Source organism: Ligilactobacillus sp. RTP31139st1_D10_RTP31139_211217, from assembly GCF_040226755.1.
Taxonomy (GTDB): domain Bacteria; phylum Bacillota; class Bacilli; order Lactobacillales; family Lactobacillaceae; genus Ligilactobacillus; species Ligilactobacillus animalis.
In genome coordinates this window covers 1-41,153 of sequence record NZ_JBCOAR010000017.1, presented here as the reverse complement: position 1 = coordinate 41,153, position 41,153 = coordinate 1, and the positions used below count along the sequence as shown (strand labels likewise).

The 41,153-nt window shown below is 38.9% G+C and carries 63 protein-coding genes and 1 pseudogene; 12 read left to right on the top strand and 52 right to left on the bottom strand.

Features of this window, described 5'->3' with window-relative positions; genetic code table 11:
- The 25 genes and pseudogenes from ABT996_RS09355 to ABT996_RS09235 all read right to left on the bottom strand — a co-directional run.
- A pseudogene (locus tag ABT996_RS09355) lies at positions 1–374 on the bottom strand (phage tail protein); the annotation flags it as partial.
- The gene (locus tag ABT996_RS09350; protein ID WP_052006358.1) at positions 374–4,645 is read right to left on the bottom strand and encodes a phage tail tape measure protein; all 4,272 of its coding nucleotides are present in this window, start codon (positions 4,643–4,645) and stop codon (positions 374–376) included. The pseudogene ABT996_RS09355 and the gene ABT996_RS09350, both read right to left, overlap by 1 nt.
- Complete coding sequence (locus ABT996_RS09345) at positions 4,642–4,947, bottom strand: hypothetical protein (protein WP_025087460.1); 306 nt, start codon at positions 4,945–4,947, stop codon at positions 4,642–4,644. Before ABT996_RS09345 ends, ABT996_RS09350 begins: the two co-directional genes overlap by 4 nt.
- A gap of 26 nt (positions 4,948–4,973) precedes the next feature.
- Entirely contained in the window at positions 4,974–5,378 is a 405-nt protein-coding gene (locus ABT996_RS09340; protein WP_052006357.1) for a tail assembly chaperone, read from the bottom strand.
- Positions 5,379–5,397: 19 nt separating this feature from the next.
- Complete coding sequence (locus ABT996_RS09335; protein ID WP_035448042.1) at positions 5,398–5,916, bottom strand: phage major tail protein, TP901-1 family; 519 nt, start codon at positions 5,914–5,916, stop codon at positions 5,398–5,400.
- A 2-nt stretch (positions 5,917–5,918) separates the two neighbouring features.
- Positions 5,919–6,308, bottom strand: coding sequence for a hypothetical protein (locus ABT996_RS09330; protein ID WP_035448039.1), 390 nt, complete (start codon positions 6,306–6,308; stop codon positions 5,919–5,921).
- Complete coding sequence (locus ABT996_RS09325; RefSeq protein WP_052006356.1) at positions 6,305–6,667, bottom strand: HK97-gp10 family putative phage morphogenesis protein; 363 nt, start codon at positions 6,665–6,667, stop codon at positions 6,305–6,307. Before ABT996_RS09325 ends, ABT996_RS09330 begins: the two co-directional genes overlap by 4 nt.
- Complete coding sequence (locus tag ABT996_RS09320; protein WP_052006355.1) at positions 6,664–6,969, bottom strand: hypothetical protein; 306 nt, start codon at positions 6,967–6,969, stop codon at positions 6,664–6,666. The genes ABT996_RS09325 and ABT996_RS09320 overlap by 4 nt, the downstream gene beginning before the upstream one ends.
- Positions 6,969–7,298, bottom strand: coding sequence for a phage head-tail connector protein (locus ABT996_RS09315; protein ID WP_052006354.1), 330 nt, complete (start codon positions 7,296–7,298; stop codon positions 6,969–6,971). Before ABT996_RS09315 ends, ABT996_RS09320 begins: the two co-directional genes overlap by 1 nt.
- A gap of 5 nt (positions 7,299–7,303) precedes the next feature.
- On the bottom strand, positions 7,304–8,134 hold the full coding sequence (locus tag ABT996_RS09310; RefSeq protein WP_035448037.1) for a N4-gp56 family major capsid protein: 831 nt from the start codon (positions 8,132–8,134) through the stop codon (positions 7,304–7,306).
- A 1-nt stretch (position 8,135) separates the two neighbouring features.
- Positions 8,136–8,753, bottom strand: a complete 618-nt coding sequence (locus tag ABT996_RS09305; RefSeq protein WP_052006353.1) for a DUF4355 domain-containing protein — start codon at positions 8,751–8,753, stop codon at positions 8,136–8,138.
- Between the two features lie 130 nt (positions 8,754–8,883).
- Positions 8,884–9,075 carry a hypothetical protein gene (locus ABT996_RS09300; RefSeq protein ID WP_035448025.1) on the bottom strand — a complete coding sequence of 64 codons (192 nt, stop codon included), beginning with the start codon at positions 9,073–9,075 and terminating at the stop codon, positions 8,884–8,886.
- Position 9,076: 1 nt separating this feature from the next.
- Positions 9,077–10,783: a structural protein gene (locus ABT996_RS09295; RefSeq protein ID WP_052006352.1), complete on the bottom strand. Its 1,707-nt coding sequence runs from the start codon at positions 10,781–10,783 to the stop codon at positions 9,077–9,079.
- Complete coding sequence (locus ABT996_RS09290) at positions 10,767–12,173, bottom strand: phage portal protein (RefSeq protein ID WP_052006351.1); 1,407 nt, start codon at positions 12,171–12,173, stop codon at positions 10,767–10,769. The genes ABT996_RS09295 and ABT996_RS09290 overlap by 17 nt, the downstream gene beginning before the upstream one ends.
- A gap of 11 nt (positions 12,174–12,184) precedes the next feature.
- Positions 12,185–13,444 carry a PBSX family phage terminase large subunit gene (locus tag ABT996_RS09285; protein WP_035448021.1) on the bottom strand — a complete coding sequence of 420 codons (1,260 nt, stop codon included), beginning with the start codon at positions 13,442–13,444 and terminating at the stop codon, positions 12,185–12,187.
- Positions 13,434–13,853, bottom strand: a complete 420-nt coding sequence (locus tag ABT996_RS09280) for a terminase small subunit (protein ID WP_035448018.1) — start codon at positions 13,851–13,853, stop codon at positions 13,434–13,436. Before ABT996_RS09280 ends, ABT996_RS09285 begins: the two co-directional genes overlap by 11 nt.
- Positions 13,854–13,896: 43 nt before the next feature.
- On the bottom strand, positions 13,897–14,052 hold the full coding sequence (locus tag ABT996_RS09275) for a hypothetical protein (protein WP_161633761.1): 156 nt from the start codon (positions 14,050–14,052) through the stop codon (positions 13,897–13,899).
- A 1-nt stretch (position 14,053) separates the two neighbouring features.
- Positions 14,054–14,314: a DUF6275 family protein gene (locus tag ABT996_RS09270; RefSeq protein ID WP_035448017.1), complete on the bottom strand. Its 261-nt coding sequence runs from the start codon at positions 14,312–14,314 to the stop codon at positions 14,054–14,056.
- A gap of 335 nt (positions 14,315–14,649) precedes the next feature.
- Positions 14,650–15,108 (bottom strand): ArpU family phage packaging/lysis transcriptional regulator, encoded by a 459-nt coding sequence (locus ABT996_RS09265; protein ID WP_035448016.1) that lies wholly within the window; start codon positions 15,106–15,108, stop codon positions 14,650–14,652.
- A gap of 84 nt (positions 15,109–15,192) precedes the next feature.
- Complete coding sequence (locus tag ABT996_RS09260; RefSeq protein ID WP_035448014.1) at positions 15,193–15,405, bottom strand: hypothetical protein; 213 nt, start codon at positions 15,403–15,405, stop codon at positions 15,193–15,195.
- Positions 15,393–15,635 carry a hypothetical protein gene (locus tag ABT996_RS09255; protein WP_035448011.1) on the bottom strand — a complete coding sequence of 81 codons (243 nt, stop codon included), beginning with the start codon at positions 15,633–15,635 and terminating at the stop codon, positions 15,393–15,395. Before ABT996_RS09255 ends, ABT996_RS09260 begins: the two co-directional genes overlap by 13 nt.
- Positions 15,636–15,639: 4 nt before the next feature.
- The gene (locus ABT996_RS09250) at positions 15,640–15,897 is read right to left on the bottom strand and encodes a hypothetical protein (RefSeq protein ID WP_035448009.1); all 258 of its coding nucleotides are present in this window, start codon (positions 15,895–15,897) and stop codon (positions 15,640–15,642) included.
- Position 15,898: 1 nt separating this feature from the next.
- Positions 15,899–16,438, bottom strand: a complete 540-nt coding sequence (locus tag ABT996_RS09245) for a hypothetical protein (RefSeq protein WP_035448007.1) — start codon at positions 16,436–16,438, stop codon at positions 15,899–15,901.
- A gap of 178 nt (positions 16,439–16,616) precedes the next feature.
- Positions 16,617–16,940 carry a hypothetical protein gene (locus ABT996_RS09240; RefSeq protein WP_146024639.1) on the bottom strand — a complete coding sequence of 108 codons (324 nt, stop codon included), beginning with the start codon at positions 16,938–16,940 and terminating at the stop codon, positions 16,617–16,619.
- Complete coding sequence (locus ABT996_RS09235) at positions 16,882–17,112, bottom strand: helix-turn-helix domain-containing protein (RefSeq protein ID WP_318530705.1); 231 nt, start codon at positions 17,110–17,112, stop codon at positions 16,882–16,884. The genes ABT996_RS09240 and ABT996_RS09235 overlap by 59 nt, the downstream gene beginning before the upstream one ends.
- A gap of 139 nt (positions 17,113–17,251) precedes the next feature.
- Here ABT996_RS09235 and ABT996_RS09230 point away from each other — a divergent pair, with 139 nt between their 5' ends.
- A complete protein-coding gene (locus ABT996_RS09230) occupies positions 17,252–17,476 on the top strand; it encodes a DUF2188 domain-containing protein (RefSeq protein ID WP_035448003.1) in 225 nt (74 codons plus the stop codon).
- On the opposite strand, the gene ABT996_RS09225 is transcribed toward ABT996_RS09230, so the two are convergent.
- From ABT996_RS09225 to ABT996_RS09180, 10 genes are all read right to left on the bottom strand, one after another.
- Entirely contained in the window at positions 17,473–17,652 is a 180-nt protein-coding gene (locus ABT996_RS09225; RefSeq protein WP_035448002.1) for a hypothetical protein, read from the bottom strand. The two genes, ABT996_RS09230 and ABT996_RS09225, sit on opposite strands and share 4 nt — an antisense overlap.
- A 4-nt stretch (positions 17,653–17,656) precedes the next feature.
- The gene (locus ABT996_RS09220) at positions 17,657–17,923 is read right to left on the bottom strand and encodes a hypothetical protein (protein ID WP_035447999.1); all 267 of its coding nucleotides are present in this window, start codon (positions 17,921–17,923) and stop codon (positions 17,657–17,659) included.
- Positions 17,907–18,140 (bottom strand): hypothetical protein, encoded by a 234-nt coding sequence (locus tag ABT996_RS09215; protein WP_035447997.1) that lies wholly within the window; start codon positions 18,138–18,140, stop codon positions 17,907–17,909. Before ABT996_RS09215 ends, ABT996_RS09220 begins: the two co-directional genes overlap by 17 nt.
- A 2-nt stretch (positions 18,141–18,142) precedes the next feature.
- The gene (locus ABT996_RS09210; RefSeq protein WP_035447994.1) at positions 18,143–18,949 is read right to left on the bottom strand and encodes an ATP-binding protein; all 807 of its coding nucleotides are present in this window, start codon (positions 18,947–18,949) and stop codon (positions 18,143–18,145) included.
- Entirely contained in the window at positions 18,946–19,794 is an 849-nt protein-coding gene (locus tag ABT996_RS09205) for a DnaD domain-containing protein (protein WP_052006350.1), read from the bottom strand. Before ABT996_RS09205 ends, ABT996_RS09210 begins: the two co-directional genes overlap by 4 nt.
- A 72-nt stretch (positions 19,795–19,866) precedes the next feature.
- Complete coding sequence (locus ABT996_RS09200; RefSeq protein WP_035447991.1) at positions 19,867–20,079, bottom strand: hypothetical protein; 213 nt, start codon at positions 20,077–20,079, stop codon at positions 19,867–19,869.
- Positions 20,080–20,088: 9 nt separating this feature from the next.
- Positions 20,089–20,820, bottom strand: coding sequence for a PD-(D/E)XK nuclease-like domain-containing protein (locus ABT996_RS09195; protein WP_225361393.1), 732 nt, complete (start codon positions 20,818–20,820; stop codon positions 20,089–20,091).
- Between the two features lie 22 nt (positions 20,821–20,842).
- Positions 20,843–21,673 carry a recombinase RecT gene (locus ABT996_RS09190; RefSeq protein WP_035447985.1) on the bottom strand — a complete coding sequence of 277 codons (831 nt, stop codon included), beginning with the start codon at positions 21,671–21,673 and terminating at the stop codon, positions 20,843–20,845.
- Positions 21,670–21,936 (bottom strand): hypothetical protein, encoded by a 267-nt coding sequence (locus ABT996_RS09185; RefSeq protein WP_035447982.1) that lies wholly within the window; start codon positions 21,934–21,936, stop codon positions 21,670–21,672. The genes ABT996_RS09190 and ABT996_RS09185 overlap by 4 nt, the downstream gene beginning before the upstream one ends.
- A gap of 82 nt (positions 21,937–22,018) precedes the next feature.
- Positions 22,019–22,198 carry a hypothetical protein gene (locus ABT996_RS09180; protein ID WP_035447978.1) on the bottom strand — a complete coding sequence of 60 codons (180 nt, stop codon included), beginning with the start codon at positions 22,196–22,198 and terminating at the stop codon, positions 22,019–22,021.
- A 58-nt stretch (positions 22,199–22,256) separates the two neighbouring features.
- Here ABT996_RS09180 and ABT996_RS09175 point away from each other — a divergent pair, with 58 nt between their 5' ends.
- Positions 22,257–22,427 carry a hypothetical protein gene (locus ABT996_RS09175; protein WP_168350697.1) on the top strand — a complete coding sequence of 57 codons (171 nt, stop codon included), beginning with the start codon at positions 22,257–22,259 and terminating at the stop codon, positions 22,425–22,427.
- On the opposite strand, the gene ABT996_RS09170 is transcribed toward ABT996_RS09175, so the two are convergent.
- The 4 genes from ABT996_RS09170 to ABT996_RS09155 all read right to left on the bottom strand — a co-directional run bounded on the left by ABT996_RS09170 (position 22,424) and on the right by ABT996_RS09155 (position 24,138).
- Complete coding sequence (locus tag ABT996_RS09170) at positions 22,424–22,606, bottom strand: hypothetical protein (RefSeq protein ID WP_225361392.1); 183 nt, start codon at positions 22,604–22,606, stop codon at positions 22,424–22,426. The two genes, ABT996_RS09175 and ABT996_RS09170, sit on opposite strands and share 4 nt — an antisense overlap.
- Positions 22,607–22,826: 220 nt before the next feature.
- Complete coding sequence (locus ABT996_RS09165; RefSeq protein WP_180978422.1) at positions 22,827–23,141, bottom strand: hypothetical protein; 315 nt, start codon at positions 23,139–23,141, stop codon at positions 22,827–22,829.
- 13 nt (positions 23,142–23,154) lie between these two features.
- On the bottom strand, positions 23,155–23,904 hold the full coding sequence (locus tag ABT996_RS09160) for an ORF6N domain-containing protein (protein WP_035447973.1): 750 nt from the start codon (positions 23,902–23,904) through the stop codon (positions 23,155–23,157).
- A gap of 33 nt (positions 23,905–23,937) precedes the next feature.
- On the bottom strand, positions 23,938–24,138 hold the full coding sequence (locus ABT996_RS09155; protein WP_035447969.1) for a helix-turn-helix transcriptional regulator: 201 nt from the start codon (positions 24,136–24,138) through the stop codon (positions 23,938–23,940).
- 197 nt (positions 24,139–24,335) lie between these two features.
- Here ABT996_RS09155 and ABT996_RS09150 point away from each other — a divergent pair, with 197 nt between their 5' ends.
- The 8 genes from ABT996_RS09150 to ABT996_RS09115 all read left to right on the top strand — a co-directional run bounded on the left by ABT996_RS09150 (position 24,336) and on the right by ABT996_RS09115 (position 29,741).
- Positions 24,336–24,761: a helix-turn-helix domain-containing protein gene (locus ABT996_RS09150; RefSeq protein WP_035447966.1), complete on the top strand. Its 426-nt coding sequence runs from the start codon at positions 24,336–24,338 to the stop codon at positions 24,759–24,761.
- Between the two features lie 15 nt (positions 24,762–24,776).
- Positions 24,777–25,202: an ImmA/IrrE family metallo-endopeptidase gene (locus ABT996_RS09145; RefSeq protein WP_052006349.1), complete on the top strand. Its 426-nt coding sequence runs from the start codon at positions 24,777–24,779 to the stop codon at positions 25,200–25,202.
- 57 nt (positions 25,203–25,259) lie between these two features.
- Positions 25,260–26,204: a ParA family protein gene (locus ABT996_RS09140; RefSeq protein WP_052006348.1), complete on the top strand. Its 945-nt coding sequence runs from the start codon at positions 25,260–25,262 to the stop codon at positions 26,202–26,204.
- Entirely contained in the window at positions 26,197–26,586 is a 390-nt protein-coding gene (locus ABT996_RS09135; RefSeq protein ID WP_035447961.1) for a hypothetical protein, read from the top strand. The genes ABT996_RS09140 and ABT996_RS09135 overlap by 8 nt, the downstream gene beginning before the upstream one ends.
- A gap of 22 nt (positions 26,587–26,608) precedes the next feature.
- On the top strand, positions 26,609–27,289 hold the full coding sequence (locus ABT996_RS09130; protein WP_146024638.1) for a hypothetical protein: 681 nt from the start codon (positions 26,609–26,611) through the stop codon (positions 27,287–27,289).
- Positions 27,290–27,394: 105 nt separating this feature from the next.
- Positions 27,395–27,910 carry a hypothetical protein gene (locus ABT996_RS09125; RefSeq protein ID WP_035447958.1) on the top strand — a complete coding sequence of 172 codons (516 nt, stop codon included), beginning with the start codon at positions 27,395–27,397 and terminating at the stop codon, positions 27,908–27,910.
- A 23-nt stretch (positions 27,911–27,933) separates the two neighbouring features.
- Positions 27,934–28,497 carry a hypothetical protein gene (locus ABT996_RS09120; RefSeq protein WP_225361391.1) on the top strand — a complete coding sequence of 188 codons (564 nt, stop codon included), beginning with the start codon at positions 27,934–27,936 and terminating at the stop codon, positions 28,495–28,497.
- Between the two features lie 80 nt (positions 28,498–28,577).
- Positions 28,578–29,741 (top strand): tyrosine-type recombinase/integrase, encoded by a 1,164-nt coding sequence (locus ABT996_RS09115; protein ID WP_035447956.1) that lies wholly within the window; start codon positions 28,578–28,580, stop codon positions 29,739–29,741.
- Positions 29,742–29,845: 104 nt separating this feature from the next.
- Here ABT996_RS09115 and tsf read toward each other — a convergent pair whose 3' ends face one another.
- From tsf to ABT996_RS09090, 5 genes are all read right to left on the bottom strand, one after another.
- Positions 29,846–30,721 (bottom strand): translation elongation factor Ts, encoded by an 876-nt coding sequence (tsf, locus tag ABT996_RS09110; RefSeq protein ID WP_035447954.1) that lies wholly within the window; start codon positions 30,719–30,721, stop codon positions 29,846–29,848.
- A gap of 146 nt (positions 30,722–30,867) precedes the next feature.
- On the bottom strand, positions 30,868–31,665 hold the full coding sequence (rpsB, locus tag ABT996_RS09105) for a 30S ribosomal protein S2 (RefSeq protein WP_035447953.1): 798 nt from the start codon (positions 31,663–31,665) through the stop codon (positions 30,868–30,870).
- A gap of 175 nt (positions 31,666–31,840) precedes the next feature.
- Complete coding sequence (locus ABT996_RS09100; RefSeq protein WP_035447950.1) at positions 31,841–32,836, bottom strand: D-2-hydroxyacid dehydrogenase; 996 nt, start codon at positions 32,834–32,836, stop codon at positions 31,841–31,843.
- Positions 32,837–32,976: 140 nt separating this feature from the next.
- The gene (locus ABT996_RS09095) at positions 32,977–33,264 is read right to left on the bottom strand and encodes a GIY-YIG nuclease family protein (protein ID WP_010688961.1); all 288 of its coding nucleotides are present in this window, start codon (positions 33,262–33,264) and stop codon (positions 32,977–32,979) included.
- Entirely contained in the window at positions 33,248–34,006 is a 759-nt protein-coding gene (locus tag ABT996_RS09090; protein ID WP_010688959.1) for a tRNA1(Val) (adenine(37)-N6)-methyltransferase, read from the bottom strand. The genes ABT996_RS09095 and ABT996_RS09090 overlap by 17 nt, the downstream gene beginning before the upstream one ends.
- 206 nt (positions 34,007–34,212) lie before the next feature.
- Here ABT996_RS09090 and ABT996_RS09085 point away from each other — a divergent pair, with 206 nt between their 5' ends.
- Positions 34,213–34,839 (top strand): lysophospholipid acyltransferase family protein, encoded by a 627-nt coding sequence (locus ABT996_RS09085; RefSeq protein WP_035447947.1) that lies wholly within the window; start codon positions 34,213–34,215, stop codon positions 34,837–34,839.
- A 48-nt stretch (positions 34,840–34,887) separates the two neighbouring features.
- Here the strand turns inward: ABT996_RS09085 and ABT996_RS09080 are convergent, their stop codons facing one another.
- Both ABT996_RS09080 and ABT996_RS09075 read right to left on the bottom strand, forming a co-directional pair.
- Positions 34,888–35,112, bottom strand: a complete 225-nt coding sequence (locus ABT996_RS09080) for a YneF family protein (RefSeq protein ID WP_004047611.1) — start codon at positions 35,110–35,112, stop codon at positions 34,888–34,890.
- 80 nt (positions 35,113–35,192) lie between these two features.
- Complete coding sequence (locus ABT996_RS09075) at positions 35,193–35,489, bottom strand: DUF896 domain-containing protein (protein ID WP_010688955.1); 297 nt, start codon at positions 35,487–35,489, stop codon at positions 35,193–35,195.
- 164 nt (positions 35,490–35,653) lie between these two features.
- On the opposite strand from ABT996_RS09075, the gene lexA reads away from it, so the two are divergent.
- Positions 35,654–36,277 carry a transcriptional repressor LexA gene (gene lexA, locus ABT996_RS09070; protein WP_010688954.1) on the top strand — a complete coding sequence of 208 codons (624 nt, stop codon included), beginning with the start codon at positions 35,654–35,656 and terminating at the stop codon, positions 36,275–36,277.
- An 84-nt stretch (positions 36,278–36,361) separates the two neighbouring features.
- On the opposite strand, the gene recN is transcribed toward lexA, so the two are convergent.
- The 6 genes from recN to ABT996_RS09040 all read right to left on the bottom strand — a co-directional run.
- Positions 36,362–38,041, bottom strand: coding sequence for a DNA repair protein RecN (recN, locus tag ABT996_RS09065; protein WP_035447944.1), 1,680 nt, complete (start codon positions 38,039–38,041; stop codon positions 36,362–36,364).
- 58 nt (positions 38,042–38,099) lie between these two features.
- Entirely contained in the window at positions 38,100–38,558 is a 459-nt protein-coding gene (locus ABT996_RS09060; RefSeq protein WP_035447941.1) for an arginine repressor, read from the bottom strand.
- Between the two features lie 20 nt (positions 38,559–38,578).
- Positions 38,579–39,406, bottom strand: coding sequence for a TlyA family RNA methyltransferase (locus tag ABT996_RS09055; RefSeq protein ID WP_035447937.1), 828 nt, complete (start codon positions 39,404–39,406; stop codon positions 38,579–38,581).
- Between the two features lie 14 nt (positions 39,407–39,420).
- Positions 39,421–40,299, bottom strand: a complete 879-nt coding sequence (locus ABT996_RS09050; RefSeq protein ID WP_035447936.1) for a polyprenyl synthetase family protein — start codon at positions 40,297–40,299, stop codon at positions 39,421–39,423.
- Between the two features lie 104 nt (positions 40,300–40,403).
- Positions 40,404–40,631, bottom strand: coding sequence for an exodeoxyribonuclease VII small subunit (locus ABT996_RS09045; RefSeq protein WP_010688947.1), 228 nt, complete (start codon positions 40,629–40,631; stop codon positions 40,404–40,406).
- Positions 40,628–41,153: exodeoxyribonuclease VII large subunit (locus ABT996_RS09040; protein WP_349924668.1), on the bottom strand; the 526-nt coding region annotated here is incomplete at its 5' end. The genes ABT996_RS09045 and ABT996_RS09040, both read right to left, overlap by 4 nt.

Sequence of the window (41,153 nt, the reverse complement as noted above, 5' to 3'; positions counted from 1 at the left end):
ACTTTACCCTTCCAAAAATAATTTGAATCATGCGTGTCTATCAGACGTTGAATCTTCATTGGAATTAACTTGCGTTTGATCTCATGCTCTAGCATTTTGCGATCAGAATATGGACTGGCAACAATTTTAAACTTGTAGGTCAATGTCCTATTTTCGAAATATCTTTCATCGTCAAATACTGAAAAATCATAGTTTCCCTGCATATACGGTAAACTTTCAACGATCACTTTCTCATTTGGCGAAGGAGCGTCACGCTCGAGTAACCACCATCCTTCTTTGCGTGAATCAAAGTCACCAAAAATGATACCTTCTGTACGCAATTGCTCATCTATTTTTGAATATGCAGGCTGAGTATCCATAAACTCATATCCCATTAGTTCCACCTCGTTTGCAACTGTATCTCTTCACCAAAAGCGGTATTATAAAGATCTTTAGTCTCACCAACAACAGCTCCTGAATCCAAAACAATCACCTGTTTTTTATCGATCAAGCGACGCAAAAGGTTATTGGTCGTATCAAATGAACTGACTTTTAGCTCATTAGTGCTATTCAAGTTGATATTGCTATCATTTATCGGATTTGGAAGCAATAGATCTAATCGAGTAACATTAGACTGGATATTTTCGATCATATTTCCCATTGCTTTTGATGCAGCATCTTCATTTTCAGTGATACCAACAGCAACACCTAACGCTAAGAACTTACCTACTTCATCTCTCATCAAGCGAGATGGTGAGTGGATCTTTGCAACTTTTTTAGCCTCAGCATTTACACTAGCTACTAAACTAGCCATAGCACTAACAGCAGCGCCAGTATTAGAACTAATACCAGAAGCAACACCTGCAGCTAATTGCGATCCTGCCGAACGCATGTCGCTAACTCGACCACGAACACCTGCTGCCGCATGATACCCTAATGTATCACCAGCATCGCGTACATCACCCTTGCGACTAGCTACGCCTCTTGCAGCATGATAGCCAAGTGTATCGCCAGCATCTTTAGTATCACCTTTTCGCCCACTGACACCTTTAGAAGCGTGATAGCCCAACGTATCACCAGCGTCTTTCATATCAGCTTTTTTACTCTTTGTTCCTTTTACAGAACTTTCAGCAAGTTGCGTACCGGCGTCTTTGGCTTCAGACTTTTTATTATTAAGCCCTTTTACATAACTATCTGCATTATCTTTCCCAGACTTACTATGCTTATTATTATCCTTAGCTCCTTCACTCGACTGCGTTGCTAGATACTGTCCAGCACCTTTGAAATCTCCCGCTTTTAAAGCTTCAATGAATTTATTTTTACCTTCGTCACCTTTAGCAAACATTCCGGGTGGCAAGGAGTTCAAACCATCAGTACCATCTTTAGCGATTGCTTGAGCGATCTGTGTCGTAGTAGCTTTCCCAGTTGATAAAGCCTGAACTAAATTATCAACACCTTGAGTTCCTGTTTGTTGTAACATCAGTGCAAAAGCTTGCATTTGTTGTCCAGTATCTCCATTCATTTTGACAAAAGCGAGATACATGGACTGTAGTTGTTCATTAGTTACGTTGGACATATTCTTCAGACCATTAGACCAAGTATCAAAATTCAACTTAGATCCATTGGCAATCGTCATGTTCATCTGAGTCCCAAACTGTAGCTGTTGATTAAGCATTTGCTGGTTCGTAGCTTCTTGCTGGGTGATCTGCTGCTGTAACTGAGCCTTGGTCGTTTGATCTTGTGCATTGGCTAATTGCTCTTTAAGTTGCTTTATCTTCTCTTCGCCCTGTTGGATCTGTTGAGACCGCAATTCATAATTAGCCTGTAAAGTGGTTATAGTTGCTTCACGCTCTTGCTGATTTAGTTTTTCACCATTTTGCAAGCGTGTCATTTGAGCATCAGCAAAAATTTGGTTTTGCTCTATTAATTTCTGCTTGATCGCATTATTTTGATCAGTCAACAGCTTAACTTGATCTTCAGTCATTGCTGTTCCATCAGAAAAACGTTTATCTTGCAACTGTCTATCAAGATCAGAAGTGATATTCAGTAAGTTTTGCCCATTTTGCTGGGTTGCGTTGGCAAGATTTTTACTTGCTTTATTGACTGCTTCTACACGCTTTTTACCAGTTAGTTCTTCAGCTTCCGTCATTGCCTTACTGTAATTGTCAGAAGCCTTTTGTGCATTGGCTTGATACTGGTCTAATGTATTATTAACGTCAGTCAAAAATTGTTTAGTCTTGTCTGACACGCCTTCAGTATTGATAAGATCGCTGAATTTTGCCTTGGAATTCTCAAAAGTCGTCTTCATCTCTTTAGCAGAATTAGAAACGGCTTCGACTGATTTTTTCAGTTGCTTAGTCGAATTAGTGGCAGAGTCAGAACTCTCTTTAGCTTCTTTACCACCTTTACCCAATTGTGAAAATGATTCATAGCCGATTTTACCTGCATCAACAAACGCTTGTCCCATGTCTTTAGCTGCATCCATTGCTTGACCGAGATCTTTTTTAGCCGCACTGATCGACTTGCTTGCTCCTTTAAAATCACCAGTCATCGCTTGTCCTAAAGCTTTAAAGACATTCCCAGCGGAAGTCACAAGCTTTATCAATCCTACTAAAACATCAGCTATTAAGCGTAAAGCTGTAGCTAATGTGATAGCACTTCCTACCAAAGTACCGATAGCTAAAGCACCGATAACTTTTAAGATCCCGCCTAATAGGCTTCCTATCGGTTTTAAAGCTTCCAATACCCCTGTTACAGCTGGCTTCATCGAACTAAACATTGATTTGATGCCACTAATAGCTGTTTTCACAACTCCTTGAATATTCATGAAGTTGCTGGACCACGCCATATAGATAGCTGTGGCTACTACTGCGACACCAGCCGCAATGAGCGTCAACGAGCCTAACGACGCGCCTAAACCAGCAACTGCACCACTCGAACTGATTGCAGTCGGAGCTAAAGAAGCTATTTGGGCTTCTGATGCCCCCATAGTGCCTAACAACTTAGCATACGCACCATTCAAACTGATTGCGGCTTGTTTTGGATTTGTCGCAAAAGTCATCAAGCTTTTCGTTGCATTAGTCGCTTTACTTGGAATACCCACTAATGCTGAACCAACACTCTTGATCTTACTTGCCATATATTCTGCGCCATTGGCTGACGTAGACATATACAAGAACTGATTTAAGCCAGATACTGCCTTCTTAGAACTTCTATAAATACCACCAAAAGCCATTGAAATGATGCTATTTTGAGTACTGATAGCCGAACCAGTCATGCCAATACCGGTACGTACCAAGCTTAGATCAGCCTGTAGCGTCTCTAAAAATTGGATCGTCTTAGCACCGCCAACACCGATCCCTTTAAAGGTTTCCAGTGCTAAAAATGCAGGTAATGCAATCTTAAGTGCACTTGTGACAGATTCGATAGAAGGTAACATGTCCATAAAGCTCTTAGCGAATTCAATTCCTTTACCGATACTTTTTTGGATCTCGGCTTGATTTTTTTGCAAATAGTCATTGAATTGGCCAATTTTATCAGTTGCAACATCAACACCACTTTTTAGTACTCCACCAAAAGTCTGCTCAATGATAATAGCCAAGCTTTCTAACGATCCGAAAAACTGTTCTACCGAACTCTTTAGATCGTTTTGCATCGTTTTAGCCATTTCAGAAGCAGCACCATCTGAGTTTTGGAGTTTACCGGTCAAATCTTGCAAAGCATCTGAACGTTGTGATAGTAAGACGTTAACTGCTCGTCCGCCTTGAACACCATAAATCTCAGACAAGTAGTATTGCTTTTGTTGATCAGTCATTCCAGACAACTTTTCACGCAATTCGCTCATCTGTTGTGCTAACGGCTTCATTTTCCCGGCCGAGTCAAAAGCGCTGTAACCTAATTGATCCATAGCTTTTTTAGCTTCTCCACTAGGATTTTGCACTCTTGTCAGTGCCATCGCTAAGTTAGAGCCGGCTTCTGAACCTTTGATACCTGCGTTAGATAACAGACCGATCGCAGCAGCAGTCTCTTCTAAACTTAAGCCCGCAGTATGAGCTTGAGGTGCGACCATCTTCAGCGCTTCGCCCATGTCTTTGGCTTCAGCATTAGTATCAGCAGCCGCACGCGCGAAAACATCAGCAACATGTGTAGACTTGTCAGCCTCAAGGCCAAAACCATTTAAAGCAGTTGCGGCATATTCAGCAGCTGCACCAACATCACCGCCGGAAACAGCTGCAAGGTCCATTACCCCGGGAGTTGCCGCCATAATCTGGTTAGCATCAAAACCAGCAGAAGCCAAAGCTTCCATACCTTGTGCTGCTTCTTTAGCGCTAAAGGCTGTATCTGCACCAAGCTTGATAGCTTGATCGTTCATTGCCTTTAACTCCTTAGCATTAGCGCCTGAAATAGCACCCACACGAGACATTTGATGTTCAAAGTCCATACCCGTTTTGATTGTTGCTACTCCTAATGCGGTAACACCAACAGCAGTAGCTTTAACAGCCGTTGAAACTATATTTGATGATTTAGCCAAAGCATCTGTCGAAGATATTGAACTTTTAGCAATTTCTTGATTGAACCGCTTATAGATCGCAGTCGCTTCACGAAAGGCGGCAACGTATTGGGTTATGTTAGCTCCTAAAGTCACTCTAGAATCATAAGTACTCAAATCTTGCCACCTCCTTTGCGATACTCTGCCAGCCTACGTGCTATTCTTACAAGATCTTGGTCCATATCTTCTTCTCTGACTTGGACATTTTCGACTGCTTTTATAGCCTCATCATAGTCAAAGAAATCTTTGAACTCTCTATAAATATAATTTCCTTCTTTATCTACCGATTTAGCTGTCACGATTGCCCACGCAAGATCTCGACGCTCAAACATTCTATCAACTTGTTGCAAACGATATGCTTGCATTCTCAAGTTATACTCTTTGAGTGTCATCTTCTCTATCGTTGCTAGATCAGTCATTTTAAAGAGTCTAAAAGCATTGGTAACTATGGTTTCATAGTATTTTGCGCTTTCAAATTCTTCTCTTTTTCGAATTGCTTTTTGACTTCGTTCATTACTTTCTCGTAGTTCTTTACTAGTGGTCTCGTTTGACGATGATTCTTCAATTCTTTTGTAAACAGACCGAAAAAACGGGTATATTCTTGTTCGCTCTTGAACGAGTCTACCCAAGTATCAAACTCTTCTTCTGTTAGATCTAAGTCTGGTTGTAAAGCTGCGTGTAAGGCTTCATAAAGCGCATAAGGATTAGGGGACTGCAAACGAGCATAGATATTATTTACACCCGTCCCGAAGTCTACGGGCCCTTCAATGCTATATTTCTTATCTAGTTCACGCACAAAACGCACACCAAAGTGTAATTCATAATTTTTGCCATCAATTTTTACGTACATGATCAGTATCCTCCTGTTGTTATCCTTCTGTTGCTGGATTCGTATCAGCAAATGCATATTGAATAGCTGATTGTTGCTCTTCTGTTAAAGTTGCTTCACCTTCAACTGGCAACTGCTCAACATTCATCGTTGTTTTGATCTCAGTCAATTTGCCGATCTCAGACGGAACTTCCCATGATTGCAAATATCCCCGAGCATATTGCGCCCCGTACTTATTATCGCTACGCTTATCAGCTAAGTTGATGTCCCATACCTCAAGCATTTTAGAACTCATCACTGCACCACGTAACATCTCGTTTACTTCATCCAAGCTTGCGATCGCTTCAATTTCTAAAGTAGCCGAAGCCGTTGCGGGTGAGTTGATGTTTCCGTCTTTTGTTTCAGTCGAGTCTGATTTAGCTTCAAACTTCCAACTATGCTTAGTTTGCAAAGCTAATTTAGTAGCTCCCTTTGATGCTCGTTCATCAAACAGGCGGAAAGCTAAAATGTGATCTTTACCGTAAACTGGTACGGCGCCATTAGTTTTTGTCTGTGCCATAATTAACAGCCTCCTAAATATTCAAATTCGATTTCAATTACAATATGCCAAAGCGTCTGAGCACTAGAATTATCAAGTAATGTCCTTGTACTACTTGATACATATCCAACACTGTAAATATCTGCTTGGCGTAGTTTTTTTGCTTCATTGACTAGCTTTTGACTCATATCTGTCAAGGCGCGTCTGTCGTCATGCTCATCATACAAGTGGATCGATAGCCGACTTTTACCTGCTAAAACATTTGATTTTACTTCTAACGGATTTCCAAACTGTTCTCCGAAATATACAAATGGATAGCTAACATCTGGTGGTAAATAAGGATATGTGTCAAATTTTAGTGCCAATGACGTTTTAAATAACTCATCATAAATAGCTTGATTGGGTTCTTTCATGTGTTATCACGCACCAATCTATTCATGTCGGCAATAAATTTATCTTCAGTGTTGTACAGAGCAGGGCGCAAGTGCGGAGTCCCAGCTTGGTAACGTGTGCCATATTCTTGATAGGGATCATATTCGGCGTCACCAGTCACAACAGCTGTATACACAAAGCCATGCATAGTAAAACCTAAATTGATATGTCTCTTCAAAAAGCCAGTATCTACGGGTGCGTAACTTTGGGCTAATTGTTGCATTCCCGCCCCGTGTTTTCTGACTACATCCGCAACTTCTCTACCTAAACTGACATTTTTAGACAAAAATTGAACAAAGTTCTCATCCGTATCTACCGAAACACTGACCCCAGCACTCATGAGCTGTCACCCCTTACTACAATGACTTGACGACGATTCACGATACTTTCACGTACAAAAAAATACTTACGACCATTGATCAAACAATAATCATAAGTATCTGTATATCTTCGTTTAAGATGTATCAAAATATCGCTTGTCTTTAGATCGCCAAATACCAATACCGATTTACTTAAGCTAGGCGAACTAATATGACATCGACGCTTAGTTTGTTTGGGCTCTCCACCCACAAATTTACCGGCATCAGGATCATAATGCTTATTTGCTTTTACAACAAAAATCACTGTATCTGTATATCTCATCAGTACATCATGAACCTCCTCTTACCGCCATCATTGCGTGTTAGCCACTCTTGAATGTCATCCAAAAAAGGCGCTAGATCATCAGTTTCGTAAGTAGCACTTACATCTGACTCACTTGCGCTCTTTTTACCTTCATCGTTTACACGGTTAAATCTTGAGATAGACGCTTCAACAACGATATAATTTAGCTCTTTTGGAATCTCGAACAGCTCGCCGCCGAGCTTCGCTAATAAGCGATCTGTGATAACTGCAATGATGCTTTGTAGCAATTCATCTTCGCTATCGTCATGAAAGCCCAAGATCTGTTTTACATTCTTTAAAACGTCCATTTCAATTAACCTTCACCAACGCTTTCACTGATAGTTGCGACAACGACCTTCGTATCATCATACAAGTATGCTGTGTAGTGTTGATCAGCTGTCATGATCGTGATCTTCTTGGTGATATCACGATCTGTTTCTACTAAGATATCACGTTTTCGAATCAACTTGACCGCTGGTGATGTTACATCTGATTTAACAAATAAAGCTTCTGTGTCGCCTAATTTCTTAGAACGTACAACTTGAGCACCTAGTACGTCAAAATACGTGCCTCGGATCATCGCATTTGCGATCGTGTCAGATCCAGCATGATTTTTTAGTGCATCCATGCGGATCTTTGCGGCATTCGCTGGTGAAACAACAGCTACAACAGTACCTTCCGTTTCATCGTTAAAGACATCTAACGCTTTTTGAATACCTTCCACAGTAGGTTCAATAGTTACTCTTTGAGTACCTTTCTTGATTGCTTCTAAGATATCATCATCTACCTTGTTGGCAATAGCTAAGCCTAATTGACGTGTAGATTCTTTTAGCGGTTCGCCATTTGCCGATAGCAACGCTTCATCAGTGATCTGTGTACCCTTAGCGGCCTTTTTGATTTTAGCTGATGCACTCTTTGTGCCGAGTTTATCTAATGGAATCGCTTGACCTTCGCCAACATCTTTAGCATCACCGATATACGTAAATTTAGGGTAGGTGATAGTATCACCAGGTTTCCCTTTTAAATTGTCATCAACTTGTGCTAAAGGTGTAAATCGCAAAGCCTTTTCCAATGAATAAGACACCATTGGTGCAAGCACCTCCGGGTTGATCATATCTTGCATTTGAGTCAATGTATCTGCCATTTTATCTTCCTCCTAATAATTGTTTAAATCGTTCTGGATCTTCGTTGTGAAGCTGTGTGAGTTCTTTCATGCTCAACTGTTCAATATTTGAATAAGTCTTTGTTTCCTTCGAGCTTTCAACACTTTTCGGCGTCTTACCAGCAAGCAATTCATTTGCTACTTGTTCTCGAATTCGATTAGCAAAAGCTGTTAGCTTCTCAACATTAGTTTTTGTGGTCTCAGCATCGTTTGAAACCACTAAGGCTAATTCATCTTCAGTTGCAGTAACGCCACTCTCAGCGAACATTTTGCGGGCCACAGCCTGCATCTTCATTTGCGCTAACTCATTTTCTGCTTCTTGCGCTCGTTTATTAGCTTGTTCTAACTCATAAGTGCGCTTTTGTTCTGCATTCATCTTCGCTAACTTTGTAGCTTCCTTTACAGCTTCAGACTTAGCTTCACTGATCTTTTTTTCTTGTTCACGATCAGCGCGTTCCATTCGTTTTCGCACGATCTCGTTCACTTCTTCTTGTGTGAACAACTTTTCTTCCTTGCTTTCTTCTTGCTCCGTTTCTTCAACTTGTGCACTAGCTTCAGTCTCGGTAGCTTCTTCAGCAAAATATTGCAAATCAAGTTTCATATCTTACACCTCATTTTGAGTCTGGTGGACTATTTACTCACGATCGTTCTTTAACGCCTGCGATCCCGGAAAAAAGGCAAAATAAAAAGCACCCAACTTACGCTGAATGCTACTTATAATTATTATGGGTCTATACAATACATCCCTTAGGAACTTTTAGTTCAATTTTTTTATTAGTCAGCAAAGCTTCAATAAGCTTCTCCCGCAATTCTTCTTCAGTCGCAGACATATACATTAATGGAAGGGGTTCATGAAGCTTTTCAAAATATAAATCTAAAAGCTCAGATAGACTTTTTCGATTTAAAAGATATCTTTTTAGCATTCTATTTCCTCCTAGAACTCATTTCTTTTACTATATTGTCAACAAATTCAGTACTTTTAGGAACTATCTCCCTTTGAAACTCATATGCAATAGGATTGTTTATAGCCGAGGCAATCGTGTTCGCAAAAAATTCACTTGCAAACACATGATTACTATCATAATAGCCTTGATAATGTCCAAACTGTAGTGGCATATCTATTGCCCCACCATAAACATCAGCTATATAACCTGTTTTCTTTACATTTTCTTTTGAAAAAAGACCATGATTAAGGGAAATTGCGAATGTATTACTAGTTCTTTTAGTATCTTTCAACTCTGGATAATTAATGGCTAAATATTTCTCTACTCCCTCGACTACCTCTATTTTAACATTTTTTCCCAGGCCATTACCACTTAACACATTTGAAACATCAGCTATACCATGTGCTACCTCATGATACACCAAATCGTATCCCTTTTGATGAGGAAACTCAAGAAATGAACTCTCTCTCAAATGGATTTTTTTATTTACAGGGTCATAGTAATTACTATCTTTTGTTTTGGCAATATCACCAGCAATCTCAACCTTATCCTTGTACATCGCAAAAAGCTTCTGATACTGTTCTGGCGCTTTAGACAATCTGTAAGCATATTCCTTAGCTCGTTTCTCGCCTAATGCTTGGACGTTTTTATCTGAAACAAATCTCTTTACGATCGCATCAATATCACTTGGGTAATCATGAAAGACCTCTTTAGGCTCATTTTTTTCTTTCTTGCCAAACCATTTTTCAAATATCCCTGGAGCAAGATTTTCTTTATCTACCCAATATGCTGCTTTACTACAACGACATCTCGGGTGCTTGGGTATCATCGGTGCGTCCATAACTGGATATACACCGATACCATATTCAGTTCTACGTTCTGCTATCTCTAAGCAATATTTGCATGCAGTCGGCTCAGCGATCCATTTACAAAACTTAAAACCAGCAGCTTTCAATGATCTCATCGTTGCAGCATCTTGCACGCGAGCCGTCTCAGTGATCACTAAGTTTTCGATAACTGCAGTAGCATTTCTGACTTCTTTTGCTACATTCGCTCTGAAGTTAGCTATTAGTTGCGTTGGATTAGTTCCTTGAATCATAGCACGGCTGATAACAGTGTCTAGTTTTGCTTTTAAGACACTTTGATTGACCCACAGTCTATCAGACCAAACAGCACCATGAAAGCTAGCAGACGCAACTACACGAGCATTTTTAGCTATCTGCACGTTATTATGTTTTGATAGAATACCTGATTGACGTTTCACTTCATCAATATATGACGATTCCAAATAATCGCTCATCGCCATTTGCTCTTGATTAGTAACTTTTGTCAGCTCTAAACCAACTTGGGCTTTAAGATACTCTAAGCGATTGATCTTCATCGTTGCGTTATACAACTTCAAGCGCTCATTTGCTTCTTTACTGAAATCTTTGTTCTCGACTAGCTTTTTAGCAGTCTTTTCAAACGCCTGCACATCGTTAGCTTTTATCTTTTTGATGACATCGCTCATCGTCAAACCTGTGTCAGTCGCATACTTGCTGTAAAAAGAATTAATCTGTGTCTGAATATCATTAGTTAATTGATCATAACGAGCTACCATCTGTTTAAGATATTCCTGGTCTTTTTTAGTACGCTTAGCGATCCATTCCTGTTCGCGTCGTTCCCAGTAATCATTCTTGTTTTTCATTGTGATCTACACCTTCAAACTGATAACTCGCAGGATTATTTTTGACTGCATTATCCAGCGCTTCACTCTCTTCTTGACGCATAAGTTCCATTTCTTCTTGTGGATCATCAACTAGGCTTGGCAATGCTTTTAGCTGTGTTTGCTTAGATACGATACCTTCTAAGTTTTTAGCCACGTTCGCTTCGAGCTCGATGTTCTTCGGTAAGTTTCGTGTGAAGGTGATCTTCAACTCATTTACAGGGTCATCAATAGAACCTGTTACTATGTCTTTGAGTTGGCCTTTCAAGCTCTTTTTCAATTTCAAGAACTCAAACACAACACGATACATTTTTCTCAATGAAATAACGAATTTTCGTTCTTTGACTGCAGCTAGCGATCGCATTGCTTGCATTTTAAGCTCAATAGAATAGCCAGACTGATTGTTTCCAGTCGCATTAATGTCATCTAAATTAGTGACCATCGTAGTTTGAAACAGGTTTCTGACAAGTCTATTCAACAAGTTTTCTTGTGTGCCATCCCCGTTGGGACGTTCTAAAAACTTTGCATCACTATCACCCGCAGCAATTGCGATCACTCGATTATCAGACATATTTTTAATGACTTCTTCATCAAGATCTCCACCCTTAAAAAATAAATAAGCGTCTGCAATAGCATCAGTGTCATTTGCTTTTTGACTGATCGCTTTGTTGATCGCATTCATCACAGAGATAGTTGAATTGTCATACAGTGGTAAACGTTCATCGTTTTCCATGAATTCAATTGCTGGAACTTTACCAAGTGGATTGGCTTCACTTTCGCCTAATTCAAAATCATTGTTAAACGGGATGGATTCATTATCTGAGTGAACTTCACCAACAAACTCATCATCTTTATTTTTTGTATAACGCACAAAATACATCGGTTTATGACTTACAGAGTCATCGTAGATAATAAACGAATTCGTAGGCGCTGAAATAGTAGCTCTTAGCTGAGCACCTTCATCACGATATAGAAACATATAAGCTCTGCCATAGATAGAACAGAGCTTAGCTAAATCGCTTATTTTATCTGGAACTGAACTTAGATTGTTGAAGCTTTGAAGCTCGTCATTTTGCTTCTCGTCTTTCAACCCGATCTGTGGCGCTACACCAGCAAAGAAACCGTTAAATACATTTACCAGGTACTTAGCAAAATTAATTGCAATTCGGTTATCTGGTTTGTTCAACGGTTTCTTAGGTTCTTTTTCGATGTCATATCTACCCTTGTACATCTCCATGTTACGACGATAAGTTGAGCTTATTCTTTCATTTTCTTTAACAAAAGCTTCCAGGTCGACTGAAGTCAACTGTTCATCTTGTGGAAATAAAAATATGTCATTTTCTCCTACCATCCCTTTTCCATCCAAAGCCATCTTATCGCCTCCTAAATTTGAATGTTGAATGTTTTGATCTTCGGTGTTGCTTGACCGTTAATCTCTTCAACTGCATATCTGATCGCATCGATGCAGTGATTGTAGCTATCAACTGGTTTGTTGATATATTCATTGGTTTTCCTATCTTTTTGATAGGTGTAGTTTTCTAATTCTTCGATCAACTTTACGCAGCGATCGTCAATAACTAACTGATACTGTTGCAAGAAACTGATACCTTGAATAACAGAGTCTGGACCTTTTTTAGCTGGTCTAACTCTTGCAATCCCATCACGTTTTAATTCTGCAATTGATTTTTGTTCAGCAGCATCAGCAGTGATCACTTCTTTTGAATAGCCCATGTCAGTGATCACCTTAGATATTTCATTATTGAGCATTCCTTTTTTCGTATACTCTTCAAGGGCGTATAGAATCTTATTCTTCTGATCAACTTTTACGTGAACGAATGCACTTGGATCATTCACAAACCCAAAGTCAAGCCCGAAATAACTAGGTATATCAACAAGGTCTGCTGCGTGTATTCTCTGCTTTTCAAAAACAGGAAAGACTAATTTATCTAAAGTTGCAAACTCCCCGAGCGTATAGATCTTGTAATAAGCTGGGTTGGTTTTCTTTAGATTTTCGATCGTGGGGATATTTTCTTCATCAAGGAACCGATTATCTTTGTAGGTAGAATGATGGACTGCAACACGATTTGTATCGATTTCGGCTTGTGGATCGAACCACTGTTTATACGTCCAATTGACTTTACTGACCGGGTTAAACATCACAAACAACTGACGATTCTTATGCTTAGGTTCACGCAAACGCAAAGTTAGCTGAGTAAAATCATCTAAGGTGAACTCGCTAGCTTCTTCCATGACCACATCGGATAAACCTTTGATCGATTTGATTTTTTCTGGATCGTCCATTCCTTTAAATAAAAAAACTGCCTTGTTTGGCAGCGTGATAGTCCGATCTGAATTATTTACCTTGCATAGTGCTAACAACTGCCACCTACTCAAGCAATCGAGCACATCGGCAAAGATAGAGTCCTTCAACGTGCGGTCGACTTTTCGCAACCATAATACCTTACGTGGATAGCGCCAATTCAATAACGACTTGAGAACGACCTTTTGAACGACACCATGCGATTTGCCGCTTGACGCACCACCATACCAAACTTCGATAAATTTTGAATAATCTTTCAAGCTATCATAGATCTGCTTATTGAAGACTTTGCTGGGTTGCGGGAAATTTAAACTAATCGCCATCCCACTCACCTACTCCAACATTGATCGTCATATCGCCTGAAACTTCCTTTTTATCGGTCCACGCTCCATAGCGTTTGCCGATCAGTTCCATTGCACGAATACGATCGCCAGTTTTTACACCTATCTCAACAACATCACCCGAATTTGTGACTTGCTCTTCAACAGTTTCACCACGAGCGATCGCTGATAATCTCTGCATGACTTCTTTCATGTCCATTGTTTTTTCGTCTTCTATTTGCTTTAGACGCTCATCAATGTAAGCCTTGATTGTAGTATTTTGTAGTAATTTACTTGCGTTAGTATTTGCATATTTTTCCGAATAACCCGCTTTAATTGCAGACTGAGTAGCATTTCCAGTGATAATATACTCGTCAGCAAAATTCTTCTGTTTTGGTGTTAGTTTTCTCACTTCATATCACCCACCTCCAAAAAAAGTAGTTTTGTTATTGTTATTACTTAATCATAAGTTTGTCCATGATCTTCTTTTCTTTCAAAACTTCACTCTCAAACTTCTTATGTTTTTTCTTGCTTAGATCGTTATTGATTTTGTTGATCAAATATTCTTCTAAGCCACAACTGACTAAACCTGCATTTTTCGTATTTCTCATCTTACAATTGACTCTCTTCAAAAACGTGTTGATCAGCTTTTGAGTAAACATCAACGTATAACTCTTTCTTGTCACCGTTGTAAGTAAACTCGTAATACTCATCCGAACCATCAACACCTAGCAGTGCTTTGTTGTGTTGAAGCGTCTTACAACTCCACACGATAAACACATCATCAGCGTCTGTATTATCAAATCTGTTGTAATCGTTGACGATATCTAAAAGTTTTTCGACGCATAGATCTAAGAATTTTCGTCCGTCCATAAAAACATCCTCCTAAGCAAAAAAGAGCCAGCTTTCACTGACTCTAGAATATTATCAAAATAAAGACCCGGGCTGGGCTCGAACCAGCTAGCCTTCCGCTACTCTTCAATACCGGGCCGTTTTGCCACGCTCTCGGATGTGGCAAGGACTTAACGCGCCCACACGCAGTAGATCGTGCTACTGTCACTAGCAAACTTATTTAACGACGCTTTGCAAACGTCAATAAGCATTTTGGATATCGTAGGATTCCCCATCACGGGAACAATATCATCTTAGCATGATATGATGACTACATTTCTTCGCTATTTTGACTATAACTTGACGCAACTTTGACGCTAACTTGACGCTTTTTGAATTTCTCTCAAATCGATACGATTTTCTTGTACGCACAGACGTTCAGCAAATTCTACTAGCGCTGCGATCTTCAATTCGTTATATCGTGTCGTGCTGTATTTGACTTTTTGAGCTACTCGCCAATCTGGCCAAAATTCAATATAACGATAAAATAAGATGATCTGATTTGTTTTACTGCAGTGATTGATAGCGACATCAATATCTTTTAAGATACTTTTTGCTTTCGCTGTGTCGCTTGTGATGTATTTGATAGCAGACTCTTCTTGACCGTTGATCGTGCTAGGTGATTTAGGCATTCCATCGTAGTTAGGTGAGCGAAAAAAGCTTGTTTGCTCATCTGCAAGACGTAACAATCTTTCAAAATCTTTCTCGAAAAATTTTTTGACTTTTTTAGCTGTCGCACGTTCATCGACCACTGGGAATAAACTTGATAATTCCATGCTTTCGCTCTCCCTTATGTTATAATTAGTTGTTGAATTTTATTGGGAAAGCGTGGTGTCTGCTCACTGCGCTTTTTATTTGTCCTACTCCTTGTTTAAAAGAAGTTCTGCGATAAAGCATAACCATTTAGTGATGACCCACATAAACAAAATAATCGTCATAAGTAACGTAAAAAAGGCAAAGTTCCAATCGCCTATAATTGTGAAATAAAATGCTATTAGCACAAACACCGTCGCAGCTAACTTTTCAGCCAAAGAAAGTGGTTCTAACTTTGCTTTATTTTTTAATTCTTCCATCTCATCATCACCCTTTTTTTGGAAATACAATCATTGTCCTCACCCATAATTGGTTCTATTGCTGACACTTTCGCATCAATAAACCCTCTCAAATACGTTGAATCACATAATAATGAATTATTGCATTTCTCAATTTCTTTTAACGTTTGATATAGCAACTTGTTTTGTTTTTTAAGTTTCATGTTCTGATTTACTAAGCTCGTTATCATACCTTCACGCTCTTCTTCCATCTCTTTAGCCCTCCACTAATACATAAGTCTTTTCAAAGATTTCTTTTTTAATTACCCAATACTCACCGTCAACTCCAGTAGCAATATAATCGCCTACGCCAAACTTCATATCTCCTTCTAACGTTCTTATCGAATAGCTAGACGGCGCAATTTCTGAAAGGAATGGTGCATACTGAATTAGATATTTTTCCATCATTTCAAACGATCCATCGAACTGTTCAGCTTTGATTGTAGCTGTCTTTTTGTATTCTCTGACTGCCATTTCAACCCTCCAATTCATCTTCAGGAACTTCGACCTTTAGTATATTAAGATCCAGCCCTTTGGCACGCGGATCTTTTTGCATCTCGTCGATCTCATCTTGCGTAAATTGTGAGCGTCCAAAAGATGTAGCTTCTTTTATCCCCCAATACCATGCGCCGTTATCACGTTTTACCCTTAAATAAGAGTCGCCAAATCCTGAGTCAATGTAATACTTCTTCTCTTTGACTACATAGCCATTAAAGTAAGCTTCAGCTAATAAAGCTTGAACCTCTTCTGGTTCGTCACCATCATATTGCGAATAATCAAAAGCTTTATGCCAAAAACTGTCTACTGACGTTGGATTGTAAAATGGTAAGCATCCGTTTTTAAACATAAATTCCGTTCTCTTCTGGTCAAGTTTTACCATCTTGACCATTCGTTCATCATCAGCCAGCTTCACATAGCCAGCTTTTTTCAATTGTTCTTCTGACACGCTCACTTGTCTTGTGCGATCGTCATATTTGTATGTGCCATCTTGTAGCACTAATTTTTGTTCTTCCATTTCATTAGTCCTCCTAATTTATATTATTCAAAAAAGCGCTTTTTTGATTATTCGGTGCTAAAACCTACCGCCTATTGTTAAAAATAGCTACTTTTTCATTTTTCATTATGAGCAAATGCGATAACGCTCATAAACAGCATGAACGCGATCACCATCGCCCACTTTAAAATTTCAGCGATCATTTGTCGTCCTCTGCTTTCGGTAGTGAATAAAGATATTCTTCGAGAGCTGTAACAGCCTGTATCATGCGTACAATAGCTCTTTCAAGGCCGTTATCTGTTCTGCATACAATCTCATCGTTAAACAGCCCACAACCATAAAATTCAATTATCAACCGTGCTTCTTTATCATTCCAGCGATCTTCAGCACCGCTCATAAACGCTTCACCGTACGTATAGCTATTGTCGGATAGCATTCCGTCATCAGTCACCGCAAATGAAATGCTATCGCCCATAATGTCGATTGCTTCTGTGATGATCTCGTTTCCTTTTCGTTCGTACATCTTCCTTGTCCTCACCTTCGTCTCTGAAATAATCTAAACTGACATCCAATGCGTCTGCAATCTTGCACATATTCTTGAATGATGGCTCAATACCATTTTTGTAATTTTGTAAAGTCGTTGCACTGATACCCGTATTTTTCGCAAGTCGATACACTGAAGTTTTTTGTCTCATCAATTCTTTTTCAATTTTCAACCACAACATATAGCGTTCACCTCTTGATTAATACTAAATATAGTATTATATTAGTCATATCAGATATGCAGCCTCCTAAAACTCATATTTGAAATTTACAGAAAGGACGGGATTCGTAATGGGACGTAATCAACACGTCGTACCTAACCCAAATGGTGGTTGGAATGTTAAAGGTGCTGGTGCTAAAAGAGCTACAGTTCACACCGATACCAAACGAAGCGCTGTAAACATTGCTCGTAATATCTCACGTAACCAACATTCCGAATTGATCATCCATGGAAAAAACGGTCAAATCCAAAGTCGAGATAGCCACGGGCATGACCCATTCCCGCCTAAGGGCTAATATACCGGCTTGACCCGAACCCTGACCCCCGCAACTGATTCACAATCCTCATTTGTGATCAGTGCTAGGGTTTTAGGGTTCTTTTCGTCTGTCTCAACGATCACCCGTGCCCATTTTGTCATTGGCTTGTTGATATTCTTTGTTTCTTTTTCTAGCTCAAATAATTCTTCAGTCATCTTTTTACTCTCCTGTCCAGTACTTTGGTGGATCATCAAGGTTCCACCGTTCAATCATTGCTTTTGCAAATACGTTCTCGTATTCAACTATCCAGCTCGCAGCGCTCTCAGACGAAACATAGTCAGACTTGCCACTTTTCACTAGCTTCTTGCATTCACTAAACGCACGATCTGGACTCAAGCCACAACATCGCAAGTAGCTCATCTGAATTTTGACGTCATCTGGCATCGGTGCTGTCGGACGCTTGATCGGTTTAAATTCCTTGATCAACACGGTCCACCTTCTTCATCTCTGGGCTGAATGCCAGCTCTGGATATAGCCCTTTACGCTTGATTACCTTGTATGGATCGCCTAGCTGGCTGGCGCTAACTTCTTGATCAGTCGTCAGACTAGGTGTCTCATTGTGTCGTTTGTTGTAGAAGTAGCACTTATCGTCAATCTCATAGATCACCGCATAATCGCTAGCCCAAATATTTTTTACTTTCATTTCTATACCTCTCTTACGTCTTCCATATCGTTGAATAAAATTCTGTGATCCTTATTTTTCGTCACTAATCGACTGATGATCTTCGGATCGTACATCTGCACAAAATGCTTATCTACGTTATTTGTCGTGATGACTGTTGTTTTCTTTCCCTGAAAGCGTCCATTCGCTACTTGATAAAGATAGTTCTGCAAATCTCGTCTTACTGGTTTGAGGTCACTGATGATCCCACCTTCAGTACCAAAATCATCAAGCAATAAAACATCAACTTCAGTAAGTGCACGTTTCAGATCGTCAAGTTTTTCTTTTGTCTTTTGATACGTGTATTGATCAGCTAACAAAGATGATAGTTCAGCAGTCGAAACGATCATAATAGACTTACCAGACTCTTCATGTATCTTTGTCAACATTGCGATCGCTAGGCTGGTTTTTCCAGTCCCAGATTTACCGTACATCGTCACATTAAAGCTATCCGTAAGCAATTCTGTAGCTAACGTGTATGCTTGTTTAGCGATCGCATGCGCTGCTTGAGGGTTACTTTGTCTGTTTACATCCCAATCCGAAAACTTGAACTTGATCTCTTCACCACCAGACCAAATAGAGTTACGGTAACAAAACTTTGACTTTAACTGTTGCTGATCTTTTCTCCATTTTTCATTCAATGCTAGTTCGTTATTTTTATGAAATTCTGCAAATTCTTCTCGTGATAAATTCAGTAGCCGTTTCCCATCTTCAGTTTTCATACGTTCAATCAGTTCAGAAATATTAGACCCGGGAATGTTACGCTTAGCAAATTCTTCTGCACTGCTCATTCATACCACTCCACTTCATTTGATGCGTTATTTCGTCTGTTACTCCAACCACTTTGCCGTTGTTGCTTCTTAGCTTCAAACTGCTTATCTTCACCTTCAATAGCCTCAACAGTCCAGATCTTATTTCTCAGATACCCTTTTAAGATGCCTACTGAGTATTCAGCTGGCGCTTTAGCTCGATAGATTGCAGCCTTTTCAATGACTTTATTAAATACTGCGATGATATCTTCTTTTGGCACACCTTCTTCATACCAGTCCCTATACTCATCTAAGAGCTTCATTCTTTCAGTTTGTGTTATCTGTCCAAAGTTACGCTCAAAGTATTGTGCGATTGGTTGTATCTGTCTGTGACATTCTAGTTGAATATCAAGATCAGAAAGATTAGCGCGTGAGCTATCATCATCTATCTTCTCTGTAGTAGTCTCTGTGTAGTCTATGGTATAGGTCTGGTAATTCTTGCCGGTTGCATTCGGTAATTCCTGCCGATTCGTGCGGTAACTTTTACCGAATGCTGTTACCATTTGGGAAAATGCGTCATAATCAATCCTGTACCACTTTGTACGATCGAATTTTGCTTTGTTGTAGTTGCCGGTAACTAGCAATCCTTTGTTTTCTAATGACTTAAGTTTGGTCCTCATCGTCTTATCTGACTCGATCCACGAAAATTGTTTTTGCCACTCTGAGATCGTGTTATAGACCCAGCTATATCCATCTCTGATATTTGTGTTTTTCTGCGTCCAATAATGGATTTGTTGCAATATTGCAGCTTCATCAAGACTGCCTAACATTTTGGCTAAAGTTGGCGATACAACAATCGGTGGCTCGTCAAAAAGCAGATTATTCATGTTACCATCCTCCCTTGAAATTATCGGGCCTCTCACCCGTCTAGCATTAACGTTTACTGACGCTCTTTGTTGCTAGATCTTGCTTTTGAGCTTGTAATTGGTGTATTGAGCAACAGCTTCAACAGCTACTCGGATAAGCGACTCAGGTTCCATATTCTTATTTGTAGCCGTCATCAAGATTGTTGATACTAATTCGACTTCTTCGTTTGTCATGTTTCCTTCTAGTTGTTCGTCTGTCAGATCGTATAGACGTCCTGCTAGATTCAGTGCTTTTAATGCGTTCATTTGTGCCTCCTATAAATCTCTTGGATCAATAAATCCAGTTAGTTGTTTATTTGCTCGACAATATTCACACTCGCCACATTTAGTTGGGGCAATCTCGCCCTTCATAACGCTTGCTACTCTGTCGATATTGTCTTTTATCACGTCTAGTTGCTCTGCCATCAGATCAAACGGCATCTCCATTGCTGCTTTATCTGGTATCTTCTGCTTGTCAACAGCGAAGATATATGCTTTGAACGGCTTATGATACTTTTGTTGCAGTAGCTTCTTGTACACTGCCATTTGTAATGCGTAGTTGTACTCATCTGTGAAGTTCTTTTTTCGTCCTTCTTCTGTGAGATAACCGTAACGCAGATGTAGCTCCCTAGTGGTTTTTAGATCGACAAAATAACCTTTTTCAACGTTCAAGCAATCGATCCTTGCCTTCCATGGATAGCCATACAACTTGCCATCCAGTATCACTTCACGCTCACCTTGATAGATATAGTTAAAGAAATTATCTGTAGCCAAAGTTTGGATCATCAGATCTGTTTTTTTAGTAACTGCGTACTTTTCTCCATCAGCTTTGTATAGCTCGTCGTGATATTCATTGATAAACTCTTCATGAGCTTCTGGGCTTTCAAAATACGTGTGTAGATAGTTGCCTTGTACTAGCGCTTCAGCTTTGTCTTCTACTGGATCATTCAATTTCTTCATTGTCGAAACTTCACAGTTCAAGAATTCTTTGAAGTACGTTGCTGACATGTAGCGCCAGTCCATCTCGTTGCTATAGTAATTCGCCCTGTTGAGTTTCTTTGTCGCTTTGAGTATTGTTTTCCTTGCCATCTTCTACACTCTTTCTCTTTTGAGCTTCTTCAAAACCTTTCACGATGTCTTCTGTAGTCTCGCTCGTATCATCAAAGATCTCGACTTCATCAGCATCAATATTTACAGGCTCTGGATCAGCTTCGTCTTTTGCCACCGCTTCAGCTAACTGCGTTGACATAGGGCCCCACTTCGTAAGCAGGCTTTTAAGCACTGTTTTTAGCGCCATAGCGTCAAAATCAGTTGCCCATGGTGATTTACCCCCAGCCTTCGAAAAACGATCTCTGTGAGCTTCTATTTGCTCTCTCGTCCAATAAACAGTTTTCTCAAAACCGTTTAACAGTTTGAAATATCCGATATATCCGATAGCTGTGTCTGATTTACGTTTAGTCGGATCGTACCCAACTTCTTCAGTAAGTGGATTCCAGCTTGTAAGTTCACCTTCATAAACAGTTACAGCGTTCATCGCCTTGTACTGACCACTCCGTTGCGCTAGCTGAATGTAGCCTTTGTATCCGATCTGCGCTTGGGCTTTGCCCTTGTATGGAACTAGCCACACATATCCCAAGTTTTGATCGATTGGTAGATCTAATGTAGCGGCTACCATCGCAGACTGAATAACTGATAATTGGTCCACGTTCGCTAATGAACGATTGCTATTTACGATGCTTACGATCGATGTAGCAAACTGTGGCTCACGATCGTGTAAAACGTTAGCAATCATGTTTTTTACTTGTGTGTTTTTAACCAATTGTTTAACTGGGACTCTTGATAGTGCATTTTGTTGGTTCATAATTGTTCCTCCATAATTGCCGAAAATTGTTCTAAATATTCTTTTGCGACTTCGAAATGATCGTCATCATCACCCTGTACGTTGATTCTAAACAGTGTAGTTGTAAGCTCATCACGTACATAGTCAACGACATCAGCTTTTGTTTGATGCGACAGTTCTGTGCCATCCCATTCAGTGATCATGTACAATGGTTCACTATTTGAACCATTGCAACAGTTTGAATCTTTTTGCGTCTTGATTGCGTCGATTTGATCTGGTGTCACGATAGATGCCCTCCTTCAATTCGTGTTATAATTTAATCGAAAATATTTTTAGTTAGGGTCGCACTGCAATGCGATCCATTTTTTATGGTTTGAATAACCAATCTAGGCCTCGGGTCCATTCGGCATCGCGGGCACTAGCAATCGCCAATGTGATCAGTGCTAGAACACCAGCCCAGCCAACCACCCATTCTTCGTGTGGCAAGAAACCCGCCAGCATGACGCCAGCTAAGACCGCTAAGATGTAGCTACTGTTGATCTTCATTTTCATTTCCTTCTTTCTGCTATAATTTAGTCATCTCCTGTGAAAGGAGGTGAAATATATGGCTACTAATCCACCTAAAAACAACGCTCGCAAAGGTGCTGTTCGTGGGCGCTCTCAAACTTTCAACCCTAAAACTAAACGCTATGTTAAACGTGATACATCAACCGGCAAGTTTATGGACGTTAAACAAGATGGCACTAAGTTTAAAGGTGTAAGAACAGAGCGTTAGCCTTGTTCTGCGACTTGTTCTAGCAACCTAGGCAAGTCGTTTTCTTTTATCACTTGATGTAGTACAACGCTCAAGCGCTCTACTAGTTCTTCGTATTCGTCTCCACGGTAACCCGCTTCAAAGATCGTTGCGTGCATTAATTCATGGACAAAGGTCTGCTCTGTGCGTTCTCTTGACAACCCTTTACGGATTTCAATATGTGCATCGTGATATACACACGATCCATACGTATTTGGATCGTTATCCACTAGCTCTTTAATTTGTACGTTATATTCGATACCTGCGACTTTTACGTTTTGCATATGCTTATCTCCATTTCCCTTTCAACAATTCGCAGCACCCATCTATCAAGATCAGCACTGCGATCAACACCAACAACTTGATCTGTGTCACCGCCTTTCAAAGTAACCATTTTTCATCATTCAATCCTTTTAAATAATTGCCGGGATCACTTTTGTTACGTTTGAATTTGTTATCATCTTTCCAGCGTAAGTAGGCTAAGAATAGACGCTTATGAATGTATGTCACATTTGTTGTTGGTCTCAAGATCCCTTGGGAAAATTCTGGATATTCGTCCATCTCATTGATATAAACTGTCAATGTTGATGGCTTTAAGCCTACGAATTTCTTTTGTAACTCATCCCGGCGATACCACTCTTCAACAGGATCTTTTTCAACTGCATATGCTAATTGTTCGATTGTTGGTTGTAACATTTTGATCACTCTCCTAAAATAGCCTTTCTTGTCCTTTAGCTTCATCGCCGATCTGTTCGATAATCATCAGCGTTGCACGAGATGGAACCCAATCCATTAAATAACGATCAACTGTATCAAAATCTTTCTTACGAAGCTGAGATCTAGTTTTTACACCAGTCACTTCCTTAACACCTCGATTAACATCTTTATACAATTGCGCGCGTTGCTTGCTACTTAAAATTAAATGATGTGCTGTGATATAGTTCTGAACTTCTGAACTGATACGTTTGCTCAAGTAGTTGTATTCGCCAGGATCAATCGAAGCGTTTTGCTCTAAGTCATCCATTCGAGTCGTTAACTTTTCGACCTTACCAGCTGTTTCCAGTGTTGAATTAATTGCTAGCTTAAGCATCTCAGTTGGTGATTGCGGTAAACGTTGCTGTGTTTTTGGATTAAAATAGTTTTCTTCGAGTTCGTCATATACATCCCAAGCTCTATCTGTTCCGAGCATTTTTGCATGTCGACTTGCTCCGCGTTTTGTCCAAAGATAAAGCTGACTTGCAAACTTGTTAATAGGTAATTCGAAATTTTCGAATTGGCTCTTGAATTCTTTGAGCTGTGCGCCTTTCAACAAATAGTAGTGCTTTTTCTCTTCAAATTTTTCTTCGTTATTTTTAAAATTTTGAGCAATTGACTGTGTAGTTGTTCCATAGAATTCAGCAAGTTGCTCTGTTGTTAAAATAACTTGATCATCGTATTTAACTTGTTCTAAACTGTACATTTCCGTTCTCCTTTGTATTCGATTTTCGCAAAACTAAAAGTAAATTTTTTCCATAGGTATCTTTAAAATTTTTGCTAAAATCGGTAATTCTTCAATCTGGAATTTATATACTCCGTTTTCACGCCGAGCATATTTTTCTGCGAAAGCTAGATTCAACTCTTTTGCCATCATGGCTTGAGTAAGTCCCAGCTCTGTTCTTCGCTGCTTAATTAATTTCAAATTAACTTCAGGCATTTCGTACCTTCCTCTCTTTATCGATTTGCGATTTTCGCTCATCTACATTTATTATATTATCATGCGTTTTTCGCAAAGTAAAGTATTTTTTTGCACTTTTCGCATTTTATTTATCTTTTTTTCGCAAAATATGTTATTGTTATTGCGTAAAGCACAATGCGAAATGCGCAATAACAATATTTAAGAGGTGAACTGACATGAAGCAAGAAACATCATCTGACGACAGATTAAGGAACAACATCATCAACTTGAGAGAATCTAGAAATTTGTCACAAAGCGAGCTTGCTAAACTTATGGGAATACACAATTCATACATTAGTAAAATCGAAAGTGGTACTAGAAAAGTTTCTACATCCGAATTAAATAAACTTGCAGAAATTTTCGATGTTTCTACTGACTACTTATTAGGTAGAAAAGAAAATGAAAGTTCCACCGAAAACCAAGAAAACAAAGACTTGAAGAAGTTCCTTGAAGATAATCTTGATAACGGGATGACATTCGGTGATGGCGAAGTCACTGAAGAAGATCGAGAAAAACTTGAAATAGCACTGACACAAATTTTCTATAGATACCACGATGAATTTAAAAAAAGAAAAGAAGAAAAAGGTGGATTTAAATTTTAATGGGGTGTTGTTATATTGAAATACGGGAAAATTTTAAAAAGGATTTATGATGAAACAAATACATATGATCCATTTGAAATAGCAAGGCATTTTGATACGCCTATCGAGTATACAGATATAGCTGATCCGCCTGCGAAAACAGTTTACCTAGAAGGCCAGCCTATAATACTGCTTTCAAATAAATTACGAGAAAGCAATGCTAGATACTATATCTGTGGACATGAATTGGGTCATATTTTCAAACATACTGGTATCGCCTGTTCATATGATAGTAATCTTCATTTTCGGACAGGTATGGAACGTGAAGCTGATCAGTTTAGCTTCGAGCTTTGCAACGCTTTTTACAATGAAGAAAATGGTTACTACCCTAACGAGATCAAACAGCTAAATTACTCGTATGGTGTGCCTGAAAATTTTCATTTGAGTGAGATGCTGGTGTAAATTCGCTCTAAACGTTGAACGACAATAAAAGTTGATATAAATAAAGGAGAGATAATTATGTGCGAAAAAAAAGATGGGAAAGTTGTTAGTTTCATCAACATGAAAGGCGGCGTTGGGAAAACAACCCTATGTCGTGAAATCGGCTATACCTTAAACAAAAAATTTAAAAAGTCTATTTTGTTTATTGATATAGATCCACAAGCTAATTTAACTCAATCATTATTTGAGAAATATAACCTCCTTCCTTCCGATTTATATAATGACCTACCTACAGAAGAGCAAAAAAAAATTAAAATTTGCGATGTATCTATCGGAAAGCTCTTTGATGACAGCAAACATTTCCCGGAAATCTCTGATATAGTTGTAGATTTAGATGAAGGTACAGCAAACGATAATAAGCTCTCGCTTATTCCTGGAGACTTGGAGACTGTTTTTTTAGAAAGATCAAACAGTGGAGCAAAAGCCGAAAGTGCTCTTGACAAATTTATTGTAAAAAAAGGCATTTGTGACAAATATGACTACATTTTTATTGATTGCCCTCCTACTTATTCTTTCTATACAACGACTGCCTTTAATGCAAGCGACTATTACCTTGTTCCTGTAGGAATCGATCCATATTCCGTATTAGGTATAGACTTATTAGAACAAGTTGTGGAACAAATAAAAGAGAATGATTTTCGTAGATTTGATTCTAAAACATTACAAAATATGGGAATAATTTTTAATCCTATTAATTACATTAGTAATTCTACCGGCAGTGCTTTATTTAATAATCAAAAGAATTCTATTAAAAATTCAAAAAAATTGAAACGATATGATTTCTATTATTTTGATAACCATTTCGAATTTAACTCAAAATACAAAAAAGATTTAGATTACTTTTCTATTGACAAGAATAATCGAAAATCAAATACTAATATTATTAGCATTACGCAAGAATTTATGGATAGAATAGAATTCCTGAATTCAAATAAAGATGTGGAAGGTGATAGTAATGAATGAATTTAATCGCACATTGGTTCTTCTTCAAGGAGACCTTGAACAACTTGATATGCGTACTCATCCAGAAAGACTTCGATACAAATTGTATCCTATATACATTAACCTACTGTTGAACAAAAACTTCTTTAAAAATAACATTGATATTAAGCCTTTGTGCAATGATTTATCACTAGCCTTCAAGGATTATGTTTATAGAAGTCGCACATTGCTTGTGGCACGGATAATTAGGTCTATAGAGTTAGCTGATCAGAAAGATTTACTAACATATGTTAAAGTAGCTAAAAAATATATTTATGCATATACCGACAAAGTAGAAAACACTGACAAAAATACGAATAACGACTCTAACTTTATAGATAAATTTGGGAGGAAAGATGGTTAATAAAAGTTATTTCGAGGACTATATGTCATTTGTAAAGAAGACCTATCCTAGATTTTATGAGGAATGTTATCAAATATACTCAGAAAAGGATAGAAAATATTTCAAAGAAACTGTCGATGATATTTATAAATTATTTCTTCATATCTCTATCTTAAAGGATATTTCTTCAAAAGATACTTATTTTTTAGAAGAAACTGAAAAAATTATCTACAGTATATTACTACTAATCCCTACAAATGATTTATATTCCATCAATACTTTCTTTCGAGCTCTTTCTGAATCTATGCTTCGTTTGATTTTGTTAAACAATAGGAATAACACCAATTTGTCACGGGATAACATAGCTAATATGTCATTCAAAAATATAAAGAAAAGAATCCTTATGAATAGTTTTCTTTTTTCCAGAAAAAAGAAATTCGAGTACCTTTATAACCTCTTTTCTACATCATCAAGATCATTACATAGTCCTGGAAATAGCATAATTGGTCACTTATTTCTGGATGAACAATTTGAAGAAAAATATAATCTAAAACAATTGCATAGTAAATTTCAGCAAATTAATAAGATATTTTTAGAAGTTATCATTCCAGATATATTCGAATTAACGAAAGAAGACATAAGCTTGAGTAATTCTATAAAAATACGAAAATCACTATCCCCCAAAGAATTTAGCATTTATATTAACTATTTCAAAAAAAGTTAATATTATCCAATTTTTTCACCTTAAATTAGCCATTCTTACACATAAAACACACTTAACCAATTACTGATGTCATAAAAAGCTGAAATATAAATGGAGGTGATATCAATGAACAAGAGACAAATTACATCTGCCCTCTTGTGTTTGGGTCTATTATTGGTTGCTGGTTGCTCTGATCAATCAAGTAATAAATATGATGCAAGTAGCAGTAGCAAGGCTAAATCAGAACGTCTTGTCAAAGAATCATCGAAGAAAAAAGCGTCTGAAAGCGAGCAACAAAAACGAGACAGCCAATCCCAAGCTGACAGTGCGTCTATTGAACAAAATGAGATCGATGCTGATAATGCTTTTGCTGAACTTGAAGCTGCAACACAAGAAAGTTCATCAGCCACTGAAGATCACACTACTTCAAATAGTGAACAACAACATCAGGCAGGCTCTCAACCATCGAATGGTGAATTACCACCGTTTGACGGTACGTTAACAGATTTTCTTAATAAATACGGAATGACCCCTGCTGCATACAAAGTTCAACATTTTGGTATGACTCCGATGGAAGCTCTGCAATCTACTCCAGATATTTTAGAAATTTCCGGAGAGATTCAAACTGAAGGCGGATATTAATCAATGATTGTGAGGTTTTAAAATTGAATGATCAAAATAGTAATGAACCAAAATTTTGGAAAGGTGATTCAGTAAAAGGTTTTGTTTATGGCGCTTTTGCAGGTTTAATAACTGGTATTTTTAACATCAGTTTATGGAACATTCCACATTTAGGGCTTATCATTTTCGTTGCAATTTGGCTGCTTATCGGCACTAACCCTACTTTCAAAGATAAGCGATCACCAGAAGAAATCAAACGCGACCACGAACAGCACCTTGAAAATATGAAGGAAGAAAAAATTGCAAAGGCAAATGCTAAAGCTATCAAAAAGCAAGCTGCTACTGAGAAACTAGATATGCAACTCAAGAAAAATGAGCTCAAGTTACAAAAACAACAGCTTAAAAATAGCACTAAAATCAAATGCTCAAAATGTAAAAGCACCAATGTTCAACCCCTTGGCGTACATAAAAAAGGCTTCTCTGTCGGTAAAGCAGTAGGCGGTGCTGTTTTGATCGGCGGTTTGGGGACCATAGCTGGATTTGCAGGTAAACGAACGAAGAAAACTGATTTTGTTTGTTTGAAATGTGGTAAACAATTTAAAAAATAGCAATTATTCTTGACCCGTCAATTCGACGGGTTTTAAAAAGCAGCTAAAAGGAACGTACATTCGAGAAAAGAGGAAGATTTATGTGGATGGAAAAAAGAAAAAGAAAAAATGGCACTAGATACCTATTTGCTGAGCGTTATATCGATCCATTAACTGGCAAAAACCAAAAAGTATCTGTCACTCTTACAAGTAACTCTAATCGCGCTCAAAAAGAGGCTAGTATGCTTTTAAATAAGATGATTGAGGACCGCTTAAACAAAACTAAAACCAATAATACAAAATTAACATTTTCAGAGCTATATGACGAATTTTTTAAGCTCAAGAAAAAAACTGTGCGTCCTTCATCAATGAGAGTCTATAACGCCATCGGAAAAATATTGAAAAAATACTTTAAAGATGACTACTTGATAGAAAACATCAACACTAGAATTATGCAAGATTTCTTTAATTCGCTCGATTATTCTAATGAATACCTAAAATCTATTAAAGCGTTGGTTTCTGAAATGTTTAGCTATGCTGTTGAATTGCAATATATTGATCGCTCCCCTGTTCAATTTGCACGGATTCCGTATAAATCTAAAACCATTCATGACATCCAAAAGACTCAAAATAAATACTTAGAAAAAGATGAAGTCGAAAATCTGTTAACACATCTCAATCGATTCAAACGAACTCGTCCTACTGCGCGTTTGGCAGAGTTCTTATATTTGACTGGTATGCGTATTGGAGAAGCCACTGCGTTAAAAAAAGAAGATATAGATTTGGAAAATAAAGTCGTTCATATCACTGGAAGTATAGATATTTCTAAAGGATATAAATTGGCAGAAAAAGGACTTACCAAAACTGATACTAGCTTTAGGGATATTTATCTCACAGATCGAGCTATAAAATTACTAAAGACATGCCTAGCTGAAAACAAAATAGCCATGAAAGGCACTGAAACTTATAATGATCGTGGATTTATTTTTACCACTTGGTCAGGTACACCGATACAAGTTAATTCTTTCAATCGGACTTTGAAACATGCAGCCCCCTTAGTTGGGATCTCAAGCGATAAAACTGTGACTTCACATATTTTTCGGCATACACATATCTCTATCCTTGCTGAAAATAACATCCCACTTCAAGCCATTATGCAACGAGTAGGACATAAAAACTCAGACATTACACAGGAAATATATACGCACGTAACCAAAAAGATGAATAAGCAAGTTCTAGCAAGCTTAGAAAGTTTAGGACTTTAACGATTTTTTCTGCCCACTATTTGCCCACTGGATGTATTTTTTCCATAAGTACAAAAAAAGAACCCCTGATAGATCAAGGGTTCTAGCGTTAAAATAAGCGAATGTTATTTAACTTGGCTCATAACTTCTTCTACAAAGTTATCAGCTTTCTTTTCGATACCTTCACCAACTTCGTAACGAACGAAGGCTTTGACCTTGCCGTCCTTAGAAGCCATGAATTTAGCAACTGTCAAGTCTGGATCCTTAACAAATGCTTGGTCATCCAAAGCAACTTCAGCAAAGAACTTGTTCAAGCGACCTACAACCATCTTTTCGATGATGTTTTCTGGCTTGCCTTCGTTCTTAGCTTCTTCAGTTAAAACTGCTTTTTCGTGTTCTACTTCACTAGCAGGCACTTGGTCGCGGTTAACGTACTTAGGATTGATAGCCGCAACGTGCATTGCAACGTCTTTAGCAGCCACTTCATCAGCACCTTCAACAACAGTTAAAACAGCGATCTTACCACCCATGTGTAAGTAAGCACCGAAGTTTTCGTTGTCAGCTTTTTCAACCAATTCAAAGCGACGCAATGTGATCTTTTCACCGATAACTTGTGTAGCTTCGATGATTTCTTCGTTGATCGTACCTTTGTCAGTCTTGATAGCCAAAGCAGCTTCTAAATCAGCTGGTTTGTTTTCTGCGATCAAACCTGCAACACGTTTTACAAGGTCCTTGAATTGTTGGTTTTGAGCAACAAAGTCTGTTTCAGCGTTGATTTCAACAACTGCAGCTGTGTTACCTACAACTTCAACATCAGCTAAACCTTCAGCAGCAACACGGTCGCTCTTCTTAGCAGCCTTTGCCATACCTTTTTCACGCAAGAAATCAATAGCCTTGTCCATGTCGCCATCAACAGCAACTAAAGCTTTCTTAGCATCCATCATACCTACGCCAGTTTTTTCGCGTAATTCTTTTACTTGAGCAGCAGTAACTTTTGCCATAGCCTAGTGGCCTCCTTAGAGTGATTAATTTGGAGTACTTTTGGCATAAAAACCATGGTGTATCCAAACCATAAATTTAAAAAAGGCCATCTCAAGACTAAGGCCAAAATGCCTACCTAAAACCTGAGACAGCCTAAGTTTATTAACTATTCAGCATCTGTATCGTTGTTGCCTTCAACAACTTCAACGATTTCTTCGATGGATTCAACTTCTTCGCCGTTAGCAGCTTGGAAAGTTTCTTCTGAAACAGGTGCATCATCTTCGCCTTGACGACCTTCGATGACCGCATCTGCCATCTTAGATGTGATCAAACGTACGGCACGGATAGCATCGTCGTTTGATGGGATCTTAACATCGATTTCATCTGGATCAGCGTTTGTGTCGACCATAGCAACGATAGGAATGTTAAGCTTTTGTGCTTCCTTAACAGCGATACGTTCCTTGCGAGGATCCACGATGAACAATACATCAGGGATACGTGGCATATCTTCAATACCACCAAGGAATTTTTGAAGACGATCGCGTTCTTTGATCAACAAAGCAACTTCTTTCTTAGGTAACACTTCAAATGTGCCATCTTCTTCCATTGCTTTGATCTCTTTCAAACGTTTGATACGTTTTTGGATCGTGTTCCAGTTTGTCAAAGTACCACCTAACCAACGATGGTTTACGTAGTATTGACCTGCACGTTTTGCTTCTTCTTCGATCGCATCTTGTGCTTGTTTCTTTGTACCAACAAACAAGATAACACCATCGTTAGCAGCAGCATCTTTCATAAAATCGTAAGCATCGTCGATCAACTTAACAGTTTTTTGTAAGTCGATGATGTAGATACCATTACGTTCTGTGAAGATGTACTTCTTCATCTTAGGGTTCCAACGACGTGTTTGGTGACCAAAATGTACACCAGCTTCAAGTAATTGTTTCATGGAAATAACAGCCATTACAATTAACCTCCAAAATAGTTTTTATTATCCTCCCCTATGTTCAACGATCAAAAAACTCAAATGAGCACTCTTTTGACCATCGCATAAGGTGTGAATTGTACCTTTATAGGCACTCTTGATATTATAACCTACTCCTAGAGCAATTGCAAACGTTTCTGTTAAAAAATCAAGCTTATTTTGTTTGAACTAAAGTCGGGGCCGTTCCAGTCTCGATCACTGATTTAGCCGAATCTAATGAGATATTGACCATATTTTCAACAGCTATTTCAGTGTAAAAGGCAATGTGTGGCGTCATCACAACGTTATCTAACGCAACTAACTCTTTGAACAGTTCATCTTCAACACCCGTTTCATTTAAATCGTGGTTAAAGATCGGTGTCTCAAATTCATACGTATCTAAACCAGCACCACCTAATTTGCCACTCTTCAAAGCTGCAAGTAAAGCATTAGCATCGATCAAAGAACCGCGCGCAGTATTGATGATATAAGCGCCATCTTTCATTTTTTCGATCATTTTAGCATCGATCAGATGTCCATCTTTGTCAGAGCCTGGCATATGCAAAGTCAACACATCGGCTTTAGCCACTAGATCTTCTAGCGTATCAACATAGATACCTTCACTTTCCAATTTAGGATCATGATAGGGATCAAACGCCAAGATCTTAGCACCAAAGCCCTTATAGATATCGATCGCAGCTTTACCGATCCGCCCCGTGCCAACGATCCCGATCGTCAAAGCTCTGATCTCTTTACCAACAAAGGGAGCCCAGCGATAATCATTGGAAGCCATTCGCTTGCGGAAAATATTTTGATTACGCAACAATTGTAGTAAGATCGTTACTGAAAATTCAGCGATCGCATTAGGCGAATATGCCGGCACATTAGTTACCGTGATCCCATATTTCTTAGCTTCAGCTAGGTCTAGATTATCGACCCCGACATTTCTGATCGAAACATCTTTGACACCATAACCAGCCAAAGTCTTAAAAAGATCCGCTGGATACGTCCCAGTCTGAAAGCTGATAACAGCATCATATCCCTTGGACAAGCTCAAATTTTCGGACGTAACTTCATCGGCAACTAATTTTATTTCAATATTATTTTTTTGAGACCAATTTTCAAAATAAGCACGTTCATCTTGACGTACATTATAAGCAATAAACTTCATAACGAACTGCTGCACCAAATGTGACTCCAAATGAAGAAATGCAGCCTTCCTTTCTTGAATTTTAGCTAACTTTTCTTGATGATCTCACATTTTAACTTCAAATCTAAAGTTAGCACTTCAACTCTTACTATAACATAAGTCTATCTTAACAAATATTTCTCAGCTACTCCATGTTCACGCAAATAGCTTTCCTTTTGTTGGCGTGTTAGTTGTTTGAACGCATATTCTTTTTTAAGTGCTAAACTTTTAGTCGCAAATTGCTCATGGTAGATCATTTTCACCGGGCGCCGAACACGGGTATACTTAGCTCCCTGTCCACTATTGTGAGTCATTAAACGCTGTTTGAGATCAGTCGTAAAGCCTGTATAAAAAGTAGCATCCGCACAGCGTAAAACATAGAAAAAATACTGTTTACTCTGCTGTTCCATATAAAATTTCCCTCATCTCCGGTGTATATTCATCATTTGCCTGATAAACTGTGATCGGAGGCATAAAGCGCAACCCGCCTTTGCGTCCATCTTTGATCGCTTCGACTAAGACCATATTAGCTTCACGACCTGCTTTAGGATAGACTAGTTGGATCTTCTTAGGAGCTAGCCGATTTTTTTGCATGCATTCAAAGATCTCCCACAGTCTATCGGGACGATGAACAAAATAAGCTTTACCTTTAGTTTTTAAAAGTGCACTACTCATTTCGATCGTTTGAGCTAAAGTCACCGTGATCTCATGGCGGGCCAATGCCAGATAAGGGTTAGGATTTTTTTTGCTAGTTGGAAGATCCGAAAAGTACGGGGGATTACATGTGACCGTATCAAAGCTATCTTTTTTCAAATGCGTCAACGAATCGTTTAGATCAAGATTCAAGACAGTCAGCTGTTTTTCTAAAGAATTTAATTTAACACTACGTTCAGCCATTTCAGCTAATTTAGGTTGGATCTCGACAGCCACGATCGAAGCTTTAGTTTTGTTTGTCAAAAATAGACCAACTGCTCCATTTCCCGCACAGAGATCGACTACTTTGCCATTTTCTTTTTTTGTTGGCTCGGCAAAATGGGCCAGTAACACTGCATCCAAAGAAAAAGAAAAAACTTTTGAGCTTTGAATTATTTTGATATCGTTAGCGTATAACTGGTCGATCCGTTCATCTTCTCTCAATTCGATTTTATTCAAATCAAAACACCTTCTTTTACTCTTTAACGTGACTTGCAATTTTAAGATAAATTTAGCATACTAAAAAATGTATAATAAATAAATAGCGCTGTCCAAGTATTGAAGCCACTTGAAAGTTAAACTGTGAGCCGGCTAGCAGCAGCGCTATCTAAGAAAGGAAGGCTATAGAACTTTCAAATATCTCACAGTCTATAGCAGTAAATACCATGTTTTATTCATTTATTCGAGGCCTAGTTAGGTTTCTTGTTTATCTGATCAACGGTAAACCAAACTTTGAAGGCAAAGAAAACTTACCTTCAGGAAATTATATTTTGGTTGGCCCACACCGCACTTGGTTTGATCCCTTGTATTTTGCCTTAGCAGCTTCTCCTAAAAAATTCAGCTTCATGGCAAAAGAAGAACTTTTCAAAAATCCAATTTTGCGGTTTATCCTAAAACATGCCAACGCTTTTCCAGTCGACCGAAAAAATCCTGGTCCCTCTGTGATCAAGACCCCAGTCAAGTTGCTTAAAAAAAGTGATCTTTCTTTGATCATGTTTCCTTCTGGGACTAGACATTCACAGGAAATGAAAGGGGGCGTCGTTTTGATTGCTAAAATGACTGGTGTCCCGATCGTTCCTGCCGTTTACCAAGGGCCCTTGACCTTAAAAACACTCTTTAGCCGTAAAAAGACAACTGTTCGCTTTGGTGAACCGATCTACGTTGATCGCAAAACTAAATTGACCGATGAGACCCAAGCAACGATCATCAATGAAATGGAACAAGCCTTTACCAAACTGGACAAAGCGATCGATCCAAACTTCCACTACATCGATCCTACAACAAAAAAATAACTAAAAATAGGTTGGACTCGCAAGTCACAACCTATTTTTAGTTTTAAATTACTTTTTAGACATATTTTGCTTCATTGAAGCCATCATTTGATGAAGTTTCTTTTCAGAAGGCTTTTGCCCCATCTGAATCATCATCGTCCGCAACATCTGTTCATTGATCGGCGGATTTTTCTTCAAATAGTCTTCCATGTACTTACGAGCAGCAAAGAAACCACCAACAAAGCCAAGGATAAGCGCTAAGACTACAAGTACGATCCAAATTCCAGTAGACATTTCAGCACCCCCTTCTCATTATATTCATTCAACTACTTATTCTACACAAGTTATCCTTAAAAATAAAGCGTTAAACGACTTTAATTATCACGCAAACCACGTTCACGTTGGATCTTTTTGACCTTTTCTGGCGTAACTTCATTGCCATCTTTATCGTAGACTTGTAACATTTCTACGTGACTACGGAAGTTTTCTCTAAACATCGCTAAGTAAGTCTTACGCAATTCTTGTTGTTCTTCTTTTTCAGCTTCTGTTAGCGTGCCTTCTTTTTTCTTTTTAGATAATTCATTGATGCGATCGATCAGTTCTTGGGGGATCGCACCTTTTTTTGCTTCCGTCGTTTCTGACGCTTGTTCTAATTTTTCGTCTTTTTCCATGTTAAATTCCTCTTTTCCAAGATGATCTATCATTTATATTCTATCTCAAAATTTTAAGAAAGTCATTAACTTAGTCACTTTCTCTAGATAAAGCAAACGCTTGTTTGTAACTGTTGGTTTTCTATGTTATAATTACCCTATAAAAATGTATTGAGGTGTTCAAAATGACAAAAGCATCCGAAAAAAGACAGCTAAACATTTTGCGTTTTATCTACAATACAGTTGAGAGCAAAGGTTATCCACCGACTGTACGCGAGATCTGCCAAGCAGTCTCCCTTTCTTCGACCTCAACTGTACACGGTCATTTAGCACGCTTAACTAAGAAAGGCTTTCTTAAAAAAGATCCTACTAAGCCACGGGCAATGGAAGTTACTCCAGCTGGTCTAGACGCTTTGGGGATCAAAACGACCTTAAATGAGATCCCCGTTGTCGGAACGGTAACTGCAGGGATGCCGATCTTAACCGTTGAAGAAACAACTGATTATTTCCCATTACCACCTAATTTAAGCGATGCCAATGATTTGTTCATGTTGAACATCCGTGGTGAAAGCATGATCGATGCTGGGATCTTAGATGGTGATCAAGTTATCGTTAGAAAACAATCTGCTGCTGACAATGGTGATATCGTGATCGCCATGACCGAAGACGATGAAGCAACGTGTAAGCGATTCTACAAAGAAGACGGATATTTTAGATTACAACCTGAAAATGAAACGATGGATCCGATCATCTTGGATAATGTCGTAATTTTAGGCAAAGTCATTGGGCTCTACCGTGATATGATCTAAAGTCAATATTTTAGCAACTAGGAGTTTACCGACTTCTAGTTTTTTTATTCAAAAAAAAGATGCCTCAAAGTGCATCTTTTAGAACTATTTACTTGCCTTAGCCATTTTTAGCAATTCTTCTGCATGTTCTAGCGTCAAAGTCGTGATCGAAGAACCCGATAACATTCGGGCTAATTCTTCGATCCGTTCCTTATCGTTTAAGATCGTCAGCGAAGTTTCAGTCCGACCATTAGCTACATGCTTAGCAATAAAGTAGTGATGGTCTGCCACAGCTGCGACCTGTGGTAAATGCGTGATACACAACACTTGCGAATTAGTTGCGATCTGACTGATCTTTTCTGCGATTGCCTGGGCGACGCGCCCACTGACTCCAGTATCGACCTCATCGAAAATAATACTCGTCACACCCTTATTTTGGGCAAAGATCGTCTTTAGCGCGAGCATGATCCGCGACAATTCACCACCAGAAGCGATCTTTGCTAAAGCGCCCATTTCTTCTCCGGGGTTAGTTTGAATGTAAAATTCGACCCGATCAAGCCCAGTCTCAGTCAATTGCCCGTTCTCTGGTAAAAAACGTACTTCAAAAACAGCTTTATCCATATAAAGCGCACTTAATTGCTGATGGATCTCATTTTCAAGGCGTTTAGCAGTCTGTTTGCGTAACTCGCTGATCTCTAGTGCTAATTCTTTTGCCTTGGCGTGAGCTTCTTTGACCTGTTCGACTTGCTGCTCTAAGTTTTCATCGCTTTGTTGCATCGTTTCAAGCTCGTGTTTTATCTTATCGTAATAAGCCAAGATCATTTCGATCGAATCACCATATTTACGCTTGAGCTGATGGATCGTTTCGAGCCGTGCCTCAATTGAATTTAGCAGTTCTTCATCCCACTCCAGATCACTTAATTGCCCTGAAACTTCATGTGCTGCATCTTGCAGATTATAAAAAGCATCAGAAACCTTTTCGTAGATCGCGGCTAATTCAGAATTGAACTCAGCCACATCTTCTAATTCACTCATGACATTTCCTAGAACGCTCATCACATCTAATTCTTCACCATTTAGTGCTTGATAACTCATCTCTAAGGCGTGATGGATCGTTTGATAATTATCTAATTGATGTTTTTGTTCTTGGAGCTCTTCTTCTTCGCCCTCGTGTAACTGCGCCTCACTGATCTCATTAACTTGAAATTGTAACATATCGAGTCTTTGAGCCCACTCATGCGCATTTTTCTCGCGTTGCTCCAGTGCTTGCGAAAGGCGACGATAATTGGCATAAAGTGCCTGGTATTGTGTCAATTTAGCTAGGATCTCAGGCTGATAATTATCAACTAGGGCTAAATGGCGCTCAGGATCCATCAATTCTTGATGCTCATTTTGTCCGTGGATATCGATCAAGGTTTGCCCTACCTGCCGTAATGTGCCCAAATTAACCAAAACACCATTTATCCGGCAAACATTTTTACCACTGCGATAAATATCGCGTTGTAAGATCAAAACGTCATCTTCACATTCGATCCCAAATTCATCTAAAAGCTCATATGTGCGCGTCGCTTTAGGAATGGTAAATTGCCCCTGGAGTAACGACTTATTAGCTCCCTTGCGGATAAAATCACTCGAGCCACGTCCACCTGCTAGTAGTCCTAAAGCATCAATAATAATAGATTTACCAGCCCCTGTTTCACCAGTCAAGACCGTCATATTCGTTCCAAAATCAACGGTCAACTGCTCAATAATTGCAAAATCACGGATCATTAATTCTTGTAACAAAGTACTTTCCTGCTGTTGCTAAGAGTAACAGTTTTTCCTTTCCCAAAATCTAAAAGTCCTATTTATCATCGATCAAAGCCAATAATTTACGCTCGATCTGCAATGCATCCTCATTTGAGCGTGCAAAGAGCATGATCGTGTCATCATCGCCTAAAGTAGCAAAGACTTCATCATAGTTCATTTGTGAGATCAAGCTCGAAAGCGCTGGCCCATTACCAGGCAAAACTTTGACCATACATAGATCACGGTGACAGTCAGAAACAAGATAGGCGTCACGCAAAACTTTCCTTAGTTTTTTTTCGGTATTATCCTTCTTGGTAGTCGGTAAACTATACCGATACGATCCATCTGGCGTTGGGACTTTGATCAACTGCATCTCTTTTACGTCACGTGAGATAGTAGCTTGAGTCACTTCAACTCCCTTAGCTGAAAGGAGACTAACAAAGTCTTCTTGCCGATAAATCGCATTATCCTGGATCATTTTTTTAATAATTCGTTGTCTATCTTGTTTTCTCACTGAGAAATCATCCTTCCTACCTACTTATCTTTTTGATGAAGTAATGTTTGATGGGCTTGTTTGATCACCGCACTTGGATCGACATTCGCACTGATCGTTGCAGTCTCTGAGGTTGAACGCAAATGAACTAAAAATTCAATATTTCCTTCACCACCCGTGATCGGTGAAAAATCAAGGTCTAAAACATCATAGCCTGCTTTGACAGCAAAAGCGATCAACTCTTGGACTACTTCTAAATGAACCTTTTCATCCCGAACGATCCCATGCTTACCGACCTTTTCACGCCCCGCCTCAAATTGAGGCTTGATCAAAGCCACCACGTCTCCGCCCGGCTCCAAGATCGCATGTAAAGTCGGCAAAATAAGTTGTAAAGAAATAAAAGAAACATCGATCGTCGCAAAATCAGGGCGTCCAGCAGTAAAATCTTCTAATTTACTGTAGCGAAAGTTAGTATTCTCCATCACAACGACTCGCGGATCTTGGCGCAACTTCCAAGCTAATTGATTAGTTCCCACATCGAGAGCATAACTCAACTTAGCCCCTTTTTGTAAGGCGACATCAGTAAAGCCCCCCGTAGATGAACCAATATCAAGGACTGTCTTATTTTTGGTACTTAGTTTAAAGACTTTGAGCGCTTTTTCAAGCTTTAAGCCACCACGACTAACATAAGGCATTTTTTTACCCTTAAAATGTAATTTGACACTTGGATCGATCTTTTCACCTGGTTTATCTAAGCGTTCTTCATTTTCACCTAAGATCTCGCCTGCCATAACTGCACGTTTTGCTTGTTCGCGTGTCTCGAATAGACCCTGCTTGACCAATAATACATCTACACGTTCTTTTTTCATACTTACATCCTTACTTATAATTTAAAATACTCTAGCACTTGACGCAAAAGAGAAGTCTCAAAACCACTTCCGGCTAAAAACTCAAGTTGATCTTTTGCTTGTTCCAACGTATCAGCTAGCGCTTGCTTAGCTCCCTCTAGTCCTAAAAGGCGCGGATAAGTATTTTTATTTTCCGCCACATCCTTATTAGCTGTCTTACCCAACTCGGCAGTCGTCGCCGTTACATCTAAAATATCGTCATAGATCTGAAAGGCTAGACCAAATTTTTGGCCAAAAGTAACTAATGCCTGCTCTTGTTTTGGGGTCGCTCCACCTAAAATGGCACCGGCAAAACAAGCATACTCCAACAATTGTCCGGTCTTGTTTTTATGGACTTGCATCAACTCAGCTAAAGTCAACGTGGTCTTTTCACCTAAGATATCACTGGTTTGGCCTGCGACCATCCCATTTGCCCCTGCAGCTTTGGCGAGTTCAGCCACCAAGGTAACACGTTTTTTAGGTGACAGCTTTGTTTTAGCTATCCAACCAAAAGCCTCAGTTAAAAGGGCATCACCTGCTAAAACCGCTATATCTTGACCAAAAACTTTATGATTTGTCGGTTTTCCCCGTCGGAGATCATCATTATCCATCTCAGGTAGATCATCATGGATCAAAGAGTAGGTGTGCAGAAATTCTAAACTTCCCGCCACACTCAAAACATCTGGATCGATCTTTTTGCCTAAACTTTGACAGATCAACATGATCAAAAGCGGTCTGATCCGCTTACCACCCGCTTCAAGCGAATATTGCATAGCTGCTTGTAGCGTCTTATTCTCAGTAAATTGCGCCAAGTAATGTCGCATATGCTGTTCAAGCAAAGGGATCATTTTATTTTGAAAAGTTGCTAACTGCATTTTTCACTCTCTAGGTATGGGATCATCAAGAAAACCTAGATTCCTTCCTTGTTTACTTTAACAGTATTGCTCCCATCAAATTTCTCACAATACACAGCTAAATCTCAGTCATTGTTTGCTTCAAAGACGACTTCTTGACCTTCTTCGTTGATAACTTTGGTCAGAGTATCCTCGGCATTTTGGAGGGTCTCTTGTAATTTTTTACTCAAAGCTACCCCTTTTTGGAATTGTGCTAGCGCTTCTTCTAAAGGAACATCGCCTTGCTCAAGTTTGCCTACGATCGCTTCTAACATTTGTAATTCTTGTTCAAAAGTTAAATTATTTTCTGTCATTTTTTCTTCATCCCATCAATTTTAGTAACTTTAGCCTTCACACTACCATCGCTCAAATGCAATTTGATCTCCGAACCGACCGTCAGATCAGATGTCTTTTTGATGATCTTTTCATCCGCTGTGACGTAAGAAAAGCCACGTCCCATGACACGTAACGGACTCAACATATCCAAGGCATTAGTAGCCTTTATCAAACGTTGCTCCCTATCACCAACATACTTTTCCGTTGCCCGGAATAGATCTTTTTTGAGTTGTACCACTTGTTGTTTATGCAAGTTGATCGTATCTTTTGGCGAAGAACTCTGCAAACGCGTCATCAACTCCGAAAATGACTTTTCTTTTTGATATAACTGTTCCCGGTAAGCCTGTTTGAGTCGATTCTGGTAACCATCAAGCTTTTGAAGGTAGCCTTCATACAGACGGTTTGGTTGCATAAAAACGTAAGAATTTTGCAATTTTTGTAGCCGTTGGCGGCGTAACTTCAGCATAGCTTGATAACTTTGGATCAAGCGCAACTTATCT

Coding starts and splice junctions, on each gene's coding strand:
- ABT996_RS09055 (WP_035447937.1), bottom strand. CDS start 39,406: ATGAAAAAAGAACGTGTAGATGTATTATTGGTCAAGCAGGGTCTATTC.
- ABT996_RS09150 (WP_035447966.1), top strand. CDS start 24,336: ATGAAGCAAGAAACATCATCTGACGACAGATTAAGGAACAACATCATC.
- ABT996_RS09210 (WP_035447994.1), bottom strand. CDS start 18,949: ATGAGCAGTGCAGAAGAATTTGCTAAGCGTAACATTCCCGGGTCTAAT.
- ABT996_RS09125 (WP_035447958.1), top strand. CDS start 27,395: ATGAACAAGAGACAAATTACATCTGCCCTCTTGTGTTTGGGTCTATTA.
- ABT996_RS09225 (WP_035448002.1), bottom strand. CDS start 17,652: ATGACTGAAGAATTATTTGAGCTAGAAAAAGAAACAAAGAATATCAAC.
- ABT996_RS09085 (WP_035447947.1), top strand. CDS start 34,213: ATGTTTTATTCATTTATTCGAGGCCTAGTTAGGTTTCTTGTTTATCTG.
- ABT996_RS09075 (WP_010688955.1), bottom strand. CDS start 35,489: ATGGAAAAAGACGAAAAATTAGAACAAGCGTCAGAAACGACGGAAGCA.
- ABT996_RS09335 (WP_035448042.1), bottom strand. CDS start 5,916: ATGGCACAGACAAAAACTAATGGCGCCGTACCAGTTTACGGTAAAGAT.
- ABT996_RS09255 (WP_035448011.1), bottom strand. CDS start 15,635: ATGGAAGAAGAGCGTGAAGGTATGATAACGAGCTTAGTAAATCAGAAC.
- lexA (WP_010688954.1), top strand. CDS start 35,654: ATGACAAAAGCATCCGAAAAAAGACAGCTAAACATTTTGCGTTTTATC.
- ABT996_RS09050 (WP_035447936.1), bottom strand. CDS start 40,299: ATGCAGTTAGCAACTTTTCAAAATAAAATGATCCCTTTGCTTGAACAG.
- ABT996_RS09310 (WP_035448037.1), bottom strand. CDS start 8,134: ATGGCAGATACATTGACTCAAATGCAAGATATGATCAACCCGGAGGTG.
- ABT996_RS09270 (WP_035448017.1), bottom strand. CDS start 14,314: ATGGACGGACGAAAATTCTTAGATCTATGCGTCGAAAAACTTTTAGAT.
- ABT996_RS09115 (WP_035447956.1), top strand. CDS start 28,578: ATGTGGATGGAAAAAAGAAAAAGAAAAAATGGCACTAGATACCTATTT.
- ABT996_RS09295 (WP_052006352.1), bottom strand. CDS start 10,783: ATGAAAAACAAGAATGATTACTGGGAACGACGCGAACAGGAATGGATC.
- ABT996_RS09080 (WP_004047611.1), bottom strand. CDS start 35,112: ATGTCTACTGGAATTTGGATCGTACTTGTAGTCTTAGCGCTTATCCTT.
- ABT996_RS09190 (WP_035447985.1), bottom strand. CDS start 21,673: ATGAACCAACAAAATGCACTATCAAGAGTCCCAGTTAAACAATTGGTT.
- ABT996_RS09320 (WP_052006355.1), bottom strand. CDS start 6,969: ATGAGATATACAGATACAGTGATTTTTGTTGTAAAAGCAAATAAGCAT.
- ABT996_RS09095 (WP_010688961.1), bottom strand. CDS start 33,264: ATGGAACAGCAGAGTAAACAGTATTTTTTCTATGTTTTACGCTGTGCG.
- ABT996_RS09200 (WP_035447991.1), bottom strand. CDS start 20,079: ATGAACGCATTAAAAGCACTGAATCTAGCAGGACGTCTATACGATCTG.
- ABT996_RS09175 (WP_168350697.1), top strand. CDS start 22,257: ATGGCTACTAATCCACCTAAAAACAACGCTCGCAAAGGTGCTGTTCGT.
- ABT996_RS09290 (WP_052006351.1), bottom strand. CDS start 12,173: ATGGCTTTGGATGGAAAAGGGATGGTAGGAGAAAATGACATATTTTTA.
- ABT996_RS09315 (WP_052006354.1), bottom strand. CDS start 7,298: ATGGACGTTTTAAAGAATGTAAAACAGATCTTGGGCTTTCATGACGAT.
- ABT996_RS09160 (WP_035447973.1), bottom strand. CDS start 23,904: ATGTACAGTTTAGAACAAGTTAAATACGATGATCAAGTTATTTTAACA.
- ABT996_RS09275 (WP_161633761.1), bottom strand. CDS start 14,052: ATGAGAAATACGAAAAATGCAGGTTTAGTCAGTTGTGGCTTAGAAGAA.
- ABT996_RS09195 (WP_225361393.1), bottom strand. CDS start 20,820: ATGTCAGCAACGTACTTCAAAGAATTCTTGAACTGTGAAGTTTCGACA.
- ABT996_RS09165 (WP_180978422.1), bottom strand. CDS start 23,141: ATGTTACAACCAACAATCGAACAATTAGCATATGCAGTTGAAAAAGAT.
- ABT996_RS09155 (WP_035447969.1), bottom strand. CDS start 24,138: ATGCCTGAAGTTAATTTGAAATTAATTAAGCAGCGAAGAACAGAGCTG.
- ABT996_RS09285 (WP_035448021.1), bottom strand. CDS start 13,444: ATGGCGATTAGTTTAAATTTCCCGCAACCCAGCAAAGTCTTCAATAAG.
- rpsB (WP_035447953.1), bottom strand. CDS start 31,665: ATGGCTGTTATTTCCATGAAACAATTACTTGAAGCTGGTGTACATTTT.
- ABT996_RS09300 (WP_035448025.1), bottom strand. CDS start 9,075: ATGCTAAAAAGATATCTTTTAAATCGAAAAAGTCTATCTGAGCTTTTA.
- ABT996_RS09205 (WP_052006350.1), bottom strand. CDS start 19,794: ATGAATAATCTGCTTTTTGACGAGCCACCGATTGTTGTATCGCCAACT.
- ABT996_RS09240 (WP_146024639.1), bottom strand. CDS start 16,940: ATGTACGAACGAAAAGGAAACGAGATCATCACAGAAGCAATCGACATT.
- ABT996_RS09180 (WP_035447978.1), bottom strand. CDS start 22,198: ATGAAGATCAACAGTAGCTACATCTTAGCGGTCTTAGCTGGCGTCATG.
- ABT996_RS09130 (WP_146024638.1), top strand. CDS start 26,609: ATGTCATTTGTAAAGAAGACCTATCCTAGATTTTATGAGGAATGTTAT.
- ABT996_RS09260 (WP_035448014.1), bottom strand. CDS start 15,405: ATGGAAGAATTAAAAAATAAAGCAAAGTTAGAACCACTTTCTTTGGCT.
- ABT996_RS09265 (WP_035448016.1), bottom strand. CDS start 15,108: ATGGAATTATCAAGTTTATTCCCAGTGGTCGATGAACGTGCGACAGCT.
- ABT996_RS09340 (WP_052006357.1), bottom strand. CDS start 5,378: ATGTACGTAAAAATTGATGGCAAAAATTATGAATTACACTTTGGTGTG.
- ABT996_RS09305 (WP_052006353.1), bottom strand. CDS start 8,753: ATGAAACTTGATTTGCAATATTTTGCTGAAGAAGCTACCGAGACTGAA.
- ABT996_RS09135 (WP_035447961.1), top strand. CDS start 26,197: ATGAATGAATTTAATCGCACATTGGTTCTTCTTCAAGGAGACCTTGAA.
- ABT996_RS09330 (WP_035448039.1), bottom strand. CDS start 6,308: ATGAAAGAACCCAATCAAGCTATTTATGATGAGTTATTTAAAACGTCA.
- ABT996_RS09345 (WP_025087460.1), bottom strand. CDS start 4,947: ATGACTGATCTAGCAACGATAGAGAAGATGACACTCAAAGAGTATAAC.
- ABT996_RS09250 (WP_035448009.1), bottom strand. CDS start 15,897: ATGGCAGTCAGAGAATACAAAAAGACAGCTACAATCAAAGCTGAACAG.
- tsf (WP_035447954.1), bottom strand. CDS start 30,721: ATGGCAAAAGTTACTGCTGCTCAAGTAAAAGAATTACGCGAAAAAACT.
- ABT996_RS09045 (WP_010688947.1), bottom strand. CDS start 40,631: ATGACAGAAAATAATTTAACTTTTGAACAAGAATTACAAATGTTAGAA.
- ABT996_RS09140 (WP_052006348.1), top strand. CDS start 25,260: ATGTGCGAAAAAAAAGATGGGAAAGTTGTTAGTTTCATCAACATGAAA.
- ABT996_RS09230 (WP_035448003.1), top strand. CDS start 17,252: ATGGGACGTAATCAACACGTCGTACCTAACCCAAATGGTGGTTGGAAT.
- ABT996_RS09235 (WP_318530705.1), bottom strand. CDS start 17,112: ATGAGACAAAAAACTTCAGTGTATCGACTTGCGAAAAATACGGGTATC.
- ABT996_RS09325 (WP_052006356.1), bottom strand. CDS start 6,667: ATGAGTGCTGGGGTCAGTGTTTCGGTAGATACGGATGAGAACTTTGTT.
- ABT996_RS09215 (WP_035447997.1), bottom strand. CDS start 18,140: ATGAAAGTAAAAAATATTTGGGCTAGCGATTATGCGGTGATCTATGAG.
- ABT996_RS09245 (WP_035448007.1), bottom strand. CDS start 16,438: ATGGAAGAACAAAAATTAGTGCTACAAGATGGCACATACAAATATGAC.
- ABT996_RS09100 (WP_035447950.1), bottom strand. CDS start 32,836: ATGAAGTTTATTGCTTATAATGTACGTCAAGATGAACGTGCTTATTTT.